The organism is Acinetobacter sp. ANC_7503 (genome assembly GCF_056780035.1).
In genome coordinates this window covers 1-57,671 of sequence record NZ_JBWYJA010000002.1, presented here as the reverse complement: position 1 = coordinate 57,671, position 57,671 = coordinate 1, and the positions used below count along the sequence as shown (strand labels likewise).

Genomic DNA, 57,671 nt, shown 5'->3' with positions numbered 1-57,671 from the left:
CACGGCCCATTGGCCTTAGTTGATAATGATATGCCTGTTGTCATTCTTGCTCCTCAGGATGACATGCTTGATAAGCTCAAATCAAATATGGAAGAGGTTCAAGCACGTGGTGGTGAGCTGTTTGTATTTGCAGATGAAAATAGTGGCATTAAGGAGAAAGAGCGCCAACACGTCGTTCAAGTTCCGAGCGTTTCAGCACTATTATCACCAATCGTATACAGTATTCCTGTGCAGCTTTTGTCTTATCATGTCGCTGTACTACGTGGTACCGATGTAGATCAGCCGCGTAACTTAGCAAAGTCAGTTACGGTTGAATAATTCAATTTGATCTACACTTAAAAAGATCGATAATGAAAATTATCGGTCTTTTTTTTATCAAATGAAATATCTTATCAGTGCATGTTTAGTCGGACATCCAGTTCGCTACGATGGTCAACATTGCCTTCAACAAAAAATTAAAATGCTCATTGATACCGATCAGGCCGTCGTAATCTGCCCTGAAATTTCTGGAGGACTTAGCACTCCCAGAGCCCCTGCTGAAATTCAAAAAGGAACAGGCTCCGATGTTTTGAGTGGCCATGCAAAAGTATTTGATCTTTCGGGAAAAGATGTTACCGAAGCATTTATTTTAGGTGCCAAACAGACCTTAGCTTTTGCGAAAAAACATGGGATTACTCATGCGATTTTGAAAGCTAAAAGTCCATCATGTGGTTTTGGTCAGATTTATGATGGCTCTTTTTCGGGGTCAAAAATAAATGCGGACGGTGTTACAGCAGCGCTTTTAAAGCAACATGGTATTCACATCATGACTGAAAAAGAATTTCTAGATCAGTTAATGAAATAAAATCAGCTACTTAATCACATCATCGTCATATTCATGTTTTTTAAGGTGAGCTTTGTCACGCGTCGCCCAATAACTCGCCAAGATGGGTCCCGAAATATTGTGCCATAAACTAAAAATCGCACTTGGAAGTGCTGTAATGGGTGTTGCCGCAAAATGAACCGCAGCTAAAGCAACGCCTAAGCCAGAATTTTGCATCCCTACTTCTATCGAAACTGCTTTAGCATCTGCTTGATTAAGCTGCAATAATTTTGCAGCCCAATAACCTATAAAATATCCTAATCCATTATGTAAAATTACAACAGCAAGGATCAGTAACCCTGACTGTAAAATTTGCATTTTGCTTCCAGCAATAATCGCAGCCACAATCAATACAATCGCGATGACTGAAACCATAGGCATCATTGCGATATATCGATCTATTTTTTGCTTAAATAGGCCGCTCACGATCACCCCTAAAATGATAGGGAACAAAATCACTTGCATTACCGATACAAGCATTGCTACCGCATCTATATCGATCCACTGACTCGCTAAGAGATAAAAAATCAATGGTGTCAGCAAAGGTGCTAACATCGTTGAAACTGAGGTACACGCGACGGACAAAGCCACATTTGCCTTTGCCATATAAGCAATGACGTTAGATGCTGTACCTCCGGGACAACATCCAACAAGGAGTACGCCAACGGCAATTTCAGCGGGTAATCGAAATGCTATGCACAATCCCCATGCCAATAATGGCATCACTATAAATTGAGCACTCACGCCAACGGCAACCGCCTTAGGCTGGCTGAAAACACTTTTAAAATCTTCCCACGACAGGGTCATTCCCATGCCAAACATGATAATCCCGAGCATCCAAGTGATATAAGACTTAAGCCAAATAAAAGCTTCTGGCATATACATGGCAATTCCTGCAAATAGGAGTACCCACAGCGCAAAGGTTTTCTGCACGAATTGATTGCTAGCTTTCATTTAGAAGTTCACTTGTTGGATTAACGACGTATGATCTTGAGCCATGCCTTTAAATGGTCTGCGCTGAGTGTCTGAGAGTCATCAGTTCTTTGGCGTAAATTCGTTTCACACCTTGTGCAAGCATTTCTTGCCATGCATGTTGCAACGAACCATTTAAATCGATGCCTTTAGTCGCATCTGACACGACATAACTGTTAAAACCTAATTTTGCAGCATCAATTGCCGTCCAAGCCACACAAAAATCAGTGGCGATCCCGACAATGAAGATGTCACGAATTCCACGCTCACGCAGATAACCTGCTAAGCCAGTCGATGTTCGATGATCAGCTTCTAAAAAGGCAGAATAACTATCAATATGTGGATGAAAACCTTTACGAATGACCAACTGCGCTTTGGATATATTCAAGTCTGGATGAAAATCTGCATCATGTGTACCCTGCACACAATGTGAAGGCCATAACACCTGGCGGCCATAAGCTAATTCAATCGTCTCATAAGCAGACTTTCCAGGATGATTTTCAAAAAATGAAATATGGTCTTGAGGATGCCAATCTTGGGTAAGGACAACATTGTCAAAATGCCGAGCAAGTGAATTAATGGTTGGAATAATTTGATCTGAATTTGCTACCGCCAAATTTCCCCCAGGGGTAAATCCATTCTGAACATCAACAACGATAAGTGCACTTTGTTGTGGTTGGAACATCCTTTTCAGCTCCCAATATTTTTAAAATTGTTAGGGACTATTGCATAGGATCAAGAGAACTACAATTGCTTGAGTTGAAAATTTGATATCAAAATTCTATAAAAAAAGCCTGCATCAAGCAGGCTTTAATCTATGTTTTTGTCTTAATTCTGGATACGACGTACCAACATTAACATGAAGATTGCAGAAATAATAATACAAGGGATTGCTGCAGAGATTACGCCTGCTGCACCAAATCCAGCCGTTAATAATGATCCTGCAATTGCTGGCCCAAGCATAGCACCGATACGACCTACTGCTGATGCAACACCAACACCTGTACCACGTACTTCTGTTGGGTACACAATACCACCAAATGCGTAAAGCACACCTTGACAGCCAATCACGAAAGCACCAACCAATGCTGAAGCCAAATACATTTGTGTGAGTGAGCTTGCTGCATTCAACGCAAGAAGGCCAGCCAAAATACCACCGTACATTAACAAGATCACATAAGCTTTTTTCCAGCGGTCAGTTAATACACCTAAAATCACAGTACCTACAGTAGCACTTACCATGAAGTAGAATTGCGCTGTCGCACCTTCTTTTCTTGAGAAACCTAATTCTTGGAATAGAGAAGGTAACCAGCTGAGCATGATGTAAACCACCATGAGCGTGAAGAAATAGCTACACCAGATGAACATCGTACGAAGAAGATTCTGTGAATTAAACAAATCTTTAAACGAACCTTGTGGAGCTTCTGCAATTTCAGCTTCAGTTCTATTTTGCGTTTTCAAGAATTCTTTAGATTCAGGTAAGAACTTCATCATTACTGGAATAACAATTAATGGTAATAAACCACCAAGATAGAAAATATTTTTCCAGTTAGCACCGAAATCTGTACTTGCAATTAAAGATAAGATCGCAGCACCGACAGGCATACCGCAATACATTAGCCCTACAGCACGACCACGATTTTGTGGGGTTACAGCTTCAGAAGCCAAAGTGATGAGAATTGGCATTGCTGCACCTAGTCCTGCACCTGCAAGGAAACGTACAGCCAATAAACTGTTAAAACTATTTACCCATACCGTACATAAAGTGAATACAGCGAAAACAGCAACAGACCAAATTAAAACTGTTTTACGACCAATACGGTCCGCAATACGCCCACCTACCAGTGCCCCAGGTAACAGACCTAAAATACCAGCACTAAAAAACACACCTAATTGTGAACTATCTAAACCAAAATGTTCACGAATACCCGCAGCTGCAATACCTGCAGCCTGAATATCTAAGCCTTCAATTACTGCAATGAGGAAGCAGATACCTACCGTCAAAATTGCATGTTTGTTACTTACTGATTCTTGCATTGAACTTCCCTCACTCATCAGCATTTGAGTCCGATGCCCGATTATCTATGTAAGTCAATGAAAGTGAGAGTTATCAAATGGTGTAATAAAATGTAATCAAAATAAGATTAAATTTCATACCTCTTGCCAACCAAAATAAATTCTAGTCTTCAAAACGATTAATTATTTTTTTTATTTAGGAAAAAACCAAGAAAAATCTATTATAAAATCTATAAGTATTAGAATAGTTTAACCTTTAAGTAAAAAAAATAAGACGTTTTATAAATTATAATAATCACATAATTTAAAAATTATTAGTCTATTCACCTGTATATACATACATCTTAAATCTGATGTAAGTGATATAAGCTATTAATTCAGGGTAAATTGGTCAGATTTTAGTTCGAATTTTCATTTTTATCCGCAATACTTTCATAGACGAACATCTATCTTCACTGTAATTTAAATGCCTAACCATAAGGTCTTAAAATTGCTTTTTTTAAAAAAAGTTACTTGTTTTAACTAAACTTTTTTTTGACTGAAGTGAATTCATATTGTTCTTATTGGTAGCTTAGTTCATAATTTGCATACGCATTACCCAGTATGCAGGCATATTGGATCGTGATATAAATCAAAATACATACCCATCCAAACTTCGCTTCTCAACCTTCACTGGATGGAAAAATAGGATCGTGTTTTAAAATGACTACTCAGCAAGCTCAGGTAATTCAAGGCTCAATCGTCGCAATCGTCACTCCAATGTTTGAAGATGGAACTGTTGATTGGAAGGGTCTCGAGAAGCTTGTTGAATGGCACATTGAACAAGGTACAAACAGTATCGTTGCCGTGGGAACAACAGGTGAAGCTTCGACCTTAAGCATGGCTGAACACACTCAAGTGATCAAAGAAATCATTCGTGTAGCCAATAAACGCATTCCAATTATTGCCGGCACAGGCGCAAACTCAACGCATGAAGCGATTGAGCTTACCAAAGAAGCTAAAGAGCTTGGTGCAGATGCTGCACTTTTAGTAACGCCATATTATAACAAACCGACTCAAGAAGGCTTGTATCAGCATTACAAAGCAATTGCTGAAGCTGTTGATTTACCGCAAATTCTTTATAACGTACCTGGCCGTACTGGCGTTGATATGAGCAATGAAACTGTAATTCGTCTTGCTGATATTCCTCAAATCGTAGGGATTAAAGATGCAACAGGTGATGTTCCTCGCGGTGCTGAGCTTTTAAAAGCACTTGAAGGCAAAGATATGGTGGTCTATTCAGGTGATGACGCAACAGCATATCAACTGATTGAGCATGGTGCGAAAGGTAATATTTCTGTGACCGCTAACGTCGCTCCAAAGCAAATGAGCCAAGTGTGTGCCGCTGGTTTAGTGGGTGATGTAGCTCAAGCAAAAGCAATTAATGATCAAGTTGCAAATTTACACGAAATTCTATTTTGTGAATCAAACCCAATTCCTGTGAAATGGGCACTTCATGAAATGGGATTAATTGGTACAGGTATCCGTTTACCACTTACTCCATTAGCAGAACAATATCGAGCTTCACTGCGTGATGCATTAAAAGCTGCGAGCATTATTTAAAGAAGAGTTTAACAACTATGCAACTACGTTTTGGTTTACCCCTTGCCCTTTCAGCCCTCAGCATGGTCGGTTGTAGTACGATTGGTATCGATAATGGTTCACTCGATTATAAAAAATCTACTGCACAAGCCCCGCTTAAATTCCCTGAAGGTTCAATGGTTAGACCAGCAACACCGCTTTATCCAGCGCCTGTTGTTGAACAGCTTGCAATAGACAATGCGCCACAAATGATTAATAAGCGAGGTAATCGTTTTGAGCTACCTCGTCCTAATGTGGCACCAACCATTTCTAATCCTGTTGAGAGTGAACAATCAACTGCTGTCGGTCGTCCACAACTTTTAACTGATGGAAATGGCAATCCGTTGATCAAAATTGACGGAAATTCTGCTACAATTTGGCAATACACAATCGCCACCCTCAGTAGCCTCAACTACAACTTTGTCAATCAACCTAAGAATCCCCATTCCGCGACAATTCAAGTGGATGGTGAAAGTTTAGTGCTTAAACTGACATCTGTAGGTTCGAGTCATACCTTGGCCGTGTTTACCCCAACTAACGCGTTTGCAGACAAACAAAAAGCTGCGAGCCTGTTAACCCAGATTTATCAAAACTGGCCAGCCTAGTCGTTCTAGGCATATTTTTTCTGAAAAAGGTTCCACCATGTTAAAACAAACCTTGCTCTATACTGGTAAAGCTAAATCCGTTTATGAAACCGATAGTGCAGACCACCTGATTTTAGTCTTTCGTGATGATGCCTCAGCATTTAATGGCGAAAAAATCGAACAGCTAGATCGCAAAGGTAAGGTGAACAACCGTTTTAACGCCTTTATCATGGAAAAACTTGCAGCTGCAGGTATCGAAACTCATTTCGAAAAACTTTTAACACCAAACGAAGTTTTGGTTAAAAAGTTAAACATGATTCCAGTTGAATGTGTAATCCGTAACTATGCAGCTGGTTCGCTTTGCCGTCGTTTGGGTGTTGAAGAAGGTTTAGAACTTACACCACCTACATTTGAATTATTTTTCAAAGATGACGCTTTGGGCGACCCAATGGTGAATGAATCTCAAGCCATTGCTTTAGGTTGGGCTACTGCTGAACAACTTGAGCGTATGAAAGAGTTAACTCACCAAGTAAACGTGGTGTTAAAAGATCTTTTTGCTCAAGGCAACATGCTTTTAGTTGATTTTAAACTTGAATTTGGTGTGTTCCATGATCGTATCGTTCTTGGTGATGAATTCTCTCCAGATGGTTGCCGTCTATGGGACAAAGATACCAAGAAAAAATTAGATAAAGACCGTTTCCGCCAAGGTTTAGGTGGTGTGGTTGAAGCTTATGAAGAAGTTGCTACACGTATCGGTGTTGACCTTTCTGATATCTAAATCAAAATTTAGATAAAATGAAGCCGAGTCATATGACTCGGCTTTTTTGTATCTGTTGATATTATTTTTATATTTTCAAATTGTTCTTATACATTCATTATTTTTGTTAAGTCGCATTACCAATGCTCTCTCCTCATTGGTAATGCTATTAATTTATCGAATCGATATTTAAATAAGATGACAAATCTGGGGTTTTGATCATTAAAAAACTCAATTGTTTTTTTGTTTTTAAATTTACATCCATTAATCGAATAAATTAATGCTATTTATTAAAATGATCGTTTTTACAATATTACTAAGTTCAACTAATATATTTTTATACCAGGCAACTACAGGAGTTGGTGGCTCAAGAGAGAGACTGTAGTTGCCGACCAGATGAATCGCTTTTCGCCCAGCTTCCCATAGAACTGGGCTTTTTTTATTGTTGTTGCTGCTCTTGCTGCCAACGTCGCTGCTGTAAACGCTCTGCTTCGACTTCACGCTTATTACGAGCTGATTCGTACAATTTGGTGCCTTTCAGCTCTGGAGGCATATAATCCTGCAACACGAAATGTTCTGGATAGTGATGTGGATATAAGTAATCTACACCATATCCCTGCTCTTTCATTAACTTGGTTGGAGCATTTCTTAAATGCAATGGAACTGGAAGATTTGACGTACGTTCAGCCAACTCTAATGCTTTATTGATTGCTAAGTAAGTGCTGTTACTTTTCGCGCTTGTGGCCAAATACACTGCACATTGTCCTAAAATAATACGGCATTCTGGCATCCCAACCGCTTGAACGGACCTAAAACACTCCCCAGCCAATAACAACGCATTAGGATTAGAATTTCCAATATCTTCCGAAGCGGCTATCAACATCCGACGCGCAATAAAGACTGGATCTTCTCCCCCTTTTAACATTCTCGCCATCCAATATAGTGCAGCGTCAGGATCACTTCCACGAATTGATTTAATGAATGCTGAGACTAAATCATAGTGCTGCTCACCAGATTTGTCATATCGCGCAATATTTTGTTGAGCTACTTTCACCACGATGGCATTGGTGACAATATTTTCAACATCTGCTTCAAATGTGCTCGCAATGAGATCCAATAAATTCAGTGCTTTACGAGCATCACCTGAGGCAAATTGAATTAATGCATCATATTCTTCGATGTGAATATGACGGTCTTTCAAAAATTGGTCTTGCTTGAGTGCACGTTCAATTAAATGTTGAATATCATGCTCAGATAATGCATTCAGCGTATACACCTGACAGCGCGACAACAAAGCATTATTGACTTCAAAAGAAGGATTTTCTGTGGTTGCACCAACCAGAGTAATCTTGCCTTTTTCTACTGCGCTCAGTAAGGCATCTTGTTGAGATTTATTAAAGCGATGAATTTCATCAATAAAAACCACTGGCACAATGAGATCGCCACTTTCCCCAATGATTTCTCGAAGCTCTTTAACACCAGTGTTGAGTGCAGACAAGCTAATAAAAGTACGATCTACAGCTTGAGCTAACAATAGCGCAATGGTGGTCTTGCCGACCCCTGGAGGCCCCCAAAAAATAATCGAAGGTAAATGTCCTTGGTCAATCATTTGACGTAAAGGTGCGTCTTCACCAAGTAAATGATCTTGTCCGATAATCTCAGACAAATCACGTGGACGTAAGCGTTCAGGTAGCGGAATTTGTGTATCGGACATATTTTTTATAGATCTCAAAGTGCTGTTGACTAGTCTACTATGTAATAGTCAAATTCCAATATTAATAGTCAAAACAACCATCACTATTCAACATTTTTCATTTTACTCAGATTCGAGTTTTGCTTTTAATTTGAATAAATAAGCTTGCGGTCCATCTTCTATTCCCCAAATTGTGCCATCCTTCGCTTCATGCAAGTCTCGTACTCGAACCCCCATATCCAAGCGCTGAATTTCTCGTACAGGTTCAGATTGTGGATCTACCACAATAATGGCTTTCGATGATAATCCACCGATTAAGGCTTTGTTCTTCCATTGTGGAAAATAGTTAGATTTATAAAAAATCAGACTCGAGGGTGAAATCACTGGAGACCAATCAAGTTTAGGGGCTATAAATTCAGGTCGCGTTTCATGATTCGGAATCTGTTTCCCATCATAGTGATCACCATTAGATACAATTGGATAGCCATAATTCTTACCTTTTTCAATAAGATTGAACTCATCGCCACCTTTAGGGCCCATTTCTGCCACCCACAAACGATTTTGATGATCAAATGCCATACCTAAAGGATTACGATGACCTAAACTCCAAATCTGCGCTGAGACACCACCTTGCTTGGCAAATGGATTAGATTCTTGAGCACGACCATCATCATACAAATATACAATTTTACCTAGATTAGACTGCATATCTTGTGCAGGCTGAAACTTCTGCCGTTCCCCTGAACTAATCCATAAATTCGCTTGCTGGTCAAACACTATACGATGTGCATAATGCCCCTGACCCGACACTTTAGGGACTTGCTCCCATATGCGTTCGATATCCGTCAGTTTCGGTGCTTCGATATTCGATAAATCCAATTTCGCTCGGATTACCACTGCACCAAACAATCCATTTTTTTCTTCGGCATAACTGAGATATAACCAAGCGTTATTATTGAAATTAGGATGAATCGAAACATCACCTAACCCACCTTGTCCGCCATAAGCAACTTGAGGCACAGCAGCCACGTTAAAACTACGTTTTGATTGTGGGTCAAACAACTTAAGTATGCCTGACTTTTCTGTAATTAACAGTTGACCATTTGGTAAAGTTGCAATCGCCCATGGTTCATTAAATAGAGCAATTTTTTCAACTTGATATCGTTGTTCTTGAGCTTTTGAATTCTCGTTTTTGACTGTTGATTCCTGCGGATTCTGTGCTTCACTGGCTTTATTTTGATTGGCATGACACGCCATTATGATTCCGCTCAAACCAACAATCCAAATCAGTTTTTTAGCTTTTAACATGCCTTTCCCTTTTTAAATCCTTGAATATCAGTCTCAAGGATTAAACGGCAATGATCATTTTAAAAGTGTTTTTATATTACAAAATATGTGCAGTCTAGCAATTGAATGTATTAGCGTACCCACCGCACGATGTATTCATCTATTTCATTTTCATCAACAAGCTGTTCAGATATACAACGACCTGCTACAGATTTTCGAGCACTAATCACACTTTGTTTATTGCCTGTCACCAAGTGATGCCAATTCGGTAGCTTTTTACCTTCATTAATACGTCGATATGCACAACTCGAAGGTAACCAGCGTATTTGTTGTAATTTTTCAGGCGTTAACTGAATACAGTCAGGTACATGCACCTGACGATTTTCATAATCTGAACAATGCCCCGTCTGACAATCTAGAAGTTTGCACGCAACTTTGGTATATGCGATTTCTTCGGTTTCATCATCTTCTAATTTAACCAAACAACACATACCACAACCATCACACAGTGCCTCCCATTCTGCTTGGTTCATTTCAAACAGTGAATAATGTTTCCAAAATTCAGGGCGTAAAGATGTGCTCATGATTCAGCTAAATATCAAAAATTTGAGTCAGTATATCACTAATAATTCTCATAAAATTTCATCAATCTCAGTTACAGTTGATTAACTAAAGAATATCAATACTCTACGTTAAAATACCCTTTGTATACATTTTGCTCAGTTTATTTTCTTATACTGAATGAACATTAATAAAAATTTATGGAGAATCAAAATGTTCCGTTGGGCGATTATTTTTGCAGTGATTGCATTGATAGCAAGTTTGCTAGGGTTTGGTGGTGTAGCAGGCTTATCTAAAGATTTCGCAATTATCTTACTTGTGATTGCAGTGATTCTCGCAATTGTAGGCTTTATCTCAAGAGGCAAAGTCTAGTGTTCTTAATCACTAGATTAAATTGAAAACACAAGATTGATGAAAAGAAGAAGGTACTCCTTCTTCTTTTTTTATTTCTTTTTATCTGTTCATTGATACGCGTTTTATATATTCCAATCTTTCATAAATTCTCACATTTGATTTTACTTTCTTATTGCAAATTCATCACTTCGGAAAACATTTATGCTTTAATCTTTGCTGATTTTCATAAACGAAAGGACTTTCAATAATGACTTCAGCAATTCAAACAAGAGAAATTCAGTATAAAGCGGCAGATGGTACTCAATTGATTGGTTATTTTGCCGCACCTGAAAACTCTTCAGGAGCTGCAGGTATTATTGTAGCCCCAGAGTGGTGGGGTCGTAATGAATATACAGAACAACGTGCTCGAGAACTTGCAGAACAAGGATATGCTGCTTTTGCCATTGATATGTACGGCGACAAAAAGGTAACCACTGAAGCTTCTCAAGCAAATGAGTGGATGATGCAAACTTTCGCACAGCCTGAAACGATTGTACAACGCGCTACAGCTGCGTTAGACACTTTATCTGCACAGCCTGAAGTTGACGCAACTCGATTAGCTGCGATTGGTTTTTGTTACGGCGGAAAAGTTGTTTTAGATCTTGCTCGCTCTGGTGCGAACTTAAAAGCAGTTGCTACCTTCCATGCTAATTTATCTGCGCAAACACCTGCTCAACAAGGTCAAGTAAAAGCTGAAATTCTGGTTTTGCATGGTGAGCTAGATAGCATGGTCACGCTAGATGATGTGGCACAATTTAAAGAAGAAATGTTTGCAGCTCAGGTGCCACATGAGGTCATTATCTTTGAGGATGCAAAACATGGTTTTAGCAATCCACAAGCTGATGAACGGGCAAAAGCCAATGGTGTAGATCTCGGTTATAACGCTGAAGCTGAGGAAAAAAGCTTAGCTGCGATGTATGAGTTACTGTCGCGTCACTTAGATTAATTACTTTCAAAGTTTATTAGCGCTAAGATTATTGAAGAAAGAAGATAAAATATAAGAGGAATATAAGGATGAGTGAACAATGTACTTATTGCAATCACGATGAATATGATGTGATTGATAAAAATGAATTCGGTGTGATTTTGCCAGAACAGCAGCCGTTGACTAAAGGACATTCCGTTATTATTCCTTTACGTCATGTGAGTTCTTTTTTTGAAATTACCGATAAAGAGCGTAAAAGTTTACAGTCGTTGTTAGAACTGGCACGTAACGAGTTAAAAATCCGTCATCATCCGGAAGGCTTTCATATCGCTTTTAATGATGGCAAAGTTTTTGGCGATGAAGAGTCGGAACATTTACACATCCATATTATTCCTCGTTACAAAAACCAACCGCTTAAATTAGATAGTCGTTGGGGCATTATTCAAGAGTAATGTTGATTTTACAAAAAGGCGCAATATGCGCCTTTTTTCATGCTTTTTTAAAAGGTCTTTGCCTAGATTGGTTATACTGAGCACAGATTGTATTAATGGTATTTTCATGTTTTCTTTTTCAACTGCGTTACTGGATTGGTTTGATGTACATGGTCGACATGACCTGCCATGGCAAGTCGCAGATGATCCTTACAAAGTTTGGGTCTCTGAAATTATGTTGCAGCAAACCCAAGTGAAAACTGTTCTGAAATACTATGATCGTTTTATTGAGCGCTTTCCGACGGTCACCGATTTAGGTCATGCTACTTGGGATGAAGTTGCTCCTTACTGGGCAGGTCTAGGCTATTATGCGCGTGCTCGCAACCTGCATAAAGCAGCCACAATCGTAAGTCAAAATGGACATTTTCCAGAGACTTTAGAAGCTTGGATGGCCCTGCCAGGAATAGGTAGATCAACTGCTGGTGCATTGATGTCACTTGGATTACGCAAATACGGCGTGATAATGGATGGAAATGTTAAGCGTGTTTTAGCACGTTTCTTTGCCATTGAAGATGATTTATCAAAGCCTGTCCATGAACGTGCAATGTGGGAATTAGCCGAGCAACTCTGTCCTGAACAACGCAACCATGATTACACGCAAGCCATTATGGATTTGGGTGCAACAATTTGTACTCCTAAAAAACCACTTTGCCTGTACTGTCCAATGCAGTCAGAATGCCAAGCTTTAAAGCAGGGTCTGACACAAGAGTTACCATTTAAAAAGCCAAAAAAAGCAGTGCCTATAAAGACTGCGGATGTTTTATTACTGCGAAGTACTGAAAATACATGGTTATGGCAACAACGTCCGCATTCAGGCTTATGGGGTGGTTTATGGACCTTACCCATCATTGATGAAACTTCAGAATTTAGTCAATTGACTCAGCAATATGGTTTGGTGAGTAATCAATTACCAACTCAAATTTCACACAGTTTCACCCACTTTACCTGGTTACTGAATGCACATATTTTCCATGTTGATCTCGACCAGATGGAATACCTCCAAACAGAATTAGGAGGTGAATGGCTCGCTCCACAAGTTGTAACAGAAATGGGCATTCCAACTGCGATGAAAAAATTGATCTCAGCCGTGAAATTGTGACATAGTCGATTCAAATAAGTGTGACTGTATCAATCAAGGAGTTGGAGTGACTAAGTATTTGCGACATTACATCATCCTAAGTGTAGCTATTTTACTTGTTGCCTGCAGTAGCCAACCTCCAAAACAAACGCCGCTTGACCCAACCCTCGTTGCTCGCTTACATATGCTTCCTTTGGACCGCAAATTACCTATCCCAGTACAAGGTGTAAAAGCGAGACAACTGACAGACACTTGGGGTGCATCACGAAGTCACGGTCGAACACATGAAGGCATTGATATCTTGGCGCCTCGTGGTACAAAAGTTTATAGTGCAACTGATGGAATTGTTCGCAGTATGCGCGATAATAAGCTGGGTGGGAAAGTCATTTGGATTTTAGGACCCGCTGGTTCTTGGCATTATTATGCGCATTTAGATCAGCATAAAAAAGGTCTCAATGAGGGTGACTTCGTGCGACGAGGTGACCATATTGGTTATGTCGGCAATACGGGTAATGCTCGACATACTGCCCCTCATTTACATTATGGAATTTACTTAGATGGTCGCGGTCGAGGCCCTGTCAATCCATACCCTTATTTACGTTAAATTAAAGTTTTTATTATTAGGAAGTTTTCATGTCAGAAGCCTTGATTAATCGTCTAGTTGAATTTGCAGAATCTGGCAATCAACAACGTATTGTCTTAAAAGGACAAAGCCATCAGGGCTGGATTATGGAAATTACCGAAGAAGCTCTGTTGATTAGCACTGGGTTTGCAGATAAAGCAGGTAAAGATTTCTGGATTAATTTTTCGGATTTAGAACAAGCAGAGTTGTTCTTTTGGGACAATCAAAACGATCAGTGGGTTGCTTTTACCATTTGATCACTTCGGAGCATTCGCATGACGATTCAACGCTGTGGCTGGTGCTCCGATGAGCAGATTTATATTAATTATCACGATCAAGAGTGGGGTGTGCCTGTATATGATGAACACACCTTATTTGAAATGCTCTGTTTAGAAGGTCAGCAAGCAGGACTCGCTTGGGTTATTGTTTTAAAAAAACGCGAGCGATATCGATATCATTTCTTTCAATACACCATTGAAGAAATTGCGACTTTTACAGATGAGCATTTAATCGAAATAGCACAAGATCCGGGAATAATTCGTCATTTAGGTAAATTAAAAGCGATTCGAGATAATGCTCGAGCATGGTTGAATATGCGCCAAATCATGCCTGATATGGTCAAATGGTTATGGAGTTTTGTAGGACATCAACCCAAAGTTCATTCTGTGCCAGACTATCGCTTAGCACAAACACAAAGCGAATTAAGCCTGCAACTGTCTAAAACTCTAAAAAAGAATGGTTTTAAATTCGTCGGTCCAACCATTATCTATTCTTATCTGCAAGCGGTAGGAATGATTGATGATCATGAAAATCACTGCTTTAAAAAGCTTAGTTTAGCGCCATAATCTTTTTAAGAAGGTGCTTGGGATGATGACCTCATTTTTTGTTTCACCCAATCCGCTAAAAACACGATGGAGTCATGAATTTCATGAGTTAGTTCATGCCCTGCATTTAAGCGAATATAATTTTTATAACGGCGTTCTTCTCCAAAAACATCACCGGGAACAATGTTAATACCATGTTGACGTGCAGCATAATAGAGTTCTAAACCATCAATATGTGTCGCCAATTGCAGCCATAAAACATAACCACCATCCGGCTGACTTAACCCAATGTCGATCCCGTGAAAAGCGTTTAATATCGTTTTTCGATATGCATCAACTTGATGATTTAATTTTGGTTTTAATCGGAGTAGATGCTCACGATAGGCTCTACTATACATCAGGTCAGCCAAAGCCAATTGCAAAGGTGTATTCACACTGACATTTTGAATGACAATTTGACGATGCAAATATTTAAGCCTCGGCGGTAAACAAAACCAACCTACTCGATATGCGCTGGACAATGATTTTGATATTGAACTGCATAAAATGACATAGCCTGCTTCATCCCAATGCTTAATCGGTAAAGGTCTTTGTAAATTAAAACTACATTCAGCATAAATATCATCTTCAATCACATAGCATTGATATTGTTCAGCCAATTGCACAATCTTCTGCTTATCATGATTAGAAAGCTCAAATCCTAGTGGATTTTGATAATTCACAGTCAATAGACAGGCTTTGGTATCGGGGTGCTGCATTGCTCTTTCTAAGCGTTCTAAATCAAAACCATCCACATTTGCAGGTATCTCAATCAACTTGCGTTTCAGTGTCCCTAACAACTGTAATTGACCATTAAAATTTGGGGTTGGAATCACAATGCCATCCCCTTCCTTGGTCAAGAGCTGAACCACGAGTGATAACGCAGCCATACAGCCATTGGTGATATAAATCTCGTCTGGATTGATATAAAAACCATCTTCAGCCCAATGGTCTGATAAAGCTTGTCTCAATCTCAAATGCCCTTGTCGATTACTGTAAAGGAAATCTTCTGGTTGACTGTGTTTTAAAGCACGTTGAATTGACTTTCGGATTGCATCTACAGGCACGTGATTTGGAGAGATTTGTACTGCACCTAAATGAATTGATCGATTATTGGTTGAAGACTCCTGTATTTCAATTTGCAAATCTAAGTTACTGATATCCTTTGCTTCAGCTTCAAATTCACGATGATAAGGCAATACTGGTTGATCATTTTTGGATTTCAAATGTTGTACAAAATAACCTGATTTATTTTTAACAGTGATGAGCCCTTCCGATTCCAATAATGCATAACAATTTTTTGCTGTATTTAAACTGACGGCATGTAATGCTGAAAATTGCCGAAGGGAAATGAGCTTCTGTCCTGAACACAGTTCTCCACTCAGAATTTTCTGTTTGATATGTTTGGCTAAGATTTGATACTGAAACATGAACTGTGCTCATTTTTATAAAATGTGTGTATCTGTATCTATAAACCTAGCAAATTTATGATGGTCTTACAGCTAAAAACACACAGGAGGCCATATGAACAACGATAAATTATATTTGATATTACCCTTGGTAACACTTTTGACAGCTTGCCAACCAGAGCATGCAATCGATCAAGTTGCACTTGAGCAAAAATTTATTTGTACATCATTAATTGATGGCTTCTTGAAAGTGACGCACAACAGTCATTATCGTTTTACAAAAAGTATTGAATCTCCAGAGCAGGAGAAAATTTACCTTTACACCGTATCTTCTGATCATGCGGTCAAGCTCAATAGTCCCACACAAAAAAATTTAAATTTTCAATGTGATGATTCCAAAAAACAGACCTACCAAGTTTTTCTATTGGATCAGGCATCTAAGACAAAGCAACCAATTTTGAGTTTTCATTTGCCTCAAGCAGCAGAGTTAAAGCAATTTACAGCTTACACTTTGAAAAATGATTAAATGCCTGATCTAAAGTCATTATTTCAAAATATCTGGTAACGATATCTGCACAGATTGAGATTTTGCTAATTCAGTTTTCATTTTTTGCAACATTTGATAAGGCTGCTGTTGTACAAACATATTGGTCACACTTTGTGGAATTGCACCTTCTGGATCCGCATATCCTGAAGTGCTGACCTTCACCTTATTCGGTCCAATCTGTTCAAAGCTCCAGTCTCCAACATAGTGTTGCAGCCGAATATACTGAGGATTCTTCGATTTTCCCGTTTGCGAAGCTTTATTCTTAATATGAATAATACCTTTTGAATCCTTATACATTTTCCCTTGCACAATCAGATCTCGATCTTTCAAAGGAAATGGAAAATCTAACACCATGTAGAGTTTAAATTCCCCTTGCTTCAAATCTTGAGAAATCACCTGTGCTGAACCGACATTGGGTACCCATGATTTTGCATTTTCCACATCCAAAACTATTGCAACTGCTCTTTCGAGTGAAGCATCCACTACTGTTTCAGCACGATAGGACAACACAGGATGATCAGGATTTTGCATCGTCCACACTTTAATATTGTTTTTGTTAATGGTGAGTCGAGAGGCTTCATTGGCTTGAACTTGGCTTGTCAGGCCAATGGCACTGACAAGCAAGCAGATCATAGAAATTTTCTTCATTTTTATTCTTCATATTTAACATTATTATTTAGATGATCACGCAGTATTTTTAAACTTAAACTTTGATATCGTTGAAGCCTAAAACGTCTTTCATGTCATATTTTTTCGGTGCTTTACCGACAACCCAAGCAGCGGCACGTACTGCACCTGCAGCAAAATTCATGCGGTTCGTGGCTTTATGTGTGATTTCTACACGTTCACCTTCACCAATAAACATTACCGTATGTTCACCCACAATATCGCCACCACGAATGGTTTGGAAACCAATACTTTGACGTTCACGAGGACCAGTATGCCCTTCACGGTGATACACCGCATCTTGCTTCAAATCACGACCTAATGCATCAGCAATCGCCTCACCCATCATTAAAGCAGTACCTGATGGCGCATCAACTTTATGACGATGATGTGCTTCGATCACTTCAATATCGACACTGTCACCAAAGACTTTAGATGCTAATTCTAAAAGTTTAATGGATACATTCACGCCTACGGAGTAGTTTGCTGCGTAGACTACAGGAGCAATCGTTGCACTTTCATCTAAAAATGCTTTTTGCTCATCGTTCATTCCTGTCGTACCGATCACTAATGCAACACCAGCCTCACGGCACAGTTTCAAATGCTGTTCAGTTGCAACTGGTGCAGTAAAGTCAATAAATACATCACAATCATTTAAAACATCTTGGATATCACCCACGACTTTCACACCAAGTGTACCAATACCCGCTAATTCGCCTGCATCCGCGCCAATAAGGCTACTGCCTGGACGCTCTACCGCTGCTGCTAATTGATAACCAGCATCTTGAACTGCTTGAATCAATGTACGACCCATACGGCCACCAGCACCTAAAATTCCAATACGCGGAGCGACAGACATAACCTATTCCTAGTGTTGCTTTAAAATTGTTCTTACTATAACAAAAGTCTATACATACGCTAAGTTTATCGATATAAAAAATTATGCTGTCTTTTAAGCATTTGATTTGAACCTTAATCGAATAATTAGATTAAATTAAGAAAAATATTCGGTTTTTTATATTTATAAATTTTAACTATGATCAATGCCATGAAATTCAACACTTTTATAAGGAAATAATATGGCAGACCAAGCTCGAAAATTATCAACGATCCAAACGATCGAACAGTTACAGTTGGATGCTTCATTAGTTCAAGGTTTAGATCATGCCGAAACTGCGTGGATCATTATCGAAGCTATTCAACAATTGCAGGAATATCATAATCAGTGGCACTGAGATGAAACGGATCAGATGATTTTTCTTATTTAAAAGAAAATCATCTTCTGTGTTATTAAAATATTTACAATTTAAAAATCATATTAGGATTCAAAATTTAAAATTGCTCAAAGCATTGATTGCTCAGCTAAAGCATCGGTTTCTATTTTCATTCCTATTAAAATATGTTCTTATTATCTCGTTATTTTTAATCTAAATTACATTCTATCTTCACAGTTTCTCTGCATTTTTTCAGTACATTAGTGTGAACCCCAATTTATAAGGTCAACGAGGGCGGAATATGAAAAAGATTATGACAGTTTTGACATTATCTTTAAGTGCAATATTTACAGCAAATATTGCCAATGCTGCTCCTTACTCTGATGACTACCAAGATAAAGGTTCACGTGAACGTGGTAAAGGATTTGAGAAACATACTCAATATGATGCTTCATCAGATCAAGAGTTCCAAGATCGTCGTAAAAACAGAGAAGAGCGTGGCGTAAAACGTTTACGTCAACATAAATGGCAAACTGGCTACGTCATGCCTCAACACTATCGTGGCAATAGTTATAAAACCGAATATAAAGATCATAACCTACCAAAACCTGGTAAAAACCAACAATGGTACAAAGTGAATAATGACTTTATTCTGGTGGATTCAAACAGCAATAGTATTTTGAAAATCCAGCAAGATTAATTTTGACGTTTAAATCGACCCGACTTCATGTCGGGTTTTTTGTTGAGTGCAATCCTAATCATTGATCTTCATCACTTCTTCATATATTTCACAAATTGACTATATCTCTCCACGGTTTATCTCAAATCATTTTGTACTTTAGCGATATCGGATAAATAACAAAGTTAGAGGTATCCCACATGAAAAAGTTAGTATCAGTACTTACATTAGCAATGAGTGGTTTATTGGCAACATCTGCGATGGCTGGTCCACATGACGATGGTCGTCACTATTCAAAACCAACTCCACCACCAGCGCATTGGAATAAAGGTCAGCCTGGGAAATATCAACATGACCGCTATGAACAAAATCGTGGCTTCCAAAATGTAAATCCAAGCCGTCAATGGCGAGTAGGTCAACAGTTACCACGTCAATTCAACTCTTCAAAATTTGAGTTAAGTGATCGTCAAGCGAAGAATCTACCTAAAGCGGCGCGTAACCAGCAGTGGTACAAAATTAATGGAGACTATGTCTTAGTGAATGAGCGTACAGATCGCATCGTGCGTATCATCGGATAAGCTTATTCCTAGATCTTCTCAAATTGATCTTCCCTGCACTCAGCCCAAACTCAGTTTGGGCTTTTTTATGTCTTTATTTTAATGCAGGTGTGGAAAATCATTTTTTTGTTTAGAATCTGATGACCACTTCCCGCTTCTATCGGTACATGCATGCAATCGGACTCAATAGATACAACTCAAAATATGACACAGCAATATGTGCATTGGTTCCGAAACTCAGCGCCGTATATCAACGCCCATCGTAATAAAACCTTCGTTTTAATGTTTGGCGGCGAAGCAGTTCAATCACCAAATTTTCAACATATTATTCATGATATTGCCCTTTTACATTCTCTCGGCATTCGACTCATTCTGGTTCATGGAGCACGACCACAAATCAGTGCAAATCTTGCTGAGAAGAATTTAGATAGTCCTTTTCATAATCATCGTAGAGTAACAACACGTGACTCATTAGGTGCGGTCATGTCTGCCGTAGGCTCAATCCGTTTACAAATCGAAGCCTTATTGTCTATGGGACTTGCAAATTCACCCATGTATGGTGCTCGCATTGATGTGGTATCTGGTAATTTTATAACAGCTAAACCTTATGGCATTCGTAATGGTATCGATTTTCAACTTACCGGTGAAGTACGTTCAGTCGATGCAGATGCGATTCAAAAACATTTGGACAATCACAATATTGTATTGCTTGGCCCCTCAGGTTATTCAACCACTGGTGAAGTTTATAACTTGCTTGCTGAAGAAGTGGCGACCAAAACAGCTATCCAACTCGGTGCCGATAAACTCATTTTTCTCGGTTCCGAACAAGGTTTAATGCAAAGCCCACAGCAGTTGTTGCGCGAAGTGACCCCGCATCAGCTAGATCAACATATTGACGTTGCTTTAGAGCAAAATTATGAATTGGCATTGCATTTACAAAATGCCAAGGAAGCCTCTTTAAATGGCGTTAACCGCGTTCATTTATTATCTTATGAACATGATGGTGCATTAATCGAAGAATTATTTACTCGTGATGGGCATGGCACGATGATCACCGATGCACATTATGAAGAAGTCCGCACAGCGACGATTCAGGATGTCGGTGGATTAATCAGTTTATTACGCCCATTAGAACAAGAAGGCATTTTGGTATACCGCTCTAGAGAACGCTTGGAAAATGAAATTGATCATTTCGCTGTGATTGAACGTGACGGTATGGTTCTGGCTTGTGCAGCATTATATCCAATACCAACTGAATCAAATGAAATTCGTTCTGCAGAAATAGCCTGTGTGGCAGTACATCCAAGTTACCGCAAATCAAATCGTGGTAGCCAAATCTTGCACTATTTAGAAGAGAAAGCAAAAAAGTCTAATATCCAACAGTTATTTATTCTTACGACACGAACCGCACATTGGTTTTTGGAACAAGGGTTTGTCAAAGCATCGGTGGATGACTTACCACAAGCGCGTCAGGCACTTTATAATTTCCAAAGAAACTCAATTGTTTGTAAAAAGCCACTCTAAAGTGGCTTTTTTATTGCACCCTTATGAACTGCTTTATCTTTCTTTTATATATCGATATTCCTAGGTGAACTATCTTTACAATCATTCGATATATTCATACAAATCATATCCTTATCACAATTTAATATTTTAATATATATTTATATATTTCATAAACTTAGAAACAAAAATATCGTTATTCTTAGATTGAGCCTTTTGCATTTTTTTAGATATTTTTTTCTCTTTTAATTTTATCTTTTTTATTCATTAGGAATTCCTGAATTCTTATTTTTTACGAAATAGAAAATTCATTAACTTAGGCGCGTTACATGACGCATTTATTTTTTTGATTTTTTTTATTTTTAAGTTTTCAGGATTTTCAATATGAGCAGCTTTAACGCTAATCTTTGGAAAAAAACACTCATTTTGTCTTCTGCGTTAACAGGTGCTTTGCTACTCACTGGTTGCGACTCAAAAAAAGAAGATAAAACCCAAGTGTTAAATATCGGTTATCAAAAGTATGGCTTACTGCCCGTGATTAAAGAACGTGGTGAATTAGAAGCCGCTTTGAAGGATCAAAACATTCAAGTGAAATGGGTAGAGTTCCCAGGTGGACCACAACTGTTAGAAGGTTTGAATGTCGGCAGTGTTTCATTTGGTGAAGTCGGTGAAGCACCCCCTATTTTTGCCCAAGCAGCGAATTCAAATTTGGTTTATGTCGCAAATCAACCTGCGACTCCACGCGCTGAAGCGTTGATTGTTCAAAAAAATTCGAACATCAAAGATATTCAACAACTTAAAGGTAAGCGTGTAGCGTTAAACAAAGGTTCTAACGTTCATTATCTTCTCTTGAAGATCTTAGAAAAGAATCATTTGACGCTTGATGATATTGAAGTGGTTTACCTACCACCATCGGATGCTCGCGCAGCATTTGAGCGCGGTGCAGTCGATGCATGGGTAATCTGGGATCCGTTCTTTGCAGCAGCAGAGCATCAAATCGGCGCACGTGTTCTCGCTTCTGGCGAAGGGAATGCCAATAACTACCAGTTCTATATGGCTGATCGTAAGTTCGTTGAACAGAATCCTGAAATTATACAAACCGTTGTTCAAGAACTTAATGAAGCATCAGATTGGATTGCTTCCAATAAAGACGAAGCAGCTCAACTGCTCGTGAAGCCTACAGGCCTAGATTTCAAAATTCTTCAAACCTCAATTGGACGTATGAGCTTCGGCGTTTATCCAATTAGTACTGAAGTTACTCAACATCAGCAAAAAGTTGCCGATGTATTCCATCAACAGAAATTGATTCCAAACAAAATCAATATTCAGGCCGCAATTATTGCGCCTACACCCAAATAACAACATGAAAAGGTGATGAACATGACTCAATATCAATCAGGAAATACAGCACACACTTGGTTTAAAACCTCAAGTCATTCAATGACAACGATGCTATTTGCCTGTGCGATGTTGGGTTGCTCAGCTGCATGGGCTGTTGATCCCTCAGTGAAAGAATTACGCATTGGCTTCCAAAAATCTTCCGTAAATTTGGTGATTGCTCAACAGCAAAAACTGTTTGAGCAAGAATTTCCCAATGCCAAAATTACATGGAATGAGTTCCCTGGTGGTCCTCAAATTTTAGAAGCACTTGCAGTGGGTTCAGTGGATATTGGTGCAACAGGTGATACCCCCCCTGTTTATGCGCAAGCAGGAAACAAACCTTTGCATTACATTGCTTATGAGGCGGCGAAGCCACTTTCTTCAGCAATCTTAGTGCCGCAAAAATCCAAAATTACTCAGCTTAAACACCTCAAAGGCAAGCGTGTCGCAGTACATCGTGGCTCTAGTTCACATTATCTATTGGTCCAAGCCGTCCGAAAAGCAGGTTTGCAATGGAGCGATGTAAAACCAATTTGGTTAAGTCCTGCTGATGCACGCGCAGCATTCCAAAAAGGTGCTGTTGATGCATGGGCCATTTGGGACCCGTATTACGCTGCTGCTGAACTTGAAGATAAAGCAAAAGTTTTGACCACTGGACAAGGACTGAGCCCGAATTACACGTTCTATCTCGCTTCAGGCAAGTTTATCGACAAACATCCTCAAGCGATTTCAGGTGTCATTGAACAGATTAATCTTGCTGATCAATGGGTTCAAAAGAACTTAAAAACTACAGCAACGATTTTTGCCAAAACAACAGGTTTAAAGCCGAATGTGAGCCAAACCTTTGTTCAGCGCCGACCTCGTCCATCTTATGCAGCACCTTTAACCGCGAAAGTCATTGCAGATCAGCAACAACTGGCTGATCGCTTTGCTGAGCTCAAAATCATTCCTAAACCGATACAAATTAACCAAGTCATATGGACTGGTCAGTAACTCATATTAAGGACTTAAGTAATGAAAATTTTCTGGTTTATTCCTACTCATGGTGATAGTCGCTACCTAGGTACAAGCAAAGGCGGACGTGTTGTCGACCATGCCTACATGAAACAAATCGCTGTGGCGGTGGATAATCTAGGTTATGAAGGTGTGCTTATCCCGACTGGTCGTTCTTGTGAAGATCCATGGTTGACTGCCGCAAGTTTAATTGATGCCACCAAAAATCTTAAATTTCTCGTTGCTTTGCGTCCAGGGGTAACCACTCCTGCACTGGCTGCACGTATGGCAGCAACCTTTGACCGTCTTTCAAATGGCCGTGTTCTATTGAACTTGGTCACTGGTGGTGATGAGCAAGAGTTAAAAGGTGACGGCGTCTATGAAGATCATAAAACGCGTTATAAAACTGCGACTGAATATACTACGATTTGGCGCGAAATTTTAAAACGCTCTCATACGGGTGAAAGCTTCACGTTCCATGGTGAACGTCTAAGCGTGGATGATGCAAAATTATTATATCCACCCGTGCAAAAACCTTATCCACCATTGTGGTTTGGTGGTTCTTCTGATGATGCTGTTGAACTGGCAACTGATCAAGTAGATACCTATTTAACTTGGGGAGAGCCTCCAGCAGCGGTTAAAGAAAAAATCGAAAATGTCCGCGCTAAGGCGGCAGCTAAAGGTCGCACCCTAGATTACGGTATTCGTTTACATGTCATCGTCCGCGAAACCAACCAGGAAGCATGGAGAGCTGCTGAAGAATTAATTCAGTATGTTGATGATGAAACAATCGCTGCGGCACAGAAAAAATTTAAACAAATGGACTCTGTTGGTCAACGTCGTATGGCTGAACTTCATAATGGAGATCGCTCGAAACTTGAAGTTTCACCAAACTTATGGGCTGGCGTAGGTCTCGTCCGTGGGGGGGCAGGCACGGCATTAGTAGGTGACCCTGAAACTGTGGCGGCACGTATCCAAGAATATGCAGATTTAGGCATTAATACCTTTATTTTCTCAGGTTATCCGCACCTTGAAGAATCAATTCGTTTTGCTGAATTGGTATTCCCTCTTCTGCCATTAGAAACACGCCAAAAACTGACTCAACCTAATCTGACTGGTCCTTTTGGTGAGATTGTCGCGAATAACTATACTCCTGAAGAAAATAAAAAAGGAGATCAGGTTCAGGAGCCGGCATGACAACAGCGGTAGATAAAACTCAAAAACATTCTATCTTGTTGAGTAAAACCAAGGTGGTTAAAGCTGAAGGTTTTCTCTCTCGAGGAATCAAACAACTGGGGCAACGTTTGTTGCCTTGGTTAGTACCCATTTTTCTTGTTGTGATTTGGCAACTGGCATCAGTCACTGGCATTTTAGAAAGCCGCGTCTTGCCTGCTCCAACCGCAGTGGTTTTGGCTTTTTGGCATCTATTGCTCAGTGGTGAACTGTGGACACATGTCCAAGTCAGTGCGGGACGTGCACTGATTGGCTTGCTGATTGGTGGTGGCTTAGGATTATTTTTAGGGTTGTTAAATGGCTCATCTAAAGTCGCCTCTACGTTACTCGACACGACCCTACAAATGATCCGTAATATTCCAGCTTTAGCTTTAATTCCATTGGTGATTCTATGGTTTGGAATTGACGAATCTGCCAAATTATTTTTGGTCGCGATTGGCGTGTTTTTCCCAATTTATATCAATACGTATCACGGTATCCGATCTGTAGATCCTCAGCTGATCGAGATGGGCAAGAGTTATGGTTTAACACGCTGGCAGTTATACAAAGAAATTATTTTACCAGGTGCTCTTCCTTCCATTTTAGTTGGTTTGCGCTTCGCACTAGGTTTAGTTTGGGTTCTTTTAATTGTGGCTGAAACCATCTCGGCACAAGCTGGAATTGGCTACATGACCATGAATGCGCGTGAATTTTTACAAACAGATGTCGTTTTAGTAGGGATTCTACTGTATGCCCTACTTGGTAAATTAGCGGATGTACTCGCGGTTGCCTTAGAAAAATATTTATTACGCTGGCATCCAGGCTATCAAAAATAGGAATGCGTATGACTGATTTAAGTATTTCAAATCTCGCTGATGAACATGTCATTCCAGATCATGCCAGATCAGCTCCACAAAAGATCGGTGCAGAAATCAATATTGAACAACTGCACAAGTTCTATGGCAAAGTTAAAGTATTAGAGGATTTAGACCTACATATAGAACCTGGTGAATTTGTTGCCATTGTGGGTCGAAGTGGCTGTGGTAAGAGTACGTTGTTACGGTTAATCGCGGATTTAGAACAACCGAGTTATGGTGAGATTAAATTTAAATCTGCACTGAACTTTCGTGAAGGTATTACCGCAGATGATATCCGCGTCATGTTCCAAGATCCTCGCCTATTACCATGGAAAAGCATTTTAAAAAATGTGCAATTGGGCTTAGATAAATCCCAGCATGATAAGGCTGAAGCATTATTGGAAAAAGTTGGCTTAAATGAAAAAGCTGAACTTTGGCCTGCACAACTTTCAGGTGGACAACGTCAACGAGCAGCGCTAGCACGTGCCTTGTCTCATACCCCTCGAATACTATTACTTGATGAACCTTTGGGGGCTTTAGATGCGCTTACGCGTTTAGACATGCAAAATTTGATCGAGAAACTATGGCTAGAACAAGGCTTCACCACCATCTTAGTGACACATGATGTCAGTGAAGCTGTTCAGTTAGCAGATCGTATTATTTTGCTCGATAAAGGTCATATCGCACATCAGTTCAAAGTAGATTTACCACGACCGCGACAAAAAAATGTCAAATTTGCAGAGCTTGAACAACAAGTTTTAGAAGCCGTACTTTCAACTTAAGCGATACAAAATATGACATTCTGAATTGTTGAATGAGGTAAATGGAAGTGTCTAATTTTCGTCGGAAAATTAGACACTTTTCGTACTGATAAATGGCTTTTTTTAATTAAATTAAAAGATATCCTCGATCAGCATTTCCCACATGAGTAATATGTATTTGTTTATCAAATAAATTGTACATGTGTCTTATTATTAGTTTTATCACTTAACTACACAATTATTCTTCATATTCTTTTGCAAATGCCCTAATCCTTGTGCACAAATCGCACGTTTTGCCGTACAATTTGAGGTTCCTTTTTATAATTTACTGACGAGATGGAACAAAAGAAGAGTACGCAAAAACGTCAACAGCTTTTAGCTGCTGCATTAGATGTGTTTTCTGTGTATGGTTTTAGTGGTGCAAGCTTAGATGAAATTGCACAACTCGCGGAAATGCACAAATCGAATATTTTCTATTACTATGAAAATAAAGAAGCGCTCTATGTCGAAGTGCTGACTACTGTCATGCAAAAATGGTTAGCTCCACTGCAAATGTTGGAAGCTGATTTAGAGCCTGCTGAAGCGATCACGCAATATCTCATGCAAAAGATTGAGGTTTCCCGTACTCAACATAAAGCATCAAAATTATTTGCTTTAGAAATTATCCAAGGCGCACCACATATCCTGCCAATTTTGAAAGGTCCATTAAAAAAACTCTTCAAACGTAAATCCAAAGTGATTGCTACATGGCAAGAGCAAGGCAAAATATCAGACAAAATCGATCCTGAAGTTTTAATTATTAACCTTTGGGGAATCACACAAAACTATGCTGATTTTAGCACTCAAACTGAAATGGTGACGGGAAAAACCTTACGTAATCGCACCATGTATCAACGTACCATCGAACATACGGTGCATATGATGCTATATGGTATTTTACCTCGCCCATAATTGGTTTCTCTAAATCTCTTCGAGATTGATCTCTGGCATACGACCATAGTTTCTATGGTCGCCAAAATCTTCAAAATCTTCAAAATCTAGTGTTCCATACTCTGATATAAAGCCAATAATTTTTGAGCGCCCAACAACAAGTTCTCCTCCCAATCTAAATGTGCGGTGTCGTTTGCCCCATCTGTAATGTATTTCACGGAAATCAAACGAACGCCAAGTTTCTTACATACTTTGGCGAGCGCATATCCTTCCATATCAACCAACTGACATGGCACCTTAGGTTCACCAGTTTCAAAGCTATCGCCAGTCCCACAAATGCCCTTGGGAAAATGTTGGAAATACGGCTCTAGGTTAATCGTTGCGGGAAATTCCTGATCCATCGGTGTAACACCAACTTCAAAGCCAAGCGGTGAAACATCCATATCTCGCTGTACAAATGTTGTTACTTCAACCAAGGAATGCGCATCAAAATGCGAACTTCCTGCTGTTCCTAAATTCAGCAAAGTTGTGCATCCCGTTTTTTGAATCACTTCAAAAGCTTTAAAAGCGGCGTTGACTTTACCAATACCACTGTAATGCACCTCAATTCCAGCTTGTTCGAATAATCCTTTCGACTCACTTGGTAGTGCCATAATTAAAGCTAGATCAGACATGCAGATACTCATTGACTAAATTATTGCTGCTCATTAAAAATCAAGGTTGAATAAACTGCAAACATAAAAAGCTGAGGCCTCGCTCAGCTTTTGATTTCAATCTATTTTATACATGTCTTAGACTTTATTTTCTAAATAGCTTTTTAGACACGGTGAGAATAATAAATGCCCGCGATAAAAGCCGACCAATGTTTTACTCATCACAATAAGCCAAAGCAAAACTAATAGCATTGTGAGCAAATAACCCAATTGATAAATGATGCCTACATTCAGCTGCTCAGCTAAACTCAAGACCGCTAAGCTGAATACCCCCAGTGGAAAAGTCAGTCCCCACCAACCTAAGTTAAAAGGCAAACCTTGCTTGGCATGATGATAAGTGGTTAACACTGCAATCCCGAACCACCACAGCCCAAAGCCTAATAAAATCAGACTAGCAAAAATGCCACCTTGCTGTAAGAACTCCCCTAACCCTGCTAAGCCTACACTGGCAAGAATAGTTGGTGCTTGTGCACCCAGTAATAGTAAGGCCAGTGCCCCTGTACCAATTGGACCTAAAGCCAACCAACTGCTCATGGCTAATTCTTTCGGTGGTAGTCGATGTAGTGCAAGACGTAACATCAAAATACTCAAAATCGCAAATGCAGGTAAAACTGACATCCCCCAAAGGATATAGCTGCCCAATAATATTCCCACACTGTGTGTCGTTGCTGGTAAATGTGCGAGTAACACGCCACCACTACTGGCTGCGACTTCACAAGCCACAATCGGCAACAACCAAACAGCAGTCATGCTTTTTAGTTCATGTTGTTGTCGTTGATACATGATAAAAGGCACGAACCAAGCAATTGCAACCGCCAAAATCACATCGACATACCATAAGCTTTCCGCCAAACGTAATGCCTGTTCACCATAGATAGGTTGACCATATTTCACCAGTCCATTGATGATGGTTGCCAATGCCATAGGAATAGCACCGAAAAACAAACTCATCATCGGATGTTGAAAAATCTGCTTTGCCTCATTGGTATACAAGATCCATCGTAACAGATAGAGGCTACTAAACAGTAAAAATAGGCCAATGTTCACATACCATAAAGTCTTCCCAAGCTGCCATGTCAGTCCTTTCAACACTGGAAATTCTGATATAATCAGTGCAACCACACCTGTCCCCATACTCACCGTAAACCAGTTTGGTGTAAAATGACGGATCACATCAGACACTTGTGTCAAATCTTGAAAAAGTCCGCGCATGGTTGATTCCATAGCCTTGAAGATAAAAACAGCATAATCCAATTCCATAATAAGAAAAATTGATTAATATTTGTTTTTAAAATAAATTTTATTGATATAAAAATCTGCAATGAAAGTATTGAATAAAAACACAACAACAAGACGAAACTGTGAGAATATGGCAATATATAGCCCAAATTAATTTTAGTCACCATTTCGCCCATGAAGCTACTCCGTCTGAATGCTTTAGCGCCCAACTTTCAATTGCCCAAAACTGCCGTCACCATTGGCAATTTTGATGGTGTTCATTTGGGTCATCAGGCGATGGTTCAGCAATTAAAAGACATAGCACAACAACAAGATTTAAAAACTGTGGTGATGATTTTTGAACCACAGCCTTTAGAATATTTTAAAAGTTACGACGCACCACCACGAATTAGTTCATTACGTGAAAAAGTGGAACATTTGGCTGCACTTGGTATCGACTACATTGTTGTTGCCAAATTTGATGACACATTCCGTAATTTAAGTGCGGAAGAGTTTGCTGATATTTTAAAATACAAGCTGAATACCCAAAGCCTGGTACTCGGTGAAGATCATCATTTTGGTAAAAACCGACAAGGTAATAGCCAATACTTGCGCGATTATGGTTTTCAAGTCACCGATTTAAATAACGTTGAACTGAATGGCGAGCGTATTAGCTCTACCTTAATACGCCAAACTTTGGCTACAGGGGACCTTAAAAAAGCTGCGGAGCTACTTGGTCGGCCGTATAGCATTACGGGTCGTGTTCAATATGGTGATCAAATCGGTCGCACCATTAACTTTCCAACTATCAATGTTCGTCTAAACCGCCATAAACCCTGTTTACATGGTATCTATGGTGTTGAAGTGATTTGTGAAACAGAATCGTTAAAAGACAAAGTTCGCAATGAAAATGCCGAATATCCAGGTATTGCTGGTTATGAGGCTACAGCCCTTTTCGGTGCAGGACATGTCGGCACCCGACCAGCCATCCAACAGGAACATCCAGAGTGGCGATTAGAAGTACATTTCCCTGATGTTTCTGCTAATCTGTATGGCCTGTTAATGCGGGTAACATTTTTGAACTTTGTTCACGGCGAAAAGAATTATCCTTCGCTAGAAGCACTCAAAGCTGGGATCGATGATGATGTTGAGCAACTGCTTGAGTTTCGCCGAAATAACCCCAACTTTCCTTATTAATACTCCTTAATTTTTGTAAAACGCGTCAGCTTTAGACTGATTAAATTGGAAGACAACTTGCATGAGCGATAAGCAAACTCCTGAAAATGCAGTGGACTATAAAGCCACGCTAAACCTCCCAGGTACTGACTTTGCGATGAAAGCAAATCTCGCAGTACGTGAAGCGAAATGGTTAGAAGAGTGGTATGCCGACAACATTTATCAGCAGATTCGTGCGTCGCGTATTGGCAAGAAAAAATATGTGCTTCATGACGGCCCTCCATATGCGAATGGTCAAATTCACTTAGGTCATGCGGTTAACAAAGTCTTAAAAGACATCATCATTAAAAGCCGAGTAATGGATGGTTTTGATGCACCATACGTACCGGGTTGGGACTGTCATGGTCTTCCAATTGAACTTAAAGTTGAAGAAAAAGTCGGTAAAGTCGGCGTAAAAGTAGATGCTTCTACATTCCGTAAAGCCTGCCGTGAATATGCTTACACACAAGTTGAACTGCAAAAGAAAGACTTCGTGCGTATGGGCGTGTTTGGTGATTGGGACAATCCGTACTTAACGATGAACTTCAAACAAGAAGCCGACATCGTGCGTTCATTGGGTGCTATTGCCAAAGCAGGTCATATCGAACCAGGTCTTAAACCCGTCAACTGGTGTTTAGACTGTGGTTCATCATTGGCTGAAGCTGAAGTTGAATACGAAGATAAAAAATCAGACGCAATTGATGTGGGTTTCAGCGTTGTTGATTTAGCTGACCTTTCTGCACGTTTGGGTGTAGACATTGCTGAACGTACCGACATCGTGATTTGGACCACAACACCTTGGACTATGCCTGCCAACCAAGCGGTTGCGCTTCATGCTGATCTCGAATATCAACTTGTGAAAGCGACTGGCGAAGACAAAGCACCTCAAAACTTCATTCTTGCGAAATCATTGGTTGAATCAGCTATTCAGCGTTATGGTTTTACTGCATTTGAAGTCATTGCAGAATTCACTGGTGCAAAACTTGAAAACCTTGTTCTGCAACACCCACTGATCGCTGAACGCCAAGTGCCTGTAATCTTAGGTGAGCACGTGACTGACGGTAGCGGTACAGGTGCTGTACATACTGCACCAGGTCATGGTGTAGACGACTATAAAGTTGGCTTACAGTACAACTTAAAAGTTGAAAACCCAGTCGGTGGTAATGGTGTGTATCTACCAACTTCGCCACTCTTTGCAGGCGAGCACATCTACAAAGCCAATCCAAAAATTATTGCAGCATTGACTGAAGCAGGCAAACTTTGGGCACATGTTGTGATTAAACATAGCTACCCACATTGCTGGCGCCATAAAACTCCGATTATCTTCCGTGCAACACCACAATGGTTCATCAGCATGGATGCCAAAGGTCTACGCCAAGGTGCATTGAACGCGATTGAAAATGATATTGAGTTCGTACCAGATTGGGGTAAAAACCGTATTCAAGCGATGATCGAAGGTCGCCCAGATTGGTGTATCTCTCGCCAACGTACTTGGGGTGTGCCAATTCCATTCTTCGTTCATAAAGATACTAACGAGTTACACCCTCGTACACCTGAATTGATTGAAGAAGTTGCGAAGTTAATCGAGCAAGAAGGTATTGATGGTTGGTATAACCGTGATGCACGCGAATTCATCGGTGATGATGCAGATTGCTATAACGCTGTTCGAGATACTTTAGACGTATGGTTCGATTCAGGTACAACACACTTTGCAGTCCTTCGTGAACGTGAAGAGCTACAAGACCCTGCTGATTTGTACCTTGAAGGTTCAGACCAACACCGTGGTTGGTTCCAATCTTCATTGTTGACTTCAATGGCAATCAACGAACGCGCACCGTATAAAGGCTTGTTGACACACGGCTTCGTGGTCGATGAGAAAGGCCGTAAGATGTCGAAATCGATCGGTAACGTCATCACACCGCAAGACATCATTAAAGATATGGGTGCTGATGGCCTTCGTTTCTGGATTGCATCTGCAGACTACCGTTATGAAATGACCGCAGGTAAAGAAATCTTTAACCGTGCCTCAGACGGTTACCGTCGTATTCGTAACACATTGCGTTTCTTGTTAGCAAACTTAAATGGTTTCCAACCTGCGACTGATTGCTTAGCGATTGATGATTTGATTGCACTTGATCAATACATCTTGCAACGTGCTTCAGAAGTGCAAGAAACCATTAAGAAAGCTTACGAAGATATGAACTTCCATATCGTGACAAGTGCGCTGACGAATTTCTGTATCAACGATTTAGGTGGTTTCTACCTAGACATCATCAAAGACCGTCAGTACACCACCAAAGCAGATTCTCAAGCACGCCGTTCTGCACAAACTGCGTTGTACCATTTGGTTCAAGCATTTGTACGTTGGATGGCACCTATTTTAACGTTCACCGCACAAGAAGCTTGGCCATTGATTCCAGGTCAAACTGAGAAATATGTCTTCACTGCTGAATGGTATGATATTCCGACTGCATCAAATGCCAATGTCGTATCAGAATCTGAATGGCAAACATTGATCAATGTGAAATCGGCAGTGAATAAGTTTATCGAGGCAGCACGTGGTGCGAAAACTGTGGGTTCAAACTTGTCTGCTAAGGTTGAGCTTTGGGCGAATGATGAACTTAAAGCCGTTCTAGACAAATTAGGCGATGAACTACGTTTCGTTCTCATTACTTCACAAGTGATGGTCAATAGTTTCGATGCAGCACAAGGTGAAGTATCTGACTTAGAAGGCTTGAATGTGAAAGTTTCTGCTGCTGACGGCGAAAAATGCGTTCGTTGCTGGCATGTTCTGCCTGATGTGAATACACATCCATCACATCCAGGACTATGTGGTCGTTGTATTATTAACCTCCCTACAGGTCAAGGCGAAGAGAGAAAATATGCCTAATCCACAAAATAATAAAAAAGGTTTATTCCAATTCTATCCCCACAATTTGTGGTGGATAGGATTGTCTATTGTTGCCATTATTTTGGATCAATGGACTAAATGGATAGCAAGTACACATCTGACTTATGCAGACCCTGTACCTGTTTTACCTTTTTTAAATTGGACATTATTACATAACTACGGCGCTGCCTTTAGTTTCTTGTCCGATGCCGGTGGATGGCAACGTTATTTCTTTACATCACTTGCAGGAATTGTCTCGGTTATTTTTGTGTTTTGGATTATGCGTATGCCAAAAAACATGAAAGTATTGCCTTTAGCCATCGCACTCATCTTAGGTGGGGCGATTGGTAATCTTATTGATCGAGTAAGTTTAGGCTATGTTGTAGATTTTATTCATGTCTACTATAACAATAGCCACTTCCCTGCTTTTAACCTTGCAGATAGTGCCATTACTTTAGGTACCATCTTAATGCTGATCGATACTTTTTTCTTAGAGAAACATCGTATTCAACGTGCGGAAGCGCAAAATGACTGATTTTATTAATCCAAATGAAGATACTCGCATTGAAGCGGGTTCAAAAGTACATTTACACTTTTCAGTAGCCATTGAAAATGGTGTTGAAATTGATAATACCCGTAGTCGCGAAGAACCTGTAAGCCTCGTGATAGGTGATGGCAGCTTATTGCCTGGTTTTGAAAAAGCTTTATTTGGCTTACGCGCGGGTGACCGTCGTACAGTAAGTTTACCTGCTGAAGATGCTTTTGGCCCTTGGAACCAAGAGAACGTGCAAAAATTTGATACTGTTAAATTTGAGCAACGTCCTGCTGAAGGTCAAATGATTGAGTTTGAAGATAAAGCAAAGCAGTCATTATATGGTGTGGTTAAATCGGTTGGTGATGATATCACTGAGGTCGACTTTAACCATCCGCTTGCTGGTAAGGACATTACTTTTGAAGTTGAAATTTTCAAAGTAACACCAGCAGGTCAGCAAGGCATCAAAATTATGTAATGCCTGATTCGTACATAAAAAAGCGCCTTATGGCGCTTTTTTTTAGATACATTTTCGATCTACCTTTTTTAAAAAAAACATTTTAAAGTCAGTGTGATAACAGTTAGAAGGATAAATTTGGTGAATATTCAAATTATTGTGGGAAGCATTCGAGAAGGCCGCACAGCCATTAAAGTTGCAAATTGGGTTCAAAACACGATTTCATCATATAACTACAGCACGATTAAGACAGAAATTGTGGACTTAAAAGAATGGGATTTACCGTTTTTCGCTGGAGCAAATCCACCACTAACGGGTATATATGATCAACCTAAGCAACAAGAATGGGCTGCTCAAATCGCGAAAGGTGATGCATTTATATTTATTAGTCCTGAATATAATCATGGATACAGCCCTGCACTTAAAAATGCACTCGACTATTTAGGTAAAGAGTGGAATGGAAAACCTGCTGCTTATGTCAGTTATGGCGGTAGTAATGGCTCTCGCTCTATCGATCAAATCCGTCAAGTTGCTACGCAATTAGGTTTAGTCGACTCAAATGCCGTGGTTGAGATTCGCGATATTTTTGCACGCAATCGCAATGAAACATTCGAAGGCAATGAATTCGATGACAAAGCGCTTAAATCTGCGTTTGATAAAATTGTGCAATATGTAAGTGCGTAATAATCATCTTCAGATCATCAGTAGGTGCGCGATTACAAATACCGAAGACACTTTGATCGAGATAAAATTATAGTTGAAAAAGTGAACCCTCTAAAATTAGAGGGTTCTTTTTAGATACAGATCCCAATGAATTAACTAATTTTGTCCAACCGTTAAACTTTGATTCCCTATACATTTGCATCCACATGCCAAAGGTGAATTATGCTGTGCGGCGGGTTTTCCCATAATAAGCATTTTGCTGTCACCCGCAACAATTGTCGTCACCGTTTTATGTTTAGGACAGGTGGCCTTATCCCCTACACAAGCAACTGGCTTACCTTCGATTAAAAAAGAACTATTTGCTGAAATAACCTGCCCACCACCAGTGGTTGGAGAGCCAATCGTAATATAAGGGAAAGCCATACACTTGTTCCTTTTATAATATTTTATTGAACTTCAAACTCGATTCTTCGATTTTTCTTACGACCCTCTTCCGTTGCATTGTCTGCAACAGGTTCATCAGCACCCATACCCGCTGTACTTAATCGTGAAGGTGAAATATTCTTGGCAATCAAATATTGTTTTACTGCATCCGCACGTTGCAAGCTCAATTCTTTGTTTTTCTGTGGATTACCTTGACTGTCAGTATGTCCGATGATTTTGACATTTTTGCCTTGAACTTTGTTTAGCGCAACCACCATTTCGTCTAAAATTTGTGTGCCTGCTGGTAAAAGTGTGGCACTTCCAGAAGCAAATTCAATAATTCGATTTTTTAAAGCATTATCAATGATGGCTTGTTCTGCATGATTCACAGATAACTGTGCATTAAAGCGATAAGGTGCCACAACTAAATTTTGAAATGTATTTTGAGTCGGTACGATATCATTTTGATTGAGGACTTTACCTGTGAGCTCAACTTGTGTTCCTCTTACACTCAATTTTCCTTGAGAAACTTTTTTAAGATCAGGTGTAATGACTTGTGTCACGGAATCACTCCATCCATTGGGTGCAGTGACAGGACGAACCTGAATTTTATCGATAATTTGGTCTTGGCTATAGACCACTTTCATTTTATTCAATATGGCCTGTTTGCTCATCTCGTTAGGAACAACTCCCTCAACGATAATTTCTTTCGCAAACGATATAACACTTATACTCAATATCGAACTAAGCAATGAAATCTTTAATAAGGTTTTCTTCATCATTATTCTTCTATAAAAGTCTGTCGGAATAATTTCATTCCTTGATTTAAACTTAACTGTCGTTCGCACAAAGATTGCTCGAGTGCAGCAAGACCTGCATTTTGCTCCAAATAGCGATCAATCCACTGTGCTTTTACCAATGAAACCCAATGTTCAGAGCTTAAGTTCTGATTGAAAATATCACTTAATGCTTCAATATCTGCGCCCTGAAAGCCAAATAATAAAACTGGACGTTCTGAATGAAGAATACCAATTAACACTTCGGTATTATGTTTTGGCAAAAATCTTGCGATTAAACTAACCCAGAATGCTGCGATTTCATAACAAAAACTAGGGTTGTGAATCGGTAAAATTAACACCTTATTCAGTTTACTCGTTCCATTTTTTAATACAGGTTGGAGTAAAAGACCTAGTCCAATCATGCTTTGTGCAAGCTCATAGACCGATATTTTCATCATTTGTGCAAACGAATGCATGGTATGATTTTCAAAAAAAGCGGTTGATTCAGTTACATCAAGAACTTGAATTTCTTTTTTGAGCTGACCCAGTTTTTCGATTAAATCATCAGCATCTCGAATTTGACGAATCACACGGTTTCTTTGAAATAAGTCAATCAAAACTGGCTTATAGCTATAAGGTGCATAGAGCAAATTTTGGTAGGGTGCATCCACTTCCAATAAGTGACTCAACACCATAGGAAACTGACGACCTGAGCTGTCTTGGCTGGTCACTAAGTTTGCAACCAAGAACATATTTTCACGCGGATTGGCAATAAAGAAATCTAATGATGCCAAACTTTGATAATTTTGATCGAAATTTGGATTTCTCATTGCCATTTCAAGCGCTTCAGTAATCCACTGATCAATCACTTGAATCAAAGAATACTGTCCTTTGGTTTTCAGAAAATCGCCACGAGCAGGACTCTTACCATAGTACAAAGGCATTGTTTTCACACTGTACATATCGCCTCCTACTGATGATCCATCTTAAGTTGTACTCCATACATCATGGCTGTGCTCCTTGTGTTGCATTTTGCAATGCCGTATTCGTTGAATTCTCAGCTTGAGGTGCTGGTGTTGGTGCCTTTTGAGCAGATACCACACGTGCTGTCGCCTTGTTGGTCGTCACCTTATCAACCAATTGCAAACCGTTTAAATCACGATTAGAACCAACGCCTGTTCCACCTTGACCTGAATTCCCACTGATCAAACGAAAGTTTACTTTTACCGCTAATGATGGTTGTTGAGCACTTGCCCAAGTCATTTCGATGACACCATTTTGATCACGACGTTGCGAAGAGTCGATCAAACGATTGATCCCGTATTCACCTGGTGCATCAAAAATCGTATGCGTTTTCCCTTCGAGATCGACTGCAGTAATACGTGCTCCAGGAATAGCACCAGTATTCGGCCAAACAAAGTTCACCCACTGTTGGATACCATTTTCAAAGACCATACGTTGACCATCAATATCAATCGTATAAGACAGCAACTGTGGATTAGACAATGGATAGAATTGGAAGTTGGACTGATTGGTCGCAGCAGGCGCAGAACCTTGTGACAAAGTACCTGTAGCTACACCGTTAAGTGGTGAAACATAGCGTTGGAAACTCATCACAAATTGTGGATTCAAGATAATGCCTTGGTCTTTCCACGTTTTAGAAGTCAGTGTGTAGCCACGACGAATCACAAATGGATCGAGCGTTTCTTTAACAAAATTGGCAATACTACCTCCCTCACCGAAGATTTGACCGATTTCACTACTCGTCGCTTGGATTGAAGCCGAGGTATTGAATGGAACCTTTTGGCTCAGAGTCTGATTAAACGGTTGATAAGCTTGCATCACCCATAATTTATTAATCTCATCTTGTGCTGGCGTGATTAAGCTTGCAAAGGATTGTGTCAGTGGACTCACCAAAAGCTTTTGAATGAGCTTATTGTCAATATCATTCAGACCGACCGTCAGTTTTTCATCGACAAGTTTTTGCGTAGTATTAAATACTGAGGTTTGTTCATTGATGGTTTGTTTTACCAAAGCCATCGCATTTGGGCCAATATCCCCTGCATTTCGGAGATCATTAAACTTACTGCGTACCTGTGCAAGATTTTCTAAATACTCATCAAGTAATGATTTATTTTGCTGATCATCACGTTTACGAACCAACTGATAAAAAACGTTAAATTCTTTTGATATAGCACCTTGGGCGCGCTCAGCTGCACGTTGAATTTCATTGGTATTATCTTGACGAAGAACCTTACGTTTAAACCAAGCGATAAATCCTGTTTGTGGAGCAGCCAATTCCGCTTGAACCACAGGGTTATCCCAATTGGTTTCTTTCGCTGTATGCTCAATGAGCAAACGTATCGGGGAGTTTTGAGGCTCACCCAATAAATCTATTGTTTTATGTTGCTGGGCAAAATCAGGTTGTTTTGCATAATAAATTCCATTCAAGAATTTACGCCACTCTGCAATATATTCTTTCTTATAGAGTTCAGTCAGCTGCTTACGAATTTGATCTGGACTACCACTAAAGGTGAGGTCATCTGATTGATTGCTGTTCAACACCCAGTCACGACTGTCTGTCGGACTATTCGCAGCTTGATCAATGGCTTGATCGATATATTCGTTCCATGCCTTATATGTAAATACCCCAGGAAGAGCATAAGAACCTAATACGGCACTACGATTGTTCTCACCTACAATTTGAGCTGCTGTCACTGCTGGATATCGTACGGCAGCACGCATTTTGATCTCATTATAAACTCGATCACGTGCTGGCATCCCCTTCATCACCGCCAACAATACTTGTCGGCTTTGATCAACCAATTGCGCATCCGCTGACAACTGTGGGAATTTTGGATCATTCGCCAATGTCATGGTATAGGTCAGCACCTGCTCCGCTTTTTGGATCATTTCACCACGTGGCATTTGTCCACGATTCGCATCTAACCATGAACGCCAAAAGCGCGTAACCTGATCACTCAGATGACTTGCTTCCATATATTTTGAATTGCTCATCATCAAATAAGCTTTCAATGCGTTGTAAGCATCTTGCGGATTCGAATCAGAAGGTTCCAAAGCATTTTGTGCAGGTTTAGCCGATACTTGCTGAATTTCAACATTAACGTGATTTTCTTTTAGTGTCGCTTCATTATTTTTGACACGTTGCAAGAACTGGCCAATATTTTGTTGAGACGGTTCTAAAACAATTTGTCGCACACCATTTAAATATTCGGTTTTAAGTTTTTCCCGCAGATCATTGCCTTGATACAAACCAAAGCCAAACTTTAATGGACGATCTTCTTCAAATTGATCTAACTGTTCTAAACGCTGTTGTAAAATTAGTAACGAGTCGAGCTGTGTCGCCAAATGCTGACCTGATGCCTGCTCCATTTGCATCACTTTATTCAGATCGGCTTGAACATCTGCGATTAACTGTTGGTTGTTACGGTAAGACCACACCCACAGGCCTAAAATTACAGATACCCCAAGTAAAGCTGCAATAAAACTCAAATAACGTTGGCGCTTTTTCGCTGGGTTAATATGTTGCTTCACCAAGTTTTTATCTTTCAGAATGACATCTGAAAATAATCCCTTTAAGAAATACCCATGATTCTGTGATACAGAATTTTGTGGAATACCATGTTCGCTGTTCGGAATTTTCTGAAGTCTAAATTCTTGAGCAATTTGCTCCGTCATTGGACTCTCGATCGTTCCTTCTTGTAAGGCACTGGTGAAGTAAAAACCACGGAATACAGGTTTGAACTGATACGGGTTTTCCTCAAATAGTGTTCCTATAAAAGTTTTGAGTGCTGGCTTTAAAGTCTTAAACTCAAGCGGAAAAGTCATCACACTGGGTGAGATATTCTGTGCATGACGGCGACTTAAATGAGTCGTACTTACGCTTTTCAATCCATCATACAAAATATTGTAATGATGCTCGAATAGATCAACAGCATTTTCAGATGAATCTGGATTATAAGGCAGCGTTGCTCCCCAAACTTGGTCAAATTCATCCTGATCATAGCAATCAAAAAACTCAGTGAATCCTGCGATCAAATCCATTTTAGAAAACACCAAATACACAGGTGCAAAGATTTCTAAACGTTCCGTCAAATCTTGTATACGTGCTCTCAAGTTTTTAGCGAGTTTCAAAGATTTTTCAGGACTTTGGCTAACTAACTCGGCAATACTGACGGTGACAATCAGTCCATTAATCGGCGCTTTAGATCTATTTTTTTTGAGCAAGTTCAAAAAACCAATCCACTCAGAGTGATCTTCTGCATAGACTGAGTAACGACCAGCAGTATCCAACAACACCCCTTCTGTTGAGAAAAACCAGTCGCAATTACGTGTTCCACTCAAACCTGAAGACACTGCATTTTTATGCGTTTCTTCGAATGGGAACTTTAAGCCCGAGTTATAAATGGCAGAACTCTTACCGGCAGCAGGGTTACCAATGACCATATACCAAGGCAACTCATATAGCGCTGCATTCCCTTTTTTATCACCCAGCTTTGACTTACGAATGAGCTGAATTGAATCCTTCATCTGTTGATGAACCAATTGTAGTTCATCTTTATCCTTCTGCTTACCATACTCAGCTTGGGTATCTTTTTCGATTGCTTCCGCCAATTCTTCCCCTTGCTTCTCATGGCGTTTGCGTTGAATGAACCAATAGATTCCATAACCGATTAGACCCAGTACATAAGCCACCGCAAGCGGCCAGAAATACTGTCTAGGTATCGTGTGATAGGCAGACACTAAGGCAACAAACAATGACAATGCAATGATTGCCTTTGGGTTTGAAACGTACTGCCATACATAGCCTAATATCGTGTGCATTGTATTCTCATTTTTTTCGTAAATTTTTAAACGTTTTGCTGCTCAGGATTTATGTCTGTTTCTGATTGATAAGTTTGAATAAATGTCTGAACATCAGGGTTTTGAGTTGTATACACCATTGTCATTAACGCATCATCAAACTGAAAAGCGAGAGTAAATCCAAAAATTTTAGCTAAGCTTTGTGTATTCCCAAGTGTTGGAAAAAGCATTAAATAATGATGTTGCTCAATATTCGTATTGGCAAAATTTTGCTCAATTTTTTTAAGTGTTTTGAGTTGAGTAATGTCATCCAACAGAACTGTAAAGGGCTGCTCATTTTCCACTTTGAACTGATGATCAATGTTATAGCGATCTAAACTCTGTTTCAGTTGTTTTTCATTTATCGCAATATCTAATGTTTTCGTAGGTAAAACATTTTCAATTTGAATTTTAGGTGAAGCTAAACAACAGCTCGAAATATATTCTGCAGGAATATACTGTTCTGAAATCCAAATCTTTTCATCTAATGTATCTTGGTCAATTTCGGAATCAACGATGAACACAAGACTTATAGATGACTCATCTTTTTCAATACTTTGTAAAAGATGAATCCATTCACTATAGCTTGTTTCAGCACCCCAATAGTGGTGTTCCACGTGAAACACTTCAGGAATATAATTGAGCTGACTCAGGTAGTCTGAAATGAGTTGCTCAGAATCTTGTTCATCCCAAACATGCAGTAATTCTTCAGCGAGAATCAGGTGGATTTTAAGCTTATTCAGTCGATAAACTTGCTGCACAGAAGGAGTATCTTCTTCCCCATCATGATACTCAGCCTGAGGATCAATCCATGCTGGATGCATACGATAAGATTGGCTAATTTGAGTATCGTAGAAAAGTGCAGATTTTTTTAAATGCTCACTAATTTCCCAGAGTATTTCTGTTTGTTGTTCGAGTTGAGTCAGAATCAATTGGTGAATGCGGTATTGCCGTTTGAAGCTATATTCATCCTCTTCATCTTGTTCGACGTCTAAATCAGAAATTCGATAACTCAGAATAGGCAAGCCATACCCATTCAATAATTTGTCATCAAGTTCAGGACTCTTGAATTCCCGAATCGCATCAATAATCAGATGATTTTCACCCAAAGCATTGAGTGCATAAGCGCGATAGACATTTAAATTGATCCACTCCACAGGCTCAGGCTGTAGCTCCTCAATTGCGACCTCATCGCTAAGTTGAGGATCATTCTGTTTATTTTTTTGCTCTTTTATCCAATGATAAATCATATATGGCATCACCAAAAAAGCAGTGATTGCAACAGGTAACAATCCAAAAAAGATAAGTAGATCACTGCCAGAAGGATCAAAATTGATGTCACGCCAATACAGCACCACAATCGCAGAAATCACCAGATAAACAGTAAGGAACACTCCAACAATGATTTTGATCATGACGCTACTCCAAGCAATGGGTAGCAAGTTTCATCATTGTCTAGCGGTTGATTATGAGCTAAAAAGGCACCCTGACTAAGCCCCATAGAATGCTCCGAATTTAAAGTAATAGGCTGTATTTCTTGTTTTGATAAAATTAAACGAACATCAACCAATAAGGTTGGGCTACACCAGCTTTGTAGTAGTTTTTTTAATTTTAAACTTAGTTTTTGTTGTGGTAGAAAATCTAGGTAAGTTTTACGATCCAACGGTCCAATTTGAATTTCAATTTTGCCATCAATTTGGGTAATAGTCTCTCCACAAAATGTATTCAATCCTAACAAGCTTGGCGTCGCCCCTCCTAAGGATGTTCTCTGCTGAAGCTCTAATTTAAATTTTTCAGGGATAAACTCTTGTATTGCCACATGCTGATTAAATACCTGTGCAATCATGGTTTTTAAAGCATGTGCTGTATTATTTTGCCCCTGCATTAATCCTGCAAATTCAGCAAAATAATCATCAAGTTCTTGTTGTTGATGTTGCTGACTAATATAACCATTTAAAGCATGGATAATATTCAGATAATGATTTTCAGACTCGACCTCATACCGTACTGGTAAATTGTACTTGACCGTCGCATCAACGAATTGTGAAGTGAGCTTATGATTAAATAAACTCAAAAATTGCGTTGTTTCAACTCGAAATTTGCGTGGTGCTGATTTAACTTTATTGGTATAGCTATAGGGTAATGCCCCCTGCATGCCAGTCAAACCCACCATTAAATTTGTAAGCTGAACTTTTTCATCTTCTAAAGCGAGTGATTCAATTTCTTTTTTAGGGAAGTTAAGCTCTAAGGAAGGATGAAATTTAAAATCACGATCCCATGGTGTATGTGGCCGAGCATAGGGCACATGTCTTAACAATCGAATCGACTGAATAAATTCATAAGCAGTCGGCTGTTGAAATAAATGATCTATTACAGAAGCTTCTTGCCACCAACGTTCTGCACGCATTGGTATAACTCCTGTTGTGATTGAGCATCTTCGATTATGACATCGACAAAACTGTTTAACTGCACTTTTAAGTTAAACACATGGCTCAGCAATTGACTGAAAATATAAAGACTATGACCTCTGAATACTTGTTCATCGATTCGGATAACAACTTTGAGTCCTCGTACGAAAAGCGGGAAAGGTTTGGCTTCAACCAACTTATGCGTCAGGCTAAATTCAATTTGTTTAATCGAATTAATTAACAGATGATTTTCTTTATTCGACGGTAAGTTATATAACTCTAATAGTTCTTTTAAATGCGCTACCGCATCCCCTTTCATCAGTGCTAACGTATTTAATGAAAGATGAGAAATAATGCGCCATTGCTCTTTCTGATTTTGCTCAAATTGATAGGGTAAACTCGGACGCTTCAATACCAAAGCACGACGTGCCAAACTACTATCATTTAGATTTAAAATATTATTTGACTGGCTTAATGCTTCATGCGGTAAATTCCGATTCGAACATAGCAATACGGTGCTAATAAAATCAGACTTTATATCATACGGCTGTAAATGCTTAGAAATAATGGAATAACCCGTTTCAACAAACTTACTGTTGAGCTGTGATGAGTTCAATGCATAGAAAAATTGGACATTTTCATAATGGTAATGACTCATTCCAAAGAACGGCAACACTGGATGATAAACCTGTTCCTGATTAATCTTTTCACGAACCATGTGCATTTTCTGAATCGAATAGACCTGATAAAACTCAGGATGATGCGCATCCGTGATCAATGGATATTCAAGTTGTCGATGATGTATTTTTTGTGGTTCAGCATTTTTTTCAAAAAGATTAACAACCGGCGCGCTGAATAATTTGAAATTTGCAACATTCAGCTCTGAATAATTACGAATAATCGCCTGATCGTTTAGGTTTAACTTAAAATGAATTTGGAGATCAAAACTCGTTTGTTGATCTAATAAATTTGTTAAAAAAGACAAATCAAGATTAAGAAAGCTGAATTTATCTGCAAAACAAAAATATTCCATCAACAAACGATAGGCATGATGTGTATGTTGATCAATAGGCAATAAACTCTCATCTTCCTCAAAGCCCATTAAGGAAAATGGATTAGAAATTTGATAAAGCTGTGTTCCAATGCGTACCGTAAAAGTCGTATCTTTTTTGAAAATACTATCCAAAACTTGCAGCGGAAAATTTGAAATAGCATCTAAATAAATAGGGAGTTTTTCTTGATGAATCCACAAGCCTGCTTCATTGAAAGTTTCAAAACTTAATTGCAAAGTGGCATTTTGATTGAGATGAATTTGAGCACTTGGGTTCGTTTTAAATTGAACTTGATTCAGTTGAATGGGAAGTAATCGTACAGCTTGAGAGGTATTAAATTCACATTGTACCCCCTTAAAGCTTCGTGATTTTAGCGTTGTTGCCTGCGGAATGACGTGAGCTTCAGTTAATTGTTTTATTTTATTTTGATCCTCGAAACTGACGACAGTACAACTTGGAAAATGTCTTAGATATTGAGGGAACATCACCTCAAATAAAGCACGTGTAAAAACGTCATAACTGTCTGCTAATTTTTTATCAATTCGAGCAGCAATCAACGAAAACGCCTGAATTAAGCGCTCAATGTGTGGATCATCAATCTGTTCTTGGTTGAGCGAGAGCCGTTGGGCAATTTTAGGATACTTCTGAGCAAACTCGCGAGATTGTTGACCAAATTCTTGTAATTGTTTTTCGTAGTACGGTAAAAGTTCTTCTATCACAAAAGCCCCAATCTTAAGATCTAGCCGAAATTACATATTGTTGTGTCGTTGGTTTCAATAAAGCATCAAAAACTACAGGCTCATACAATGGATGGATATTTAAATATGCTTGAATACTGAGGCAAAGTGCGCCCATATTGTCGCTGTCTAACAACATTTCAACTTGAATTTGTCGTAGGCGAGGTTCATGTGCCGCAATGGACTGCTGAATAGATTGGCAAATTTTGTCTCGATCCATTGGATTGGCTGTTGATAATCCAACAAAATCAATAATGCCAAACTGTGCAATCGAGCCTTTAACCGTAGGGAAGTCATCAATTTGATCAAACTTGGCTACTCGACTATTGAGTAGATCTTCCAAGTCATGTGCAACAGATTCACGTAGCTCTTGCATAGATAAGCCTTTGATCTGATCCTCATATTCTGGAATCAAGCGGTCAAATAAAGTTGCACGGAAGCCAAATGGATAAAGATGATCTAAATTTGTTTTCATCTTGCCTACTCTAAAAGATGAATAAAGGCCAACTTAAGTCAGCCCCTACTCCTCTCACTTTCAAGACTTTAAGCTTTGTAGCTTGCAGTGTTGTTAGAAAGTGACCATTGCTTCGTGATCGCACCTTTTTGAGTACCATCGATATCTTGTTGGTTGTATGTCCATTCAACAGCAGCATATTTCAAACCAAATGCTTCAGTCGGAACACCTTCAGCATTTACAGATGGTGTTACGCTTGAAACTAGAACATGTTTCAATTTGATTTGAAGGTACTTGATACGCTTATCACCATTCGCACGGTAGTAATCGATTTGTACTTCATCAAAAGTGTAACCAGCAGAACATGCTTCCCAAAGTTTCGGGCTAGTCGCATCTAAATCTTTAACGAATAACATGTCTGAATGTTCAACACGCTCAGAAGTATGACCACCAACACTTGAAGATGTCGCAGATTTAGGCTGACGGATGTTATGAGACCAAGAATTAACTTCCAACCAATCTTTGTGCTCAGTGTCACGAGATTCGCCGTCTACTTTGTATTTTCCTCGAAATTGAACATATATATCTTTCATGAAGATTTCCTGTTTTATTTAACGTTATTATAAAGTTGCTCTATTTAATTAGAGGACTGAGGTAACTCAGTGACAAGTCTCAAAGATACCGACAACTCGTCCAACTGGAAGTGCGGTCTTAAAAACACGACCGATTTGTAGTGACCAGGGTTCGCCGGGTCTTCCACAACTTTTACAGATGCTTCACGAAGCGGGCGCTTAGCTTTGGCCTCTTGTGATGCACCATCATCTAGTAATACATATTGAGATAACCAATCATTCAAAAAGCTTTCTACATTTCCAGCTGAAGCAAAACTTCCGACTTTATCTCGCATCATTGCTTTCAAATAATGCGCAATACGCGACACAGCCATGATGTATTGAATCTGGCTTGAGAGTGCTGAATTTGCATTCGCTGTATCGCTATCATATTTCTTAGGCTTTTGGGTCGATTGAGCCCCAAAGAACGCTGCGTAGTCTGTGTTTTTGCAGTGTACTAATGGAATAAAACCGAGATCGCTCAACTCTTTCTCACGGCGGTCCGTAATCGCAACTTCTGTCGGACACTTAAATACGACTTCACCATCATTGGTTTTGAAGGTATGTACTGGCAAGCCTTCTACTAAACCACCACCTTCAACCCCACGAATTGCTGCACACCAACCATGCATATCAAATGCATTCGTTAAACGTGTACCGAAACCGTATGCTGCATTCATCCAGAGATATTGATCGTGATCTTCACCTGAGACTTCTTCAACGAAGTTAAAGCCTTCTGTTGCCCAACCCTCTTTAGGGTCATAAGGCAGGCGACCCAGAACACGTGGCATAGTTAAAGCCACATAGCGAGAATCATCACTTTCACGGAATGAGCGCCACTGTACATATTCTGCAGTTTCAAAAATTTTAGATACATCACGAGGACGATCAATTTCAGTGAAAGATTCAAGACCTAGAATTGAAGGGCTTGCTGCTGAAATAAAGGGTGCATGAGAGGCAGCGGCAACATGAGAGATTTGTTCTAAAAGATACATATCTGACGGTGTGCGATCGAATTCAAAATCACCAATCAAAGTTGCGTAAGGTGCACCACCAAAAGAACCATATTCTTCTTCATACACTTTTTTGAACAATGTGCTTTGATCAAAGTCAGTTGCGCCTTGGAAGTCCTTAATCAATTCTTTTTTAGTGGTATTTAAAATGCGGATTTTAATTAAAGGATTTGAAGGTGTTTCTTGACAGAAATAGTAAAGTCCACGCCAAGTCGACTCAATCTTTTGAAACTGTTCATGATGCATAATTTTGCTTAATTGAGCAGAAATTAAAGCATCAATTTCAGCAATACGCTTATCTATTGAGACCGTCATGTTTTCTGAAACAGTAATTGTTCCAGCCATAACTTCTTTGGCTAATTCCCCAATTAAATTTTTCGCACGAACATGTTCATCATCGTTACGCGCAATTCGACTTTGTTCAACAATCGAATCTAGAAGACTCGTTTCTTCAACAGCATTGCTTGTCGCAGGTGCGGTTTGTAAATTACTCACGGTCGTCGCCTCCTGCTTCAGCACTTAATTTGCGTACTTGATCTGTATTTTGAAGAATTTCATCAAGCAGATCTTCTAGACGTTCACTATTTGAAATTTTATTACGCAAATCTGAAAGACGTTCACGCGCTTCAACCAATTTGCGTAAAGGGTCAACTTGTTGAACAACATTTTCAGGTCGGAAATCTTCCATTGAGTTAAAAGTAAGATCTACCGACATATTTCCACCCTCTTCCGAAATTGTGTTTTCAACTTGGAAGGCTGCTCTTGGTGCTAGCGAACTCATTACTTCATCAATGTTATCCAAATCTACATTAATAAATTTCTTATCTTTCAGTTTGGTTCTTTCAAGTTCAGATGCTGCTGAGAAGTCCCCTAATACACCAACAACAAAAGGAAGTTCTTTTATTTCTTTACCATCACCTACTTCTACGTCATACGTCAGTTGTACTCGAGGTGGTCGGATGCGTTGTAATTTTTTTTGAACACTTTCACGCTTAGCCATATTATTTTTTCCTAAATTTGTAATTTGATCAGTTCAACGAGCCAAATGGATTCTCACGTTTGGGTGCTGCTGGTTTTTCAACTTTCGCAGGTGTCGTTGTTTTAGCGGGTGTTGTTTTTGCTGGAGTCGATGCACGGCGCGTCGTACGTGCAGGCTGTCGAGTAGTTCGAGTCTCTTGAACACGCTTAGGTGCTTCTTCAACTTTGGTTTCGATTACAGTCAAAGGTTTAGCTTTTTTAACTGCTTCAGAAAGTGCCAACGCAGGTTCGTAAGTCTCTTCAGTCAAATAACGTACTTCTGGTCCACGCATTTGCTCTAATGCCTCATTCGCGATTCCGATTCCAGCTAAAAACTTAGTATCTGTTAACGATGAGTGCTGAACATTTTGTGCATTAAGACTGTTCACCAATTGAAGTGCTTTCTGATTTTGTCCGATTTGTTGAAAACGCTGAGCTGCTTGTGCTAGAAAACCATTTTTGTTGTCTTTATTTTTTTTATCACATGCTTGAGCATAAATTTGTAGCAATGTCTGGTCTGTTTCACCCGCTACTAATGGATGATCTTTAACACAACCTCTTTTGAGTTTTACTTCATCTGCGTAAGTTGTAGACGCCATCCCCAACCCAATTAGCAGAGTTGTAAGCAGAATTTTAGTATTCAAAATACACCCTCATTTATTATTAAATTTACATTAACTATATGATTCATTAAATCATTTTTTAACACACTCAATGTTTAGAGCAATGTCTTCTATATATATTAGATTTAATTAAAATTTAAACTTATAAATGCAAACTTAGTCAACATTATGACCATTATAATAAAGAAACAATTAAGTTTTTTAAGTTACAAAATTATATAGTTCTGTAAACGATTCACACTATAGGATAGTTTTTTTATCACCTTTATTTAGGTAGAATAAAAAATATGGGTGAATTTTTTCATACTAAAAATTATTGTTTATTAAATATTTAGTCGTTAAAAATCTTAAAAATAGACGTTATGTAGGTTTATTTTAAGTAACTATAAATAATTTGAATACAGAGAATTCTGATGAATAACTTGAAAATTTTGATTACAAAACTATCTCCTACGACAAGAACAGCACTAGAAAAGTCTGCAAATTATTGTATTAATCAACAAAATTACGAAATCGAAATTGAACATCTACTCTTCGAATTATTAAATCAAAACGTAAAAAATGATCTCTCTATTTTGCTCGATCAATATAAAATTTCTAAAAATGCACTGATCGATGATTTACAAGAAACGATTTCGCACTTGCCCAAAGGCAATACGCGTACACCTATTTTTGCTCAATCGATTGTACGTCTGCTAGAACAAGCTTGGCTTATTGCTTCCGCAGATCAAACCCCAGTCATCCGTAGCGGGCACTTATTAGTTGCGTTATTGACTGCAGGAGATTTATATCAAATCGCGCTTCGTGCATCGAGTTTATTCGATCTGTTCCCGATTGATACGATGAAACACAAATTTATAGAAATTTGTAAAGCTAGCATTGAAGAGCATCTCCCTCAAGCTGATCATCAAAATGATGTTCAGGGTCAGGATACGATTCATAGTTCAGAATCTCATGCAAAAACACCTGCACTAGATCAATACACCATTAACTTGACTCAAAAAGCGCTTAACGGTGGGATTGATCCTGTCATTGGACGTGAGTTTGAAATTCGCCTTATGTTGGATATTCTGATGCGTCGTCGTCAAAATAATCCTATTTTAACAGGTGAGCCAGGCGTAGGTAAAACTGCTGTCGTTGAAGGTTTAGCGCTGAAGATTGCCAACAACCAAGTGCCTGATGCATTAAAAAATGTACATATCCATGTTCTTGATATGGGTCTATTACAAGCAGGTGCAAGTGTAAAAGGTGAGTTTGAAAATCGCTTAAAACAAGTCATCCAAGAGGTTCAAAGTTCCGCTCATCCTATCATCATCTTCATTGATGAAGCACACACACTGATTGGTGCAGGCGGTCAAGCTGGTCAAAATGATGCGGCGAATCTCCTTAAACCAGCCTTAGCACGTGGCGAGTTAAGAACAATTGCTGCAACTACATGGGCTGAATATAAGCAATATTTTGAAAAAGATGCGGCGCTCAGTCGTCGTTTCCAAGTCGTCAAAGTTGAAGAACCGACTGAAGAAGTTGCGATTGATATGCTTCGCGCCATGATTCCTGTCATGGCTAAACACTTTAATCTTCAAATCGATGACGAAGCCATTGTGACTGCTGTTCATTCTTCACATCGATATATTGCTGGTCGACAACTCCCAGATAAAGCAGTGAGTGTTTTAGATACTGCTGCCGCTCGTGTGGCATTAACTCAGAATGCTCAGCCGGTAAAGTTAGATCAGCTACATGCTCAACATCATAATTTATTGCTTGAATTAGATATTTTGGAACAAGAGAATAATCAGTTCCCACAGCATGACGAACGCCTCTCCAATCTTAAAAATACGATCACTGAAATAGAAAATGAGTTAAATGCCACAACTGAAAAGTGGAAACAAGAACTAGAAATTGTTCAAAAAATCAAAACACTTGAGCAAAAAAATTCTGAATTAAAAGATGAAGAACACATTAATGATTTTAAAAATCAGATTCAGCAACTTAGATCCGATTTAAAAATATTACAAGGTGAACAACCTCTGGTATTTGAACGTGTTAATGCACAAATCATTAATGAGATTATTTCAGACTGGACTGGTATTCCTGTAGGAAAAATGGTCAATGACGAAATTAAGCAAATTCTAAGTTTAGAAGAAAAACTGGAACAACGAGTCATGGGGCAAGACTATGCCCTGCATCAACTTGTTCAAGGAATCAAAACTTCTAAAGCAAAACTTGAAGATCCAAACAAGCCTCAAGGGGTATTTATGTTGGTTGGACCAAGTGGTGTAGGGAAAACAGAAACGGCTTTAGCTTTAGCCAATGAGCTGTATGGTGGGGAATCTCATCTCATCACGATTAACATGTCTGAGTATCAAGAGGCTCATACTGTTTCCTCATTGAAAGGTGCGCCTCCAGGCTATGTAGGATATGGTCAAGGTGGTGTCCTCACTGAAGCTGTTAGACGCAATCCGTATAGCGTTGTTTTGTTAGATGAAATTGAAAAAGCACATTCAGATGTTCAAGAGTTATTTTACCAAGTCTTTGACAAAGGCACACTTGAAGATGGTGAAGGACGTGTTATCGATTTTAAAAACACCACAATTTTATTGACCTCTAACACTGGCTCAAGCGCAATTATGCAGGCCTGTTTGACTAAACCTGTAGAAGAATGGCCTACGGCAGAAGACTTAATTGAACATTTAAAACCAAGTTTATATAAACAGTTTAAACCTGCCTTCTTGGGGCGTATGCGTATCGTGCCTTACTTCCCACTCCATGATGATCTGCTTGTGCGTATTATTCATCATAAGTTAGGCAAAATTACTGATCGTATTTTCAAACAATATCAAACACGTGTTGAGTATACGGATGATTTGGTGGAACTACTCTTAAGTCGCTGTACAGAAGTCGATAGTGGCGCACGTAATGTCGACAATATTCTAAACTCTTCAGTTTTACCTGAACTTGCAACACAAATATTGATCGCCTTGGCGGATAACAAAGTCCCTAAGTTAATTCAAATTGATAGCAAAGATGACCTGATTGAGTATCGATTAGATCCAACAACAGCACCGAAAAAGCGTAAAGCCACCAAAAAGAAAATTGTTGAAGCATAATTATTTGAGTATATAAATTAATATGAACATTGATATAGAACAGCTACTTCAACCAATCTCAGATCAAGCGATCTGTGGCGAAGATCTATCTTTTTCGAATGAATTTCATGAGATCAAGAAAGCGAAAACCCAAGATGATCCGCTCTTAGATATGGGGGATTGGGTAGCTGAACCTAAACAAGCAGATTGGTCATTTGTTTCGGCAAAATGTATCGATGTTCTGACTCAAAAAAGTAAAGATATTCGTTTATTGACTTGGTTAAGCGAGGCTTGGAGTCAACTCTACGGTTATGAAGGAGTCGCTCGTAGCCTTGAGCTTTCGCATCGTATGTTATCCAATTATTGGAAAGATATACATCCTGAAATTGAAGATGATGATTTAGATCAACGTCTGGGTTTATTGCAAGGTTTGACTTCTCAATTACCTGCTTTGATTAAACGTGTTCCACTCATCAATTCAGCTCCTTTCTATTCAATCTACGATTATGAAAAATTACTGCATCAACAAAATGTAAGATTAAAAAATGCTGATGATTATGGATCTTCTCAGAATCATCCAGAAATCGAGCAGTTCGAACAAAGCTTATTTAATACCTCAAAAAGTTTCCAATACAACAATTATCAGTTCTTTTTAGAAATTTTGACGCACTGGGATACCCTCAAGCAAGTACTTGATCAACTGATGCAATTAGATGCTCCAAGTTTCGCAAATACTGATTCTCAGTTGGAAGACATACATAAAACACTGAAAAAAATTTATAAAGCAGATGCATTTTTAATGTCTGAGGATACTCCTGACATGAATCAAGACCTACAATTCCAAGAAAACAATTCAAATATAAATTCTGCTCCAACAGCAAAGATACAAGCAGCAGTAACTCAGCAGTCATTTCAACCTCAACCACAAAGTCATCTACAAAATCGTGAACAAGCAATGCGGGTGCTTAAAGATATTGCGGATTATTTTCAAGCAAATGAACCACATAGTCCTGTGAGTTATATGCTTCAAAAAACCATTAAATGGAGCCAAATGCCGCTTCATGAATGGCTCGCACAAGTCATTAAAAACGATAACAACCCATTGGAATCAGTCCATGAACTCTTGGGTGTAAAAAATAGCAATGAATCTAATGAATGGTAATCTCAATGTTTAAAGCAGAAAAAGTACTGTGGGGTGAAGGTCTATTTTTAAGACCGCAGCACTTTCAAATTCAAGACAGTTATCATGAACAGCGTTTAAATCAAACTATTCGCGCCACCATTCCATTCGCATATGGGGTACAACAGCTCAAATTTGATGAATCTCAATTAACGACCCATGTGCTAGCAATTGAGCACATTGAAATGATTTGGCAAGATGGTGAAATTTACGCTGCTCCTTCGCGAGATCTTTTACCTCAGCCCGTACTGCTCGATGAGCTCAATTTCCGTGGTGAAATGACCATTTTTCTTGCGCTCCCTATCGTTCAACCAAACAAGCGTAATATCGCCCATGAGGCTTCGACACAACCAAGTCGATATCATTCGTATCTGAATGAAACTCATGATTTGTTCACAGATGCCACACCTGCTGAAATTACTTACATTCGTCGTCGTGCTGAGCTGAAATTACTGGAATCTCAGAATGATACTCCTCATGAACTGGATGGTTTTTTATATTTGCCGATAGGAAAAATTAAGCGTCATAGTTCAGGAAGCTTTGAACTTGATACAAAATTTATTCCACCAATTTTGCATATTGCTTCATGTGAGTCATTGGTTGCTAATTTAAAACGTACCTTGAATGTCATTAAAGCAAAAATCAAAACTATTCAAACCAACAATCGCGAAAACGAACAAAAATTAATTGAATTTAGATCAGGTGACATTGTTTCATTTTGGCTAGTGAATGCATTGAATACTGCTCATGCAACTCTCAGCCATTTATTGACTCATCCCCAAATTCACCCTGAACGCTTATTTTTTGAATTACTCAGATTGACTGGCTCATTACTGACATTCTCAACAGCCTATGAAGTTGAACATTTACCTCAATATCAACATCATAATTTACAAGATAGCTTTGCGCAGTTAGATGTCATTTTAAGAGAGTTACTCGACACAATCATTTCAAGTCGATACTTCAATATCAGTCTTAAAGAAATACGTCCTTCGTATTGGGTTGGTAGCTTAGAGTCAGATAAGATCACTCGCGAATCTCGTCTGTATATTGCTGTGTCTAGTTCGATGATGCAGACACACGAACTTGTACAAATTGTCCCACTACGTTTTAAAGTGGGCACAACAGTCGATGTTGAGCAACGTGTCGTCTCTGCATTGCCTGCTATTCCGATTCACCATTTGATGCAAGTACCTACTGCGATTCCAGTCCGCTCTGGTGTGAGTTATTTTGAAATTGAACCTCATCATGAACTCTATCAACGCATGTTGGAGTCTGAAACCATCTGTATTTATGTACCTGCTGGATTCCAAGATATCAGTATTGAACTCATCGCAGTGATGAATGGCTAGAGATTGAGAAGAGAAAAATATGAATATGCCTAATGGAGCACCTTCACTGTTCGATGACGGTCAGATTGGAGCAGGCTCTACACCACAGCAACAGAATAAATTGACACAGTCTTCTAATTTGGTTGATTTAATGCATGACGGTTTCTATATCGTTTTTTTAATTCGTAACCAATACGTTCCTGACAATGTCGATGAATTTCGCCAAAAAATCATGGATCAACTACAACGTTTCGAATTACAAGCGAAGAAGTTGCAGTTCTCAGCCGAGGATATCCATGATGCAAAATATGCATTTTGTGCATTACTTGATGAAACGATTGTCACACAACAGGACCCTAGTTATTTCCATTTACAAAATTCGTGGTTAATTAGTCCTCTTCAGTTAACTTTATTTGGATCTCAACTCGCAGGTTATCAATTTTTTGACTTATTAGAAAAAATTAGAACTCGTGGAAAAGATCGCTTAGCGGCTTTAGAAGTTTTTCACTACTGTTTACTGTTAGGTTTTCAAGGTAAATACCGTATTGAATCAATTGAAAGCTTAAATCATTTGGTTGCACGCGTAGGCGATGAAATAGATTATTTAAAAGGTAAAAAAGCCCTCTTTTCACCTTTCGCTGCATTGCCTGATCAAATTAAAAACATTATTCATAGAGAACTTCCATTCGCTTGGATTCTCTTATTTTTACTCCTCTTTGCATTATTGGCATTTTCTGGACTTCGCTATATGCTCAGTCAACAAGAGACCAAAGCCATGACTCAATATAATAATGTCATTAGTGCACCTGCTGAACAGGCCCACATAACGATTCATTTACCATAAAAGATATTCAACATGAGCCAAGAAAAGAAAAATATTAGAGTCCTTACACCTACTAAAAAAAATAAAAAAATTTCGCCTCTAGTAAGTGGGATCATTGGTGTAGCAATTGGTATCTCTGCCACATCTTTAGCTTTTTATACCTATTTAAATCAACCAAGCTTCCAACCGATTAACGCAGCAGATACAGATTCAACACACTCAAATGATAAATTATCCAATATTGATTCAGGAGTCACTCAAGCTGATCAAAACGAGCAATCTGAACCTGATGAATATCACCAAGCTCAACCCAAGCTAAATGAGCTTAATAATATTTTCAAACATCAGCAAACAAACTCTGCTCAAGCAACTCAACCAGTGACTTCAAGTAAAAATCCCTTTGAATCAACTTTTAATCAAGCGCAACCTTTAAGTAACAAAACTCCCCAAGTTCCACCTAAAGCAGAACCAGTAAAAAAGACCACAACTGAAGCATTACCGAAAACCATAAAAAAGCCTGAGTCTAAGCCTACGACAGCCAATGCAAATAAAGTTGCTGAAAGTAAAGCTGACACTGATGAAAATATTGATATTCCTGTAGCCAGCGTAGAAGTTTCAGTCACACGAACTGCTAAAGAACCTGCACCGTGATTTTTTTTATCATTGTCAGTTTTGTGATATTAATCATCGCACTGACTTTATTGATGTCTTATGAGATAAGACAAAAAATAATAGATTTTGCACAAAGCTTATTACCACAAGGTAAAAAAAAGCTTTTAAACGCACGTAAATTTGCACATGAAATGAATCATGCTGCTTCAGCAGACCAAATTCAAACGCATTGGCACTTACAGCAATGGTGGATACTCATTGCTGGTTTTTTCTTACTTAGCAGTATTATGCTTTTTGCTTTTACAAAACCCGTTGATCCTACAAAAATAGAAGCGAACTATTTAAAGAAAGCTGATCCTCAAATTTATAACTTATTAAATGGGGAAATTCTTTCCCCTCCACCAGAGGTTGAAGAAAGTCTCGTCGATGCAGCAATCGTTGAAGCTGTACGTCTTGAGCAACAATATCAAGCTCAAACTGGCGGTTCTGTTTCATCTACAACTATTCCTAATGTAGAAAATTCAGAGTTTTCTCATGGTCATCTCGATACTTCAATGGTAAATCGTAAGTGGGACAAGATGCATCCAAGCTATAAACAACGATTACTTATGGTCTTCAAAATTATGAAGGAACAACATGGCTATGAATTAGTATTACTAGAGGGTTATCGTAGTCCTGCACGACAAAATAGCCTATCTCGGAATAAAGCAACCACTTTAGCGACTGCATACCGTAGCTATCACCAATTTGGTTTGGCAGCTGATGTCGCATTCAAGCGAGATGGTAAAGTCGTTATTTCTGAACGTGATCCTTGGGCTATGCGTGGCTATCAGTTATATGGTCAAGTTGCTGAGACTGTCGGTTTAGTTTGGGGAGGACGTTGGACAAAAATTCATGACTACGGTCATACAGAATATCGAATGCCTGGCTTGGTTCGTAGCAAGGAAACTCATGATCGTTTCATGCGAGAAGCTGAACAAGGTAATTTAATGGCAAGCAATATAGAACAGTAATAATCCGTTGATTCTCTTTTCAAAATGCCTGTTAACGATACAGGCATTTTTGTATTTATTGATATATTTTGCGCTTGTAATTAACTATGTAAAGACATCGATTTAGAAGTTAATTTTCCCGTACCCATGCATTTCCCTTTATATTTGTATTTATATCTTTATTTCATTCTTTACTGCATAAAAAAACACCCCCTTCTATTGAAGGGGGTGTTTAGAATAATGAGCTGGCGATGACTTACTCTCACATGGGTAACCCCACACTACCATCAGCGCTAAGAGGTTTCACTTCTGAGTTCGGGAAGGGATCAGGTGGTTCACTCTTGCTATTGTCGCCAGCACAACTGTTGTGACTTTGCTTGGGTCTTATTCGCATATATTGTTTGCGTGCCTTTGCTTGGTCAAAGAAGTTATTAACAGCTATTTGAGTTGCTTTAGTTTGTGCAGTTTAGCGTTTTATCTAACTAAATCAAGTTATTTGTCATGATTTGAACCACAACACCAACTGTTTGGGTGTTGTATAGTCAAG

Annotated in this window: 57 protein-coding genes and 1 rRNA gene (1 of these 58 running past the window's edge); 34 read left to right on the top strand and 24 right to left on the bottom strand. The window is 39.1% G+C overall.

What is annotated here, in order from left to right:
- A protein-coding gene (glmS, locus tag AC1M9M_RS04195) for a glutamine--fructose-6-phosphate transaminase (isomerizing) (RefSeq protein WP_481595698.1) crosses the window boundary here: on the top strand, positions 1 to 318 show its end. Its footprint begins 1,521 nt before the window's first position; 318 of the gene's 1,839 nt are visible here — the last part of the coding sequence; its start codon lies beyond the left edge, outside the window; the stop codon is at positions 316 to 318.
- A gap of 61 nt (positions 319 to 379) precedes the next feature.
- On the top strand, positions 380 to 844 hold the full coding sequence (locus tag AC1M9M_RS04190) for a 2-thiouracil desulfurase family protein (protein ID WP_481588764.1): 465 nt from the start codon (positions 380 to 382) through the stop codon (positions 842 to 844).
- A gap of 6 nt (positions 845 to 850) precedes the next feature.
- On the opposite strand, the gene AC1M9M_RS04185 is transcribed toward AC1M9M_RS04190, so the two are convergent.
- The 3 genes from AC1M9M_RS04185 to mhpT all read right to left on the bottom strand — a co-directional run bounded on the left by AC1M9M_RS04185 (position 851) and on the right by mhpT (position 3,871).
- Positions 851 to 1,816 carry a bile acid:sodium symporter family protein gene (locus AC1M9M_RS04185; protein WP_481595697.1) on the bottom strand — a complete coding sequence of 322 codons (966 nt, stop codon included), beginning with the start codon at positions 1,814 to 1,816 and terminating at the stop codon, positions 851 to 853.
- A 49-nt stretch (positions 1,817 to 1,865) separates the two neighbouring features.
- Positions 1,866 to 2,519 carry a bifunctional nicotinamidase/pyrazinamidase gene (pncA, locus tag AC1M9M_RS04180; protein ID WP_481595696.1) on the bottom strand — a complete coding sequence of 218 codons (654 nt, stop codon included), beginning with the start codon at positions 2,517 to 2,519 and terminating at the stop codon, positions 1,866 to 1,868.
- Positions 2,520 to 2,662: 143 nt separating this feature from the next.
- Complete coding sequence (gene mhpT, locus AC1M9M_RS04175; RefSeq protein ID WP_035264856.1) at positions 2,663 to 3,871, bottom strand: 3-(3-hydroxy-phenyl)propionate transporter MhpT; 1,209 nt, start codon at positions 3,869 to 3,871, stop codon at positions 2,663 to 2,665.
- Positions 3,872 to 4,552: 681 nt separating this feature from the next.
- On the opposite strand from mhpT, the gene dapA reads away from it, so the two are divergent.
- From dapA to purC, 3 genes are read left to right on the top strand one after another with little or no spacing between them, the layout of a single operon-like run.
- A complete protein-coding gene (dapA, locus tag AC1M9M_RS04170; RefSeq protein WP_481595695.1) occupies positions 4,553 to 5,452 on the top strand; it encodes a 4-hydroxy-tetrahydrodipicolinate synthase in 900 nt (299 codons plus the stop codon).
- 17 nt (positions 5,453 to 5,469) lie between these two features.
- A complete protein-coding gene (locus tag AC1M9M_RS04165; RefSeq protein WP_481595694.1) occupies positions 5,470 to 6,075 on the top strand; it encodes a lipoprotein-34 precursor (NlpB) in 606 nt (201 codons plus the stop codon).
- Between the two features lie 37 nt (positions 6,076 to 6,112).
- Positions 6,113 to 6,832, top strand: a complete 720-nt coding sequence (gene purC, locus AC1M9M_RS04160) for a phosphoribosylaminoimidazolesuccinocarboxamide synthase (protein WP_092766585.1) — start codon at positions 6,113 to 6,115, stop codon at positions 6,830 to 6,832.
- Positions 6,833 to 7,250: 418 nt separating this feature from the next.
- On the opposite strand, the gene AC1M9M_RS04155 is transcribed toward purC, so the two are convergent.
- From AC1M9M_RS04155 to AC1M9M_RS04145, 3 genes are all read right to left on the bottom strand, one after another.
- Entirely contained in the window at positions 7,251 to 8,525 is a 1,275-nt protein-coding gene (locus AC1M9M_RS04155; protein ID WP_481595693.1) for a replication-associated recombination protein A, read from the bottom strand.
- 102 nt (positions 8,526 to 8,627) lie between these two features.
- On the bottom strand, positions 8,628 to 9,812 hold the full coding sequence (locus tag AC1M9M_RS04150) for a PQQ-dependent sugar dehydrogenase (RefSeq protein ID WP_481595692.1): 1,185 nt from the start codon (positions 9,810 to 9,812) through the stop codon (positions 8,628 to 8,630).
- Positions 9,813 to 9,922: 110 nt separating this feature from the next.
- The gene (locus AC1M9M_RS04145; RefSeq protein WP_035264867.1) at positions 9,923 to 10,375 is read right to left on the bottom strand and encodes a YcgN family cysteine cluster protein; all 453 of its coding nucleotides are present in this window, start codon (positions 10,373 to 10,375) and stop codon (positions 9,923 to 9,925) included.
- Positions 10,376 to 10,565: 190 nt separating this feature from the next.
- Between AC1M9M_RS04145 and AC1M9M_RS04140 the strand changes: the two genes are divergently transcribed.
- The 7 genes from AC1M9M_RS04140 (at position 10,566) to AC1M9M_RS04110 (ending at position 14,706) form a co-directional block, all read left to right on the top strand.
- Positions 10,566 to 10,724 carry a DUF1328 domain-containing protein gene (locus AC1M9M_RS04140; RefSeq protein WP_035264869.1) on the top strand — a complete coding sequence of 53 codons (159 nt, stop codon included), beginning with the start codon at positions 10,566 to 10,568 and terminating at the stop codon, positions 10,722 to 10,724.
- 229 nt (positions 10,725 to 10,953) lie between these two features.
- Positions 10,954 to 11,691, top strand: coding sequence for a dienelactone hydrolase family protein (locus tag AC1M9M_RS04135; RefSeq protein WP_035264872.1), 738 nt, complete (start codon positions 10,954 to 10,956; stop codon positions 11,689 to 11,691).
- A gap of 62 nt (positions 11,692 to 11,753) precedes the next feature.
- Positions 11,754 to 12,122, top strand: a complete 369-nt coding sequence (locus AC1M9M_RS04130; protein ID WP_265596980.1) for an HIT family protein — start codon at positions 11,754 to 11,756, stop codon at positions 12,120 to 12,122.
- A gap of 106 nt (positions 12,123 to 12,228) precedes the next feature.
- On the top strand, positions 12,229 to 13,260 hold the full coding sequence (gene mutY / locus AC1M9M_RS04125; RefSeq protein WP_481595691.1) for an A/G-specific adenine glycosylase: 1,032 nt from the start codon (positions 12,229 to 12,231) through the stop codon (positions 13,258 to 13,260).
- Between the two features lie 46 nt (positions 13,261 to 13,306).
- On the top strand, positions 13,307 to 13,843 hold the full coding sequence (locus AC1M9M_RS04120; protein WP_481595690.1) for a M23 family metallopeptidase: 537 nt from the start codon (positions 13,307 to 13,309) through the stop codon (positions 13,841 to 13,843).
- 29 nt (positions 13,844 to 13,872) lie between these two features.
- The gene (locus tag AC1M9M_RS04115; protein WP_481595689.1) at positions 13,873 to 14,118 is read left to right on the top strand and encodes a hypothetical protein; all 246 of its coding nucleotides are present in this window, start codon (positions 13,873 to 13,875) and stop codon (positions 14,116 to 14,118) included.
- 18 nt (positions 14,119 to 14,136) lie between these two features.
- On the top strand, positions 14,137 to 14,706 hold the full coding sequence (locus tag AC1M9M_RS04110) for a DNA-3-methyladenine glycosylase I (protein ID WP_481595688.1): 570 nt from the start codon (positions 14,137 to 14,139) through the stop codon (positions 14,704 to 14,706).
- A gap of 5 nt (positions 14,707 to 14,711) precedes the next feature.
- Here AC1M9M_RS04110 and AC1M9M_RS04105 read toward each other — a convergent pair whose 3' ends face one another.
- On the bottom strand, positions 14,712 to 16,154 hold the full coding sequence (locus AC1M9M_RS04105; RefSeq protein WP_481595687.1) for an aminotransferase-like domain-containing protein: 1,443 nt from the start codon (positions 16,152 to 16,154) through the stop codon (positions 14,712 to 14,714).
- A gap of 94 nt (positions 16,155 to 16,248) precedes the next feature.
- Between AC1M9M_RS04105 and AC1M9M_RS04100 the strand changes: the two genes are divergently transcribed.
- Complete coding sequence (locus AC1M9M_RS04100; RefSeq protein ID WP_481594536.1) at positions 16,249 to 16,659, top strand: hypothetical protein; 411 nt, start codon at positions 16,249 to 16,251, stop codon at positions 16,657 to 16,659.
- Positions 16,660 to 16,677: 18 nt separating this feature from the next.
- Here AC1M9M_RS04100 and AC1M9M_RS04095 read toward each other — a convergent pair whose 3' ends face one another.
- Positions 16,678 to 17,328, bottom strand: a complete 651-nt coding sequence (locus AC1M9M_RS04095; RefSeq protein ID WP_481595686.1) for an START domain-containing protein — start codon at positions 17,326 to 17,328, stop codon at positions 16,678 to 16,680.
- Positions 17,329 to 17,383: 55 nt separating this feature from the next.
- A complete protein-coding gene (dapB, locus tag AC1M9M_RS04090; protein ID WP_035264896.1) occupies positions 17,384 to 18,205 on the bottom strand; it encodes a 4-hydroxy-tetrahydrodipicolinate reductase in 822 nt (273 codons plus the stop codon).
- Between the two features lie 220 nt (positions 18,206 to 18,425).
- On the opposite strand from dapB, the gene AC1M9M_RS04085 reads away from it, so the two are divergent.
- From AC1M9M_RS04085 to AC1M9M_RS04040, 10 genes are all read left to right on the top strand, one after another.
- Positions 18,426 to 18,581 carry a hypothetical protein gene (locus AC1M9M_RS04085; protein ID WP_171076739.1) on the top strand — a complete coding sequence of 52 codons (156 nt, stop codon included), beginning with the start codon at positions 18,426 to 18,428 and terminating at the stop codon, positions 18,579 to 18,581.
- Between the two features lie 280 nt (positions 18,582 to 18,861).
- Complete coding sequence (locus AC1M9M_RS04080; RefSeq protein ID WP_481595685.1) at positions 18,862 to 19,260, top strand: RcnB family protein; 399 nt, start codon at positions 18,862 to 18,864, stop codon at positions 19,258 to 19,260.
- 179 nt (positions 19,261 to 19,439) lie between these two features.
- Complete coding sequence (locus tag AC1M9M_RS04075) at positions 19,440 to 19,817, top strand: RcnB family protein (protein WP_035264902.1); 378 nt, start codon at positions 19,440 to 19,442, stop codon at positions 19,815 to 19,817.
- Between the two features lie 150 nt (positions 19,818 to 19,967).
- A complete protein-coding gene (gene argA, locus AC1M9M_RS04070) occupies positions 19,968 to 21,320 on the top strand; it encodes an amino-acid N-acetyltransferase (RefSeq protein WP_035264904.1) in 1,353 nt (450 codons plus the stop codon).
- A 363-nt stretch (positions 21,321 to 21,683) separates the two neighbouring features.
- Positions 21,684 to 22,658, top strand: coding sequence for a sulfonate ABC transporter substrate-binding protein (locus AC1M9M_RS04065; protein WP_481595684.1), 975 nt, complete (start codon positions 21,684 to 21,686; stop codon positions 22,656 to 22,658).
- Between the two features lie 81 nt (positions 22,659 to 22,739).
- On the top strand, positions 22,740 to 23,672 hold the full coding sequence (locus AC1M9M_RS04060; RefSeq protein ID WP_481595786.1) for a sulfonate ABC transporter substrate-binding protein: 933 nt from the start codon (positions 22,740 to 22,742) through the stop codon (positions 23,670 to 23,672).
- Positions 23,673 to 23,693: 21 nt separating this feature from the next.
- The gene (gene ssuD, locus AC1M9M_RS04055) at positions 23,694 to 24,869 is read left to right on the top strand and encodes an FMNH2-dependent alkanesulfonate monooxygenase (protein WP_481595683.1); all 1,176 of its coding nucleotides are present in this window, start codon (positions 23,694 to 23,696) and stop codon (positions 24,867 to 24,869) included.
- 53 nt (positions 24,870 to 24,922) lie between these two features.
- Entirely contained in the window at positions 24,923 to 25,720 is a 798-nt protein-coding gene (ssuC, locus tag AC1M9M_RS04050) for an aliphatic sulfonate ABC transporter permease SsuC (protein WP_481595785.1), read from the top strand.
- 8 nt (positions 25,721 to 25,728) lie between these two features.
- Positions 25,729 to 26,523 carry an ABC transporter ATP-binding protein gene (locus AC1M9M_RS04045; protein ID WP_481592770.1) on the top strand — a complete coding sequence of 265 codons (795 nt, stop codon included), beginning with the start codon at positions 25,729 to 25,731 and terminating at the stop codon, positions 26,521 to 26,523.
- A 315-nt stretch (positions 26,524 to 26,838) separates the two neighbouring features.
- The gene (locus tag AC1M9M_RS04040) at positions 26,839 to 27,453 is read left to right on the top strand and encodes a TetR family transcriptional regulator C-terminal domain-containing protein (protein WP_481592000.1); all 615 of its coding nucleotides are present in this window, start codon (positions 26,839 to 26,841) and stop codon (positions 27,451 to 27,453) included.
- An 86-nt stretch (positions 27,454 to 27,539) separates the two neighbouring features.
- Here AC1M9M_RS04040 and AC1M9M_RS04035 read toward each other — a convergent pair whose 3' ends face one another.
- Entirely contained in the window at positions 27,540 to 28,106 is a 567-nt protein-coding gene (locus AC1M9M_RS04035; protein WP_481592001.1) for a 5'-methylthioadenosine/S-adenosylhomocysteine nucleosidase family protein, read from the bottom strand.
- A gap of 117 nt (positions 28,107 to 28,223) precedes the next feature.
- Entirely contained in the window at positions 28,224 to 29,357 is a 1,134-nt protein-coding gene (locus AC1M9M_RS04030) for a TDT family transporter (RefSeq protein ID WP_481592002.1), read from the bottom strand.
- A gap of 201 nt (positions 29,358 to 29,558) precedes the next feature.
- On the opposite strand from AC1M9M_RS04030, the gene ribF reads away from it, so the two are divergent.
- The 5 genes from ribF (at position 29,559) to AC1M9M_RS04005 (ending at position 35,141) form a co-directional block, all read left to right on the top strand.
- Positions 29,559 to 30,560 (top strand): riboflavin biosynthesis protein RibF, encoded by a 1,002-nt coding sequence (ribF, locus tag AC1M9M_RS04025; protein WP_481595682.1) that lies wholly within the window; start codon positions 29,559 to 29,561, stop codon positions 30,558 to 30,560.
- A gap of 61 nt (positions 30,561 to 30,621) precedes the next feature.
- The gene (ileS, locus tag AC1M9M_RS04020; protein ID WP_481595681.1) at positions 30,622 to 33,468 is read left to right on the top strand and encodes an isoleucine--tRNA ligase; all 2,847 of its coding nucleotides are present in this window, start codon (positions 30,622 to 30,624) and stop codon (positions 33,466 to 33,468) included.
- Positions 33,461 to 34,003, top strand: a complete 543-nt coding sequence (gene lspA, locus AC1M9M_RS04015; protein ID WP_035270556.1) for a signal peptidase II — start codon at positions 33,461 to 33,463, stop codon at positions 34,001 to 34,003. Before ileS ends, lspA begins: the two co-directional genes overlap by 8 nt.
- Positions 33,996 to 34,478 (top strand): FKBP-type peptidyl-prolyl cis-trans isomerase, encoded by a 483-nt coding sequence (locus AC1M9M_RS04010; RefSeq protein ID WP_035270560.1) that lies wholly within the window; start codon positions 33,996 to 33,998, stop codon positions 34,476 to 34,478. Before lspA ends, AC1M9M_RS04010 begins: the two co-directional genes overlap by 8 nt.
- A 120-nt stretch (positions 34,479 to 34,598) precedes the next feature.
- Positions 34,599 to 35,141: an NADPH-dependent FMN reductase gene (locus tag AC1M9M_RS04005; RefSeq protein WP_481588750.1), complete on the top strand. Its 543-nt coding sequence runs from the start codon at positions 34,599 to 34,601 to the stop codon at positions 35,139 to 35,141.
- A 135-nt stretch (positions 35,142 to 35,276) separates the two neighbouring features.
- Here AC1M9M_RS04005 and AC1M9M_RS04000 read toward each other — a convergent pair whose 3' ends face one another.
- From AC1M9M_RS04000 to AC1M9M_RS03945, 12 genes are all read right to left on the bottom strand, one after another.
- A complete protein-coding gene (locus AC1M9M_RS04000; RefSeq protein ID WP_481595680.1) occupies positions 35,277 to 35,543 on the bottom strand; it encodes a PAAR domain-containing protein in 267 nt (88 codons plus the stop codon).
- A gap of 23 nt (positions 35,544 to 35,566) precedes the next feature.
- Positions 35,567 to 36,325 carry an OmpA family protein gene (locus tag AC1M9M_RS03995; protein ID WP_092766604.1) on the bottom strand — a complete coding sequence of 253 codons (759 nt, stop codon included), beginning with the start codon at positions 36,323 to 36,325 and terminating at the stop codon, positions 35,567 to 35,569.
- On the bottom strand, positions 36,325 to 37,284 hold the full coding sequence (gene tagF, locus AC1M9M_RS03990) for a type VI secretion system-associated protein TagF (protein WP_481595679.1): 960 nt from the start codon (positions 37,282 to 37,284) through the stop codon (positions 36,325 to 36,327). The genes AC1M9M_RS03995 and tagF overlap by 1 nt, the downstream gene beginning before the upstream one ends.
- A gap of 43 nt (positions 37,285 to 37,327) precedes the next feature.
- The gene (tssM, locus tag AC1M9M_RS03985) at positions 37,328 to 41,167 is read right to left on the bottom strand and encodes a type VI secretion system membrane subunit TssM (RefSeq protein WP_481595678.1); all 3,840 of its coding nucleotides are present in this window, start codon (positions 41,165 to 41,167) and stop codon (positions 37,328 to 37,330) included.
- Positions 41,168 to 41,193: 26 nt separating this feature from the next.
- Positions 41,194 to 42,600, bottom strand: coding sequence for a hypothetical protein (locus tag AC1M9M_RS03980; protein ID WP_481595677.1), 1,407 nt, complete (start codon positions 42,598 to 42,600; stop codon positions 41,194 to 41,196).
- Positions 42,597 to 43,592, bottom strand: a complete 996-nt coding sequence (tssG, locus tag AC1M9M_RS03975; RefSeq protein ID WP_481592009.1) for a type VI secretion system baseplate subunit TssG — start codon at positions 43,590 to 43,592, stop codon at positions 42,597 to 42,599. Before tssG ends, AC1M9M_RS03980 begins: the two co-directional genes overlap by 4 nt.
- On the bottom strand, positions 43,556 to 45,364 hold the full coding sequence (gene tssF, locus AC1M9M_RS03970) for a type VI secretion system baseplate subunit TssF (protein ID WP_481595676.1): 1,809 nt from the start codon (positions 45,362 to 45,364) through the stop codon (positions 43,556 to 43,558). The genes tssG and tssF overlap by 37 nt, the downstream gene beginning before the upstream one ends.
- Positions 45,365 to 45,377: 13 nt before the next feature.
- Entirely contained in the window at positions 45,378 to 45,857 is a 480-nt protein-coding gene (gene tssE / locus AC1M9M_RS03965) for a type VI secretion system baseplate subunit TssE (RefSeq protein ID WP_092766610.1), read from the bottom strand.
- Between the two features lie 68 nt (positions 45,858 to 45,925).
- A complete protein-coding gene (locus AC1M9M_RS03960) occupies positions 45,926 to 46,429 on the bottom strand; it encodes an Hcp family type VI secretion system effector (protein ID WP_092766611.1) in 504 nt (167 codons plus the stop codon).
- 44 nt (positions 46,430 to 46,473) lie between these two features.
- On the bottom strand, positions 46,474 to 47,955 hold the full coding sequence (tssC, locus tag AC1M9M_RS03955) for a type VI secretion system contractile sheath large subunit (protein ID WP_092766612.1): 1,482 nt from the start codon (positions 47,953 to 47,955) through the stop codon (positions 46,474 to 46,476).
- Positions 47,948 to 48,460 (bottom strand): type VI secretion system contractile sheath small subunit, encoded by a 513-nt coding sequence (gene tssB, locus AC1M9M_RS03950; protein ID WP_092766613.1) that lies wholly within the window; start codon positions 48,458 to 48,460, stop codon positions 47,948 to 47,950. The genes tssC and tssB overlap by 8 nt, the downstream gene beginning before the upstream one ends.
- Positions 48,461 to 48,488: 28 nt before the next feature.
- The gene (locus AC1M9M_RS03945) at positions 48,489 to 49,076 is read right to left on the bottom strand and encodes a hypothetical protein (RefSeq protein WP_092766614.1); all 588 of its coding nucleotides are present in this window, start codon (positions 49,074 to 49,076) and stop codon (positions 48,489 to 48,491) included.
- Positions 49,077 to 49,510: 434 nt separating this feature from the next.
- Here AC1M9M_RS03945 and tssH point away from each other — a divergent pair, with 434 nt between their 5' ends.
- Genes tssH through AC1M9M_RS03915 form a run of 6 tightly spaced genes read left to right on the top strand, consistent with a single transcriptional unit; the run spans position 49,511 to position 57,145 of the window.
- Positions 49,511 to 52,207, top strand: a complete 2,697-nt coding sequence (gene tssH / locus AC1M9M_RS03940; protein ID WP_481595784.1) for a type VI secretion system ATPase TssH — start codon at positions 49,511 to 49,513, stop codon at positions 52,205 to 52,207.
- Between the two features lie 22 nt (positions 52,208 to 52,229).
- The gene (tssA, locus tag AC1M9M_RS03935; protein ID WP_481595675.1) at positions 52,230 to 53,348 is read left to right on the top strand and encodes a type VI secretion system protein TssA; all 1,119 of its coding nucleotides are present in this window, start codon (positions 52,230 to 52,232) and stop codon (positions 53,346 to 53,348) included.
- A 5-nt stretch (positions 53,349 to 53,353) separates the two neighbouring features.
- On the top strand, positions 53,354 to 54,718 hold the full coding sequence (gene tssK / locus AC1M9M_RS03930) for a type VI secretion system baseplate subunit TssK (RefSeq protein ID WP_481594548.1): 1,365 nt from the start codon (positions 53,354 to 53,356) through the stop codon (positions 54,716 to 54,718).
- Between the two features lie 19 nt (positions 54,719 to 54,737).
- The gene (icmH, locus tag AC1M9M_RS03925; RefSeq protein ID WP_481592014.1) at positions 54,738 to 55,541 is read left to right on the top strand and encodes a type IVB secretion system protein IcmH/DotU; all 804 of its coding nucleotides are present in this window, start codon (positions 54,738 to 54,740) and stop codon (positions 55,539 to 55,541) included.
- 12 nt (positions 55,542 to 55,553) lie between these two features.
- On the top strand, positions 55,554 to 56,171 hold the full coding sequence (locus tag AC1M9M_RS03920) for a hypothetical protein (protein ID WP_481595674.1): 618 nt from the start codon (positions 55,554 to 55,556) through the stop codon (positions 56,169 to 56,171).
- Positions 56,168 to 57,145, top strand: coding sequence for a M15 family metallopeptidase (locus tag AC1M9M_RS03915; protein ID WP_481595673.1), 978 nt, complete (start codon positions 56,168 to 56,170; stop codon positions 57,143 to 57,145). The genes AC1M9M_RS03920 and AC1M9M_RS03915 overlap by 4 nt, the downstream gene beginning before the upstream one ends.
- Positions 57,146 to 57,367: 222 nt before the next feature.
- Here the strand turns inward: AC1M9M_RS03915 and rrf are convergent.
- A 5S ribosomal RNA gene (gene rrf / locus AC1M9M_RS03910) occupies positions 57,368 to 57,482 on the bottom strand.
- Positions 57,483 to 57,671: the final 189 nt, after the last annotated feature.

What these genes read in the sequence shown, in the direction of transcription:
- AC1M9M_RS04190 (WP_481588764.1), top strand. Translation starts at nt 380, where the DNA reads ATGAAATATCTTATCAGTGCATGTTTAGTCGGACATCCAGTTCGCTAC.
- AC1M9M_RS04185 (WP_481595697.1), bottom strand. Translation starts at nt 1,816, where the DNA reads ATGAAAGCTAGCAATCAATTCGTGCAGAAAACCTTTGCGCTGTGGGTA.
- pncA (WP_481595696.1), bottom strand. Translation starts at nt 2,519, where the DNA reads ATGTTCCAACCACAACAAAGTGCACTTATCGTTGTTGATGTTCAGAAT.
- mhpT (WP_035264856.1), bottom strand. Translation starts at nt 3,871, where the DNA reads ATGCAAGAATCAGTAAGTAACAAACATGCAATTTTGACGGTAGGTATC.
- dapA (WP_481595695.1), top strand. Translation starts at nt 4,553, where the DNA reads ATGACTACTCAGCAAGCTCAGGTAATTCAAGGCTCAATCGTCGCAATC.
- AC1M9M_RS04165 (WP_481595694.1), top strand. Translation starts at nt 5,470, where the DNA reads ATGCAACTACGTTTTGGTTTACCCCTTGCCCTTTCAGCCCTCAGCATG.
- purC (WP_092766585.1), top strand. Translation starts at nt 6,113, where the DNA reads ATGTTAAAACAAACCTTGCTCTATACTGGTAAAGCTAAATCCGTTTAT.
- AC1M9M_RS04155 (WP_481595693.1), bottom strand. Translation starts at nt 8,525, where the DNA reads ATGTCCGATACACAAATTCCGCTACCTGAACGCTTACGTCCACGTGAT.
- AC1M9M_RS04150 (WP_481595692.1), bottom strand. Translation starts at nt 9,812, where the DNA reads ATGTTAAAAGCTAAAAAACTGATTTGGATTGTTGGTTTGAGCGGAATC.
- AC1M9M_RS04145 (WP_035264867.1), bottom strand. Translation starts at nt 10,375, where the DNA reads ATGAGCACATCTTTACGCCCTGAATTTTGGAAACATTATTCACTGTTT.
- AC1M9M_RS04140 (WP_035264869.1), top strand. Translation starts at nt 10,566, where the DNA reads ATGTTCCGTTGGGCGATTATTTTTGCAGTGATTGCATTGATAGCAAGT.
- AC1M9M_RS04135 (WP_035264872.1), top strand. Translation starts at nt 10,954, where the DNA reads ATGACTTCAGCAATTCAAACAAGAGAAATTCAGTATAAAGCGGCAGAT.
- mutY (WP_481595691.1), top strand. Translation starts at nt 12,229, where the DNA reads ATGTTTTCTTTTTCAACTGCGTTACTGGATTGGTTTGATGTACATGGT.
- AC1M9M_RS04115 (WP_481595689.1), top strand. Translation starts at nt 13,873, where the DNA reads ATGTCAGAAGCCTTGATTAATCGTCTAGTTGAATTTGCAGAATCTGGC.
- AC1M9M_RS04110 (WP_481595688.1), top strand. Translation starts at nt 14,137, where the DNA reads ATGACGATTCAACGCTGTGGCTGGTGCTCCGATGAGCAGATTTATATT.
- AC1M9M_RS04105 (WP_481595687.1), bottom strand. Translation starts at nt 16,154, where the DNA reads ATGTTTCAGTATCAAATCTTAGCCAAACATATCAAACAGAAAATTCTG.
- AC1M9M_RS04100 (WP_481594536.1), top strand. Translation starts at nt 16,249, where the DNA reads ATGAACAACGATAAATTATATTTGATATTACCCTTGGTAACACTTTTG.
- AC1M9M_RS04095 (WP_481595686.1), bottom strand. Translation starts at nt 17,328, where the DNA reads ATGAAGAAAATTTCTATGATCTGCTTGCTTGTCAGTGCCATTGGCCTG.
- dapB (WP_035264896.1), bottom strand. Translation starts at nt 18,205, where the DNA reads ATGTCTGTCGCTCCGCGTATTGGAATTTTAGGTGCTGGTGGCCGTATG.
- AC1M9M_RS04085 (WP_171076739.1), top strand. Translation starts at nt 18,426, where the DNA reads ATGGCAGACCAAGCTCGAAAATTATCAACGATCCAAACGATCGAACAG.
- AC1M9M_RS04080 (WP_481595685.1), top strand. Translation starts at nt 18,862, where the DNA reads ATGAAAAAGATTATGACAGTTTTGACATTATCTTTAAGTGCAATATTT.
- AC1M9M_RS04075 (WP_035264902.1), top strand. Translation starts at nt 19,440, where the DNA reads ATGAAAAAGTTAGTATCAGTACTTACATTAGCAATGAGTGGTTTATTG.
- argA (WP_035264904.1), top strand. Translation starts at nt 19,968, where the DNA reads ATGCAATCGGACTCAATAGATACAACTCAAAATATGACACAGCAATAT.
- AC1M9M_RS04065 (WP_481595684.1), top strand. Translation starts at nt 21,684, where the DNA reads ATGAGCAGCTTTAACGCTAATCTTTGGAAAAAAACACTCATTTTGTCT.
- AC1M9M_RS04060 (WP_481595786.1), top strand. Translation starts at nt 22,740, where the DNA reads ATGACAACGATGCTATTTGCCTGTGCGATGTTGGGTTGCTCAGCTGCA.
- ssuD (WP_481595683.1), top strand. Translation starts at nt 23,694, where the DNA reads ATGAAAATTTTCTGGTTTATTCCTACTCATGGTGATAGTCGCTACCTA.
- AC1M9M_RS04045 (WP_481592770.1), top strand. Translation starts at nt 25,729, where the DNA reads ATGACTGATTTAAGTATTTCAAATCTCGCTGATGAACATGTCATTCCA.
- AC1M9M_RS04040 (WP_481592000.1), top strand. Translation starts at nt 26,839, where the DNA reads ATGGAACAAAAGAAGAGTACGCAAAAACGTCAACAGCTTTTAGCTGCT.
- AC1M9M_RS04035 (WP_481592001.1), bottom strand. Translation starts at nt 28,106, where the DNA reads ATGTCTGATCTAGCTTTAATTATGGCACTACCAAGTGAGTCGAAAGGA.
- AC1M9M_RS04030 (WP_481592002.1), bottom strand. Translation starts at nt 29,357, where the DNA reads ATGCGCGGACTTTTTCAAGATTTGACACAAGTGTCTGATGTGATCCGT.
- ribF (WP_481595682.1), top strand. Translation starts at nt 29,559, where the DNA reads ATGAAGCTACTCCGTCTGAATGCTTTAGCGCCCAACTTTCAATTGCCC.
- ileS (WP_481595681.1), top strand. Translation starts at nt 30,622, where the DNA reads ATGAGCGATAAGCAAACTCCTGAAAATGCAGTGGACTATAAAGCCACG.
- lspA (WP_035270556.1), top strand. Translation starts at nt 33,461, where the DNA reads ATGCCTAATCCACAAAATAATAAAAAAGGTTTATTCCAATTCTATCCC.
- AC1M9M_RS04010 (WP_035270560.1), top strand. Translation starts at nt 33,996, where the DNA reads ATGACTGATTTTATTAATCCAAATGAAGATACTCGCATTGAAGCGGGT.
- AC1M9M_RS04000 (WP_481595680.1), bottom strand. Translation starts at nt 35,543, where the DNA reads ATGGCTTTCCCTTATATTACGATTGGCTCTCCAACCACTGGTGGTGGG.
- AC1M9M_RS03995 (WP_092766604.1), bottom strand. Translation starts at nt 36,325, where the DNA reads ATGATGAAGAAAACCTTATTAAAGATTTCATTGCTTAGTTCGATATTG.
- tagF (WP_481595679.1), bottom strand. Translation starts at nt 37,284, where the DNA reads ATGTACAGTGTGAAAACAATGCCTTTGTACTATGGTAAGAGTCCTGCT.
- tssM (WP_481595678.1), bottom strand. Translation starts at nt 41,167, where the DNA reads ATGCACACGATATTAGGCTATGTATGGCAGTACGTTTCAAACCCAAAG.
- AC1M9M_RS03980 (WP_481595677.1), bottom strand. Translation starts at nt 42,600, where the DNA reads ATGATCAAAATCATTGTTGGAGTGTTCCTTACTGTTTATCTGGTGATT.
- tssG (WP_481592009.1), bottom strand. Translation starts at nt 43,592, where the DNA reads ATGCGTGCAGAACGTTGGTGGCAAGAAGCTTCTGTAATAGATCATTTA.
- tssE (WP_092766610.1), bottom strand. Translation starts at nt 45,857, where the DNA reads ATGAAAACAAATTTAGATCATCTTTATCCATTTGGCTTCCGTGCAACT.
- AC1M9M_RS03960 (WP_092766611.1), bottom strand. Translation starts at nt 46,429, where the DNA reads ATGAAAGATATATATGTTCAATTTCGAGGAAAATACAAAGTAGACGGC.
- tssB (WP_092766613.1), bottom strand. Translation starts at nt 48,460, where the DNA reads ATGGCTAAGCGTGAAAGTGTTCAAAAAAAATTACAACGCATCCGACCA.
- AC1M9M_RS03945 (WP_092766614.1), bottom strand. Translation starts at nt 49,076, where the DNA reads ATGGCGTCTACAACTTACGCAGATGAAGTAAAACTCAAAAGAGGTTGT.
- tssA (WP_481595675.1), top strand. Translation starts at nt 52,230, where the DNA reads ATGAACATTGATATAGAACAGCTACTTCAACCAATCTCAGATCAAGCG.
- tssK (WP_481594548.1), top strand. Translation starts at nt 53,354, where the DNA reads ATGTTTAAAGCAGAAAAAGTACTGTGGGGTGAAGGTCTATTTTTAAGA.
- icmH (WP_481592014.1), top strand. Translation starts at nt 54,738, where the DNA reads ATGAATATGCCTAATGGAGCACCTTCACTGTTCGATGACGGTCAGATT.
- AC1M9M_RS03920 (WP_481595674.1), top strand. Translation starts at nt 55,554, where the DNA reads ATGAGCCAAGAAAAGAAAAATATTAGAGTCCTTACACCTACTAAAAAA.